The following is a 55,991-nucleotide window of genomic DNA, read 5'->3' on the forward strand; positions in this document are numbered from 1 at the left end:
CGCCAGCAGGTGTTCAAGCTGCTGACGCCACACCATTGTGCCCCCAACCTGTCGGCGCAGCGTCACCTCTTCCTGCACGAAGCTCAGTAAGGGCGCAGGGGACCGCTCGAAGATCGACTTGCGCGCCATGCGGGCGGCCACCAGCCGCTCAAGTTCCTCTTCCGAGTAGGCGGATTGGGACACCTCGAACAAGGCTCGCGCATGCTCCGGCGTCTGCAACAGGCCATGGACACTGAGCCCGACATACACGCCCATCTCGATCGCCTTGGCCTCCCGCTCCGCCAAGTCCCGCACCTTCTTCGGATACCGAACCTTCTTGACGTCCTCCCAGGCCGCCGAGACAAGCCCATCCGCCCCCAACACCTCGTCGGCCTTGTCCAGATACTCCTGCCGAGGAATCCGCTTCCCGCCCTCGATCTTGTAGACAAGGTCCTCTCCATACCCGACCGCCTTGGCGAACTCGGGCACCCGCATCCCCACCGCCTCCCGCCGCAGCCTCAACTGCCGCCCCACGGTGGCGATGACGGCCACGCCCCAGTCATCGTCCGGGTCCACCTCCCAACCCGGCTCATCTGCCTCGCTCGCGAGCCGTCCCGCCTCCACCGACATCCCGCACCCCTCCGTCGTACGCCCGTGCCGCACCGCCCCTACCCGTACGCACCCTCTGGACAGCCTGGACACGTCTGGACAAGTCCTGGACAGTCGCTCTACGTACCGGCGTGATCACTCCTCACGGTAGGCGCACACCGCCACGCTGAGTGACGTGATTCAGAAACCCGCCGACAACCCAATCCGGAACTTCAGCGTCCTGCTGTCCCCCACGCCACGCGGCGCCCGCCTAGCCCGTCTGCTCGCCACCGAGCAACTGCGCAGCTGGCAGCTCCCGTTGGACCCAGCGGCGAACATCGTCGCCGAACTCGCGAACAACGCGGCAACCCACGGCCGCGTCCCGGGCCGGAACTTCCGGCTCCTGCTCTACGTCGTGGGCGGCACCCTGCGCATCGAGGTCACCGACACACACGGTGACCGGCTGCCGCATCTCCAACCCGCCACCCCCGACAGCGAATCCGGCCGAGGCCTGCCCCTCGTCGCCGCCCTCGCCGACCGCTGGGGAGTGACCCAGGGCCTGCCCCCGCGCAAGACGGTCTGGGCCGAACTCGAACTCACCACCCCAGCACCGGAGTCACCGAAGCCCGACGCCCCGCACTCCGGTCCGACCTGCGCTCCCTATGAACCACCCACTGGGGAGAAAGCACCCCACCAAACCCCACCCCTCCCTCCCGCTGCGCAAACTCACTCCCGCGAGTGAAAATGCCCAACTCAGCTGGATTTGGGACCGGTTGCCTGCCCTACGCTCAGCGCGAGCAACGCGACACAACCGCAAACATGCGACGGCCCCCGCCGGGACTAGCGATCCCAGTGCGGGGGCCTGACCACCGAGGAAGTAGGCGCTTCCTGATGGACACCGAAAACACTAACGCGCCCTCGCGCGCCCAGTCCCGTATCGCGGGCAAAAACCACCCCCACGGGCAACCGCACTCCGGCGTCATCCACGACAACGCCCGCCACACCGAGAACTTCACGGTGATCGGCAACGACCTCATCCAGCACCGCGAGCTCTCTGGTCTCGCCATCGGCCTGGGCTGCTACATCCAGTCGGTGCGACAGGGCACCGCCGTAGACATCAAAACCCTCGCCGACCGCTTCCCCGAAGGCCCCACCCGTATCGCCGCCGCCCTGCGCGAGCTCGAAACCCACGGCTACCTGCGCCGCACCCGCGAGCGCACCCCCACCGGCCGGATCGTCACCCGCACGGTCTCCTGCAACAGGCCAGGACACCGGGCGGCCCCGTCCGAGCCCTCCGACAAGCGGCCCGCCCGACGCGCGTCGACCCCGGACAAGCCACCCCCACGCAAGCGCCTCCCCGCCGTACCCCAGCCCTCACACCCCCACCCCGCCCTCCTCCAGACCGCCATCGACGTCCTCGCCGGCCTCCGCCGCCGCGACCCCCGCTTGCTCCTCTCCGCCACCGACGCCGAACACCTTGCCCCTGGCGTCGCCGCCTGGCTGGAGCGCGACGTCGCCCCCACCGCCGTACGCCACGCCCTGACCGAGAACCTGCCGAACGAACCCCTGATCCGCCCGGCGGCCTTCCTCGCCCACCGCCTGGCCGCCCAGCTCCCGCCCCTGCCTCCAGTCCGGCCCCCGGCCCCGCAGCCGCCTGGCTCCCGGCCCCGCCTCCAGACCTGCGACGGCTGCGAGCGTCCCTTCCGCGCTCCGGAACCCGGCCGCTGCCGCGGCTGTCGAGCCGATCAACGTGAGCGCCATGACAGCACCTCTGACGCCCCCGAGTGATGTATGGAGCATGGGGTACCTTTGTATGAAGCACATGCTAGGGAGGTGTCCCATGTCTGCCACTCAGATCGACATCGACGACGACGCCCTCGCGGAGGCGATGAGGCTGTCCAACGCCAGGACCAAGAAGGAGATGGTCAACCTGGCACTTCGGGAGTACGCCGAGCGTCGTCGGCGTACCGAGGCCCGGCTGCGCCATCTGGAACGGGCCCAGCAGTGGGACGACGCCGGGTTCTGGGCTCGGCACGAAGCGGAAAAGGGCCATCTGAGCGGCGACCGCGCGGACAAGGACATCGCCTGACCGTGATCCGCTACCTTGCCGAATCCACCGCCGTCTGGCGGCTTCAGCGCGACCGGAAGCTCAACGACCTCTGGGCCCATGAGATCGACGAAGGCGCGATCGGGTCATGCGCGGCACAGCGGACGGAGTTCCTGCAGTCGGCTCGCGGCCTCGACGAGTTCGACCACATGACGCAGATGTTCGCCGACCTGTACCCGGACGTCCCGGTCCCCAAGGGGGCCTGGCGTTGGATCGAGGCAGCCCAGTACCGGCTCGCCCAGCGCGGACAGCACCAGAGTCTGTCCACGGTGGACTGGCTGGTCTGTGCCACAGCCGCGCACCACGGCCTCGTCGTTCTCCACGACGAGGCCGACTTCCGGGCCGCCGCCCTCGTACTCACCGATGTGGTGGAGCGGAATGTGTTCGCAGCGGTGGCCCGGGGTCAGTAGTCCCCGAGCCCCCTCCACATGCCTTACTTCAGGACGCCCGCCCCCGCCGAACTCCCCAGCGACGTCGGCAGGTTCTTCACCGCCGACCCCGACTCCAGGCCCGCCGTGAGCGTCGGTGTCCAGTTCACCGTCGTCTTCAGGTCCTTCGACGACGCGGCGTTGTACGCGGCGACCAGGTCCGTCACCGTGCCGTTCACCAGGTTGCCGGAGGCCTTCACCGAACCCGTGCCGTCGCCGCTGAGCAGCTTCGCCACCTTGACGCTCGACGGGACCTTCCAGTAGTTGTTCTCCGCCACCACCTGGGCTTTGGCACGGGAGTTGATGCTGTACTGCACCGCGTAGCCGTTGAGCGGCGTCACGTCGTAGTAGTTGTTGTAGATGTGGACCTGGCCGACCCGGGAGAGCGGGGCGCGCTGGATGATGCCCTTGTAGACGTTGTGGTGGATCGAGACGCGCAGCTTGCCCGCGGGCTCGCTGTCGCTGCTGCCGATGAGGGTCGTCTTGTCGTGGTTGGAGAAGACGTTCCTCTCCACCGTCACCAGGTCCGAGCTCTTCGTGATGTCGAGCGCCCCGTCGTGGATCTGGTACTCGCGGCCGTAGTACTTGGGGTTCGCCGAGTCGAGGTGCGGGGCGTCCGTGAACGTGTTGTGGTCCGCCCAGACGTGCGTCGCGCCGCGCAGGGTCACGGAGTCGTAGTTCGAGTTCCAGTTGCCGTCGTCGCCGTCCGTGGGGTCCCACTGCGGGAAGCAGTCCTCGGTGGCGGAGAAGGCGAGGTTGCGGACGATGACGTTGTCGACGTTCTGGATCTGGAGCATGCCGCCCGTGATGCCCGCCCCCGAACCCGGGACGCCGACGATCGACGTGTTCGCGGGGACCTTGAAGACGATGTTCTTCGCCTGCTTGGCCGCCGCGGCGGCGCGGGCCTTCTCCTGGGTACCGGAGGGGAGCTTGGAACGGCCGTACGTCGACGGGTCGTAGGCCTTCAGGTACGACGACAGCGCGTAGCCCGTGCCCGACGCGTAGTCCGCGCACGTCAGCTTCTTGCCCGCGTCGTCCGTGTTGGCGTCGATCGTGCCCTTGATCTTGATGATCCGGGGCGTCGTGTCGGACGCCGAACCCAGCGCCTTCACCAGCTGGGCGCGGGTGGAGACCGTGAAGGTGTGTGCCGAATCCGCCTTCGTGCCGCCGGTCGTGCCCGCACCCGAGGACGCCCAGCCGTCCTTGGCCGCGAGGGTCGCGTGGTACAGGTCTACGGTCCCGGCGTTCGCGTTCAGCACGACGACGCCCGCGCCGACACCGGCCGCCACCACGGCGGCGGAGACGACGAGGGTACGGCGCTTGCGGAGGGACCGGCGGTGGGTGGGAGCAGCGGCCACGGAGGAGTCCTTACGTACTCAGGGGGGTAGTTGCATCACCTCTGTCGTCGTGGAGATCCAAAAGGTTGCCGTAAAAATTTCGGCTGATCGGTGTTCAACTGGTGGATGGGGGGCGGAACTTGCCAGAGAAGATACGTATGGTTTGCGCCATGGCAGTACCTGGGATCATCCCGATCGCCTACGAGCCGCACGGCCGTACCGAGGCCATCGGGCTTTATGCGGAAGGGCAGTTCCTGGGGTCGGTCGCCTACGGCTTCCCCAAGGGGTTCCAGCTGGACAACGGCTGGGAGCAGCGCAAGCGGCTCTACTCGGTCCTGCACACCTTCGACGCGGAGGGCAACCACCGCGACTCCGAGATCTGGTGCGCCGGCACCTGGGCCGAGCAGCAGCGCGACGGCGCCGTGGTGGGACGGGCACGGGCCCATCTGGCGACCCTGTTGCGGAGCCTCCCGCGGCGCACCTACACCGACATAGCCGTACGCCCCTTCCAACTCACCGTGGACGGCGTCCTGTTCGGTCTGGTGACCGGCGAGGACGAGGGCGAGCCCTGGGCCGAGCTGCATCCGGACAATCTGGGCTTCGGGCCGCCCTGGGACGGGAGTTACGACACATGACGCACACGGGATCAACGCGGGTTCGCCACCAGTTCATCATTTGATCTAGGCAGACACCCCCACAAAGCGCTATACAGGCCCGAAGATCACTGAAGATCACCAGTGGTCACGAGTGGGGGGTTTCATCCATGGCACTTTTCGGCAACGCGCACACCATCGACCCGGGCCAGGCGGCCTCGGACTTCGCCAAGCTGCTCGGCTCCGGTGAGGGGGTGCAGGCGGCGTACCAGCTGGTGCGCGACGTCATCATGTTCACGGACCGTCGGCTGATCCTGGTCGACAAGCAGGGCATCACCGGCAAGAAGGTCGAGTACCACTCGATCCCGTACCGCAGCATCACGCACTTCGCGGTGGAGACCGCCGGCACCTTCGACCTCGACGCCGAGCTGAAGATCTGGGTCTCCGGCAACTCCGTGCCGATCCAGAAGACCTTCACCAAGGGCGTCGACATCTACGAGGTGCAGGCGATCCTCACCCAGTACGTGGCCCGCTAGGCCTGTCCGGCGGATCACGCCCTAGCACTACCTGCGCGGGCCGCCCCCGAAGCCTCCTTCGGGGGCGTCGCCCGCCGTGACCGTGGCGATCTCGTCGGCCCCGTCGAGATCGCCCGCCGCGTACATGCCGCCGGTGTCCGTCCCCGACGCCGTGCCTCCGGAGAAGATCCGGTACTTCTCCCCGCTCTTGATCCCCGACGCCGAGTAGACGACGTTCTGGATCGCCTTCGAGGTGACGTACGACGCCACCACCTCGCCGTCGGAGTCGACGACATGCAGGGTCGTCCCCGCCGCGACCGTCGAGTCGAGGGTCGCCGACAGCCAGCCCTGACCGGACTCCTCGTCCGGCGCGACCGCCATCCCCGCGCTGCCCGCCGCGAGCAGCACCCCGCCGCTCACGGTGAAGCTGCCGTTGACGTCGAGCGCCCCGTTGCCGCCCATCTCCGGGCCGTTGACGACGAGGGTGCCGCCGGTGATCTCGGCGGTGCCGTTGGAGTCGAAGCCGTCGCCGTCCGAGTCGATGACGAGGGTGCCGCCGGTGACCTTGAGGGTGTAGTCCCCGACGGACTCGCCACCCCCACCGCCGCCACCCGCACCACCACCGGGACCGCCACCACCCCCGGGTCCGCCGCCCCCGCCCTCCTGCTGATCCGAACTCGCCGTGGATCCGGACGCGTTGACCCCGTCGTCCCCCGAGGTCACCTTCGTGGAGCCCCCGGACACGGTGATGTCCTTGCCCTCAAGCCCCTCGTTCGACCGGGTCACCTCCACCGCCCCACCACTGACGACCAGATCACCCTCGGCGTGCACCCCGTCGTCCCCCGCCGCCACCGTCACCTTCGCCCCGCCCAGATGCACGGCCGCGTCACTGTGCACCCCGTCGGCGGAGGCGTCGACGTCCACGGTCCCCTTCTCCAGGACAGTGATGACACCGGACTTGAGGGCGTGCGCCGAGGAGTCGTCGGTCGCCTTCGCGGTGACGTCGAGCGTGCCCCCGGTGACCACGAGGTCGGTGGCCACGTCGACGCCGTCCCCCGCCGCGGTCACCTTCACGGTCCCGGCGGAGAGGGCGAGGTAACCGGCGTCCGTGTCCTCGGAGTTGTCCGCCTTGAGTCCGTCGCCGCCCGCGGTCACCGTCACGGAACCGCCCTTCACCACGAGGTAGTCCTTGCCGCGTACGCCGTCGTCGGCCGCGTCGACCACGACCGTGCCGGACACGATCACCAGGCCGTCCTTGCTGGCGATGCCGTCGTTGCCGTTGCCGCGCACGGTGAGCTTGCCGCCGCCCCCGATCGTCAGGTCCCCGGCGCTGAAGAGGGCGGCGTCAGCCTCCGCGTCCTCGGCATAGGAGTCGGCGTCGGACAGCGAGTTCGAGCTCCCGTCGGCGAGCACGACCACCAGCTCCTCCACCGAGGTCGCCGCGATCGCCGCCCCGGAAGAACTGGCGATGTCGACGCCGTCGAGGATCAACGTCACGGTCTGACCAGGCGCGTTGACGACGACCTGCCCGTCGGACAGCTTGCCGCTGAGCCGGTACGCCCCGCCCTCGGTGAGGTTGACGGTCTTCCCGTCGAGCTGGACGTCCTCGGCACCCTCGACATCGAACTCCCCGTCATGCGCCTTCTTGTTGGCGGCGAGCACGGCGGCGGCGTCCTGCGCACCGTCGACGGAGGGCCCCGAACTCGCCGACGAGGACGACGAGGAAGAGCCGTCGGCCTCCCCCTCCGACCCGTCGGACGAGCACCCGGCCAGCGCCGCCGCCCCCAGCACCGCCGAGGCGACGGCACCCACGGCCCTCGTACGCAGACGTCTGCTCATGCGGGACTCCCATCGAGCGCGGTCGGAAAATGCCGGCGCAGCACCGGCAGCCAACGGTTGGCGGGCAGTTCGGGACGGAGTGCGGCGAGCCCGGTGCCGTACTTGGACACCGGGCAGGGCCGGTGCCGCAGCGACCACAGCAGCCGGTCGGCACCCGAACCGGCGCGGCCCGCCTTGGTCTCGACGACGGCCCGGTCGGGGGCGTGGAGCTCGCCGGTGCCGTCGGGGAGGGACCAGGTCAGGCCGGTGTCGACGGTGAGGCGGCTGTCGGAGGCCGGGAGGTAGAGGGTGGTGCGGCGGTACGTCGTGGTCAGGGCCGGGTGGAAGGGGAGATGCCGTACGTCGATGCCGGCGCCGGCGAGCACGGTGTCGGCGTAGGCGCGGGCGGCGGGGGAGAGGCGGTGCGGGTCGCCGTCGTACGGCATGCGGTGCTTGACGGTGATGCCGCGCGGGCCGCGGGTCTTGACCTCGACGAAGCGTGCGCCGGAGTCCAGGTAGGTGCGGATCCGGAGCTTGAAACGGCGGCGGCGCTGCCGGGCGGCGCCGCGGTAGGCGTCCAGGCCCGGAGTGTCGTAATAGAGGGAGGAATACCCGAACTGCCGCTCGCCGTCGATCTCCAGGGCCCGCACCTCCTCGTCGAGTCCGCCGAGCAGCAGGGGCAGATCGGCGGGCGGGAGGACGTACTTGCGGTCGAGTCGGGTGAGCAGGGGCGGGAGTTCGTCGAGGCCGACGGGGCGGAGCAGGCCCACCGCCGTGTCGAGGGAGGCCGGGGCGGTCATGCCCGGACTCCGTCGTCGGCGGGGGTGCCGGCCTCCTGGGGGACGGGGGTGCCGGAGACGATGTAGCGGACCTCGACCTGGGTGGTGTCGTTGACGAGGTCCACGCTGCGGACCGTCAGGTTCACGACCTTGCCGCCGAGCAGCATCTCCAGATACGTACGCAGGGCGTCGTCGTCGGTGTAGGCGGTGTCGAGGCGCAGGCTGCGCTGGCGGTGGCGGGGGAAGAGGCGGGGGTGGTCGCCGACGTACATCACGGCGACGATCAGGACCGTCATCGCCGAGGTCAGCGGGTTCGCCTCGGTCGGCAGACCGCCGAGGAGGCCGATGGCGAGGGCGGAGAAGTAGTAGGCGATCTCGTGCTGCGAGATCTCGTACGACCGCAGCCGGATGATCGACAGCACACCGAACAGGCCCATCCCCAGGCCGATTCCGACGCTCGCCGAACTGAGCGTCATCGCCACCGCCAGCACGCCGACGTTGACGCCGAGGAACGCGGCGACCAGGTCGCGGCGGTGGTGGCGCGGGAAGTACACGCCGAAGACGAGCACCGCTACGGCGACGAGGTCCGAGGCGACAAGAACCAGCTGGTGAACGGCTGTTGACGTCATGGGAGAACGTTCGGGGAACAGACTGTGCGCCCGCTGTGAGACGGGTTAAGCGACTTTAAGAACTCTTGGTAATATCCGGCCACTTGTGCGAGGGCAGGGGGCCCTCGTGGCGGGAGGGACAACTTACGTGGGCAGACACGCCCTGAGACGGGGCGGTCTCGCCGCCGCCGCCTCCTCACTCGCGGTCGCCGTCGCGGCCGTGTCCGTCGTGGTTCTGGCGGAGGGGAGCGACTCCGCGGAGGCTGCCACAGCCGCCTCGACGACCGAGATCGTCCTGGACGACCCCAACACCGACCTGCGGCGCGTCGACCGGCTGCTCGCGGCGGGCGAGACCGGCTTCCTGCACCGGCAGGCCGGCGTCACGGGCCTGCTCTGGACCGACTACGACGACGGCGGCACCGTCACCGTCAAGGGGCCGTCCGGCGTCTACTCGCCGACCACCAGCAGTTGCTACGGCATCGAGACCCGCTGCGCCTCGGGCGTCTTCGGCCAGTCCACCGACACGGTGGCGCTGCCGAACACGACCGACGGCGGCGACCCGGTGTCGCTGTGGCGCCCGGACGGCAGTGCCCTGCGCACCCTCGACCTGCGCCAGTCGGCCGACCGCGTGGGCACCTACGGCGAGACGACCGTCACCGTCGAGTTCAACGGCATCGTCGACGCCGGGCAGCTGGACGGCCATGTGCTGCACCTCGTCGATCTCGTCGACGGCGAGCAGCGCGACCGGGTCGTCACCGGGTATCCGGCCGACGTGTTCTGGGAGTGGAACAACGCGCGCACCGGTGACGAGAACGGCGCTCTGCTGACGTATCCGGAGGCCGACGAGAACGGCGACTTCACCCGGTACACCATCGGTTACCTCGACTTCGCCGACGCGCGGCTCACCCCGGTCTTCACCGGTCTGTCCGACGAGACCGTGCCGGAGCCCGTCCTCACCGCCGACCGCGTCGGCTGGTACACCCAGGCCGCCGGTCTGCACCTCAAGCCGCGCGGCGACCTCACGGCCGAGGAGACCGTCCCGGTGCCCGGCGAGGAGGTCACGGTCAGCCCCCTGCCCGTCCTCGTCGGCGACTGGCTGGTCCTGGTCAACTCCCCCGGGGTCAAGGCCGTCTCCCTGACCGACGGAACGAAGAAAACCCTGGTGGCCGGCTCGTACGGCTCACCGCTGGCCACCCCCGACGGCGGCGCCCTCGTCACCGGCGGCACCACGTCGGCCGACTGGTGGGTGCAGCGCGTGAGCCTCGGCTCCGACGGCGCCCCGCGGCTGACGAAGCTGACCAAGGTCGCCCCGTACGAGAACACCAAGACCGGTCTCGCCCTCAGCCGCGGCAGCCTGCGCGTCGCCGAGGACAGCAAGTCCAGCACCTCGGACACGACGTCGTTCCGCACGCTCACCACGAACGGCAGCACCGAGCTGACCGCGTCCGCCGCCACGGAGGGCGACTCGGTCGGCACCGTCTGCCCGTACGCGAACACGACCTGCTCGGCGCTGTGGGGCAACTACGGAACGGCCCCCGAGGACGTGTACATGAACACGTTCTACGACGACGGCGCGGACGGCAGCGGACTGGAGCACACGGACCAGCTGGTCGCCATCGGCGACGAGTGGTCCAGCCAGAAGCTGAGCTTCGGCACCGAGGGCGGCGCGATCGTCGACGTCTCCGACAACTACGCGGTGTACAACTCCGGCGGCTCGGCCCCGGCGCAGTACGTCGGCGAGTTCGGCTACAGCCAACTGCTGAAGCGCTCGGTCCGCGCGGCGGCCCTCAACGGCTCGACGCTCTGGAGCGCCACGTCGACCGCGGGCCGCCTCACCGCGTACGACCTGGTCACCAAGAAGACCACCGCCACGGTGGACGTCCCGGGGCTCGGCTGTGTGCCGAGCGAGCTGCAGGCGGCGGGGCGCTGGGTGTACTGGTCCTGCGGCACCTCGGCGGGCGTGTACGACACCAAGGCCGCCGCGTCGGTCGCCGTGCAGCCCGGTGACGTCCTCCTCGGCGACGGCTTCACGGTCCGCCACGACCACGACGCCGACCGGCTGGTCCTCACCGACGCCTCCGACGGCACCACCCGCGTGATCGCCTCGGGCCTGCCCGACTCGGGTCTCGCCGTGGACCGCCGCTTCCGGTGGACGGTCGACGAGTACACGGGCCTGGTCGCCTGGTTCGACAAGCTGGAGCAGACGCACGTCGCCACGACCGGGGTCACTCCGTCGGCGCCGACGGTCTTCCGCACGGAGGCCGCCGACAGCTATGCGGAGCCGGGCTCCTCGACGGCCTGGACCGGCCAGTGGACCGTGTCCCGCCCGCTCACCTCCTGGTCGCTGACCTTCACCTCGGTCCAGAGCGGCGCGACCGGCAAGGCGACCCGCACGATCACCGGCGGTGCCACCCCGGCCCAGGTGCACGCGAACTGGAACGGCAAGACGTCGAGCGGAGGCTACTTCCCCAACGGCGAGTTCAAGTGGACCCTGCGGGGGACCGGCCTGGGCACCACGGCACCGGTCACGGTGGCGTCCGGCGAGGGCTTCCTGGCCCGCGGCGCCGCGGTACGCCACGACCACATCAGCATCGACGGCCCCGACGGCCGCGGCGACCTGCTCACCCTGAACTCCTCCGGCGGCCTGACCTTCCACCAGGGCACGGGCACCGGCAAGTTCAGCGAGAAGTTCACCGGCACCGGCTGGGCGACGACCGTCAAGGCGATCCCCATCGGCGACCTGAGCGGCGACCGCTGCAACGACGTCCTGGTCCGCTACACCTCCGGCGCCCTGCGCCTGTACAAGCCCGGCTGCGACAGCACGGTCAAGCCGTCGACGTCGTACACGACCCTCGGCACCGGCGGCTGGACCCAGTACGACGTCCTGACCGCCCCGGGCGACGTGTCCGGCGACGGCCGCCCGGACCTGATCGCCCGCAACTCCTCCACGGGCACGGTCTACCTCTACAAGGGCACCAGCACCGGCAAGCTGTCGTCCCGCGTGAAGCTCTACGACAACTGGAAGGGCTACAAGAAGATCATCGGCGCCGGAGACCTCAACGGCGACGGGATCGGGGACCTGCTGGCCCAGGACAAGTCCAACGTCCTGTACCGCTACGACGGCAAGGGCGACGGCACCTTCAAGGCCCGCGTGAAGCTGTTCTCGGCGTGGGGCGGCTCGTACAACGTCGTCGTCGGCGTCGGGGACATCACCGACGACGGCAAGGCGGACATCGTGTCGCGCGACACCAGCGGGAACCTGTACCGCAACAGCGGTGACGGGAAGGGGTCGTTCGGGGGGCGCGTGAAGATCGCCACGGGCTTCGGAAGCTACAAGTCCCTTTCCTAGGAAGGGAGTTCCCCCCTCAGGCCGCCGCCAGCGCCGGGTTCCACCAGGGCGAGCTGTACCAGCCGCCCGGAACCCGGCGCCCGTCGACCACACCGCCCGCGTAGTAGTACGGCGTCACCCCGCCCCGCCAGCGGTTGGACACGGTGTACGTCCGGTCCGCCACGATGACCCGGCCGTCCCGGGCGGTGACGGCGGGCGTACCGAGGGCGGGCAGCGCCGGCCCCGGATCGAGCCCGAGGACGACACGGGCGCCGCGCACGTAGTACAGCCCCTCGACGGCGACCGCCTCGGCACTCCCGTACCGCCCTCCGGCGAGCTCCCCCTTCGCGGCCCGATACCGCTCGGTCGCGTCGGCGAGCGCCAGCACGGCCGCCCCGTCCCCGGCCGCGTCGATCCCGGCCAGCCCCGCCCCGAGCCGCTCGACCCACCGCTCGGCCTCGGTACGGGGGCCGGGGACGAGGGCGGGCGGGACGGCGGGGGTGAGGGCGGGTGGGGCGACGGGGGCAGCGACAGCCACGGGGGCTGGCTGAGCTGCGGACTCCAGTACAGGCTCCCGACGCCCGCCCTGCCGCCGCTGTGCGACGACGGCAACGGCCGCTCCGACGATCAGCAACAGTGCGAGTACGACGTAACCCATCGCTTCCTCCAGCGCTTGCGGTGTCCCATCACCCATCAGAACCCCGGCCGCTGTGGGGAGCCGTCGAGGTGTCTGTACGGATCCTGTGAGGTGGCCATGGCCTCTCCTGACCCGCGTGTCCGCCGATCGGACAGGCTTGTCGTGGGCGCGGTCCTGACGGCACAATCCCCCCGCATGCCGTGAACGTGAACGGATCCGGGGGGATCGGGTGCTGGTTTCTCTGGGGCTGACCGAGCGGGCCGACCGTCTGTACCGGGTGCTGCTGAAGCGGCCGGGGCTGACCGTCCTCGGTGCCGCCGCAGAACTGGCCGCCGAACTGGGCGCCGAGCTGGGCGGCCGCATCGAGGACGACATCCGCGAGGAGCTCCAGGAACTGACCCGGCTCTCGCTGCTGGCGCCCACCTGGCAGACCGACGGCCGGCTCCGCGTGGTCGACCCCAAGGCCGCGCTCGACTCCCTGCTCGCCCATGAGCAGGCCGAGATCGCCCGACGGCAGCACGCGCTCGCCGAGAGCCAGGCCGCCGCCGACGCGCTGCTGTCGCAGTACGCCGCGCTCCAGCCGGACCCGTCCGACCACCAGCAGGGCACGGAACGGCTCCTCGGTGTCGAGGCCGTACGCGCCAAGCTCACCGAACTGACCGCCGAGGCCCGCACGGAGACCGTCAGCTTCAACCCCGGCGGCCCGCAGCCCGCGGCCCAGTTCCGGGCCAGCGAGCCGATCACTCTCCCGGCGCTCGACCGCGGGGTCAGCGTCAAGGGCGTCTACCTGGACTCCATCCGCAACGACACGGTCAGCACGGACCACGCCCGCTGGCTGACCGAGCGGGGCGGCGAACTGCGGACCGTCCCCGCGCTGCCCATGCGGATGGTGGTCATCGACAGGGAGCTCGCCCTCGTGCCGATCGATCCCGCCGACAGCTCCCTCGGCGCGGTCCTGCTGCGCGAACCCGGTGCGGTGGCGGCGTTCTGCGCCCTGTTCGACGCGGTGTGGGCGACCGCCGCCCCCTTCGGCGAACCACCCCGCCGCAGCCTCGACGACCCCGGCTCCCAGCCCCGCGAACTCCTCCGCCTCCTCGCCCAGGGCTACACCGACGAGGCCGCCGCCCGCCGCCTCGGCATCTCCCTGCGCAGCGAACGCCGCCTCATCTCGGAACTGATGGAGAAGCTGGACGCGCAGAGCCGGTTCCAGCTGGGGCAACGGGCCGTGGAACACGGGCTGTTGTAGGACCCGCACGAGTCGCGTGGCCGCCTTCCGGGGGCTCAGCAGGCGCAGGAGATCCCGCTGACCGGAGCCGTCAACGGGTCGATCGCCTGGCGGCGCAGCCCGTCCGTGTCCTCGACCTCGAAGCCCTCCCGGGACCAGTACTCGAAGCCGCCCAGCATCTCCTTGACCCGGTACCCGAGCTCAGCGAAGGCGTACGCGGCCCGGGTCGCCCCGTTGCAGCCGGGCCCCCAGCAGTAGGTGACGACGACACTGCCCGCGGGCACCACCTCGGCCGCCCGCTCGGCGATCTGATCGGTCGGCAGATGCACGGCACCCGGGATGTGCCCCTGCTCCCAGGACTCCGTACTGCGCGTGTCGATCAGCACGAACCCCTTCTCGCCCCCACCGAGGTCCGCGTGCACATCGGACACGTCCGCCTCGAACGCGAGCCGGCCACGGAAGTGGGCGAGCGCCTCGGCGGGGTCGGCGGGCCGGACGCGCAGCACCTTCGAGGTCGTGGTGGTGGTCATCTTCTTCTCCTCCTGGAATATGCGGGACATGCGGAACATGCGGGACATGGGCGAAGGCGACGACCACGACTCTGCGCCAGGCGCTCCGGCGGGACAACGGATTCGGGGCGGCACAAGAGTGCCTGGCACTTTGGTGCCCGCCCGGCCCGCAATCCCCGCACGGCCCATTACGACAATCAGCTGATCATCGGCCCCGTCCGGGTGTGGCTCACGGCTCCCGGCGCGCGCGTCCACCCAACCTGTGCGATGTGATCAGACGACCGAGACCCCCGCACGTCATCGCCCTCGCGCTGGCCGCCTGGGCGCTGGTGTGGTTCGCGGTACCCGCGGGCGCCGGACCCGACGGGGCGTCACCTTCAGCCACCGCCTCGGCCTCAGCCACCGCCTCGGCCTCGGCCTCAGCCTCCGTGAGCCCGTCGGCTGAGAGTTCCGCGAGCCCTACGGCCGCTGCCACTGCGGCCGCCGCTGCCGCCGCCACCGCGACGCCGTCGGTCACCCCGACACCCAGCGCCTCGGCACCACCAACCGCCCCCGCGCCGGCAACGCCCGTCACGCGGGCCACCCCGCCCTCGCCCGCGCCCCGCGCGGCGGACGGCCTGCGCCTCACCCTCGCCGCCCGGGTCTGTGACGAATACACCGACATCATGGCCAACAACGCGAGGGACAACAATCAGCAGTCCCTGCGCGACCTGGGCAAGGACTCGGTGTACGCCGTCGGCGACCCCGTCGACGCGGCGATCGAGGAGGCCAACGACCCCGACTGCCGCCCCCTGACGGGCTGGAAGTTCACCCTGGGCCGGGGCATCAGCACCGAGGTCGACGGGCTGTCCACGGTCGTGCCCAGTGACTCCGGCGTCCAGCCCGTCACCGAGGCCTCGACCGCGCTCCTCGACGACCAGGGCGACGCGACCGGCGACACGATCGAGGGCGCCGTCACGGTCGTACTCGGCGCCACCGACTCGACCCTGGCGACCAACCGCCGCCTCCAGATCCAGGGCGGCACCCCCACCGACCCGCTCAACACGGCCGACTTCGGCGACACGTACGCCTTCGGGGCGCTGCGCTGCGCGGTCGACCACCAGCGCAACGACAACGTGGACCGGGCCGCGTACCCGACCGGGTACACCCACGTCTTCTGCTTCTACTACGCGGTGACTCCCAATCCCGGCGCCGGGACGATCGTCGTCCGCAAGGAGGTCCAGGACAGCACCGCCACCCAGTCGTTCGGTTTCAGCGGCAGCATCTCCTACACCGAGAGCGCGGACTTCACCCTCGACGTGACGGGCGGGGCCGCCGACGAACAGTCCTTCCGCCGCTCGGCGACCAAGGACAACGCCTACCCGGCCTGGTCGTTCACGGAGGACGTCCCGGACGGCTGGCATCTGGTGGACCTCGCGTGTGTGTCGGCCGATGGCACCAGCACCACGCGGACCTTCGTCACCGGCCGCAGCAGCGTGGACCTGGCCGCCGGGGACACCGTGACCTGCACCTACACCAACGCCGAGAACCAGAGCGGTAGTTCGGTCGGTCTGCTCGCGCTGCGCAAGCAGACCACCGGTGGCACGGGCGGACCGTTCGCCTTCACCGACGAGGACGGCCGCGACCTGGGCTCGGCGACCACCACGGCCGAGGACACTCCCGTCGCCGTGCGGTGGCGCGAGTTCACCCTCGGCGCCCACACCGTGACGGAAGAACTGCCGCCCGCGACGGCCGAGGGATCGTGGGAGTTCGTGCGCGCGGAATGCGACGGTACGGAGGCGACGGCGACCGAGACGGACGGCTCGGTGTCCTTCCCCGTGGAGATCACCGCGGGCGGCGTCGACTGCCTGGTCACCAACCGCTGGATCGCGGCACCGGACCCGACCCCCACACCGACCCCGACCCCGACACCCATGCCACCCCTGCCGGACACCGGCGGCGGACACGGGGCGACGGTACTGGGCCTGACCGCCCTCGTGCTCGTCGGTACGGGCGCCGCGACGCTGTCCGTGGCCCGGCGACGGGCAAGCTGACGCAGCCTCACATGCCAAAGGCCGCCCAGGACTTGAAGGTCCTGGGCGGCCTCACGCGATCACCGCGTCACACCGTGTCACAGCGTGGTGTTGTCGTTCTCCGCGTCCGGGTCGACGCCCATCGTGAGAGAACCGACAACACCCTTGGCGATGTGCTTCTTGTCGTACTTCAGCTTGAGGAGACCGCCCGTGGTGCCGGACTGGTCGTAGATGGTGTCCTCGGTGAGCGTCGTACGGGTGGTCGTGCTGGTGGAGTACGGCTCGACCTCGGCGGAGGCCAGCACGGACTCCTCGGAGAAGAAGAACTGGCCGGTGTGGCAGGTGTTGCCGCCCTCGTAACCGGCGTCCGTCCACTCGCCGTTGACGTGCACCTTGGTGTGGATGTGCACACAGCGGCCCTGGTACCAGCCCGGGAAGATGGTCTTGAAGGTGACCTTGCCGTGCTTGTCGGTCCGCCAGGTGCCGCGCAGGTAGCGCTCGTCGTCGGTGGGCTCCTGGTGGATCGAGCCACCCGTACCGCCGGAGGGGGCGCCGGACGGCGGCTCACCCGTGGGGGTGCCGGACGGAGTGGCACCGTCGCTCGGCGCGTCCGAGGGGACACCTCCGCCGCCACCGGAGGACATGGCCTCGTAACCCGAGTAGATGCCGAGCGCGTCGCAGTGCCAGATGTCCACGGCCGCGTTGCGGATCGGCTTGCAGGTCTCGGAGTCGATCACCTTGAGGTGCAGGACGAGCGGGATGCCCTCCTTGTCCTCGGTGATGTCCCGGCGCAGCTTGTCGGCGTCGATGTAGTACGGACCCTCGGTGGTCTCCGAGGTGAGCCTGTAGCAGGCCTCGGCGGAGGAACTGCTGCTCGCGGAAGCAGAGGCGGAGGCGGCGGTACCGCTCTTCTCGCCCGCGAAGGCGCCCGTGGCGAGGGCGGCGCCTCCGCCCACGGCCACGGCGGCGCCCGCACCCGCCACGACGACCTTGCGGCGGGTCAGGTCGCGCTTGTGCTTCGGTTCGTTGTCCTGCTGGTTTCCCGTCATGGACAGGGAAGTTAGGTAAGAAGACTGTCAGGGGAGTGGGAAAGCACTGTGGCCTTCTCAAAGGAAGAAGATAGGGCAGCCTTGCCTGCCCTTCAGGCAAAGCTGCCCTTCACGCAAAGCTGCCCTTCACGCAAGGCCGCCCTTCACGCAAGGCCGCCCTTGATCAGTCCTGCCCGTCGTGGGTCGCCTCGGGGTCCACGCCGACCGTGATCGCCCCGCGCACGCCCCTGGCGATGTCGTCCTTGCGGTACTTCAGCTTCAGCAGCCCACCGGCCGTGCCGCTGCCGTCGTAGATCGTGTCCTCGTCGAGGGTGGTCCGCTCCGCCGCGTTGGAGGCATACGGCTCCACGGTCGTCGTCAGCAGCACCGACTCCTCGTCGAAGAAGAACTGCCCGGTGTGGCAGGTGTTGCCGCCCTCGTAACCCGCGTCCGTCCACTCGCCGTTGACATGCACCTTGACGTGGATGTGGACCGTACGGCCCCGGTACCAGCCCGGGAAGACCGTCTTGAAGGAGACGACCCCGTGCCGGTCCGTACGCCAGGTGCCCCGCAGATAACGGGTGTCGTCGGTGGGCTCCTGATGGCCGCCACCACCGCCCGGGGGAGGGCCGGTCGGGGTGTCCGTAGGCGTACCGGTCGGCGTACCGGTCGGTGTACCGGTAGGCGCGTCCGTGGGAGCGGGGCCCCCGCCCCCGCCCCCGTTGCCCATGCCCTCGTACCCGGAGTAGACGCCCACCGCGTCGCAGTGCCAGATGTCCACGGCGGCGTTGCGGACCGGTCGGCAGGTCTCGTTGTCGATCACCTTGATCCGAAGCAGGAACGGAATTCCCGGCTTGTCCTCGGTGACATCCCGGCGGATCTTGTCCGCGTCGATGTAGTACGGACCCTCGGTGGTCTCCGAGGTCAGGACATAGCAGTCCTCGCCCGCCGCCGGTTCCGGTCTCCTGGGCTCCCGGTCGAAGGCGTTCGACGCGTACGCCGCCGTACCGCCCAGCCCCACCGCGGCGACCGCCCCGGCGCTCACCGCGACCGCCTTGCGGCGCGTCAGCTGTGTCAACTGCCCTTTGTTGTCGGGTTCTTGACTGCCCGTCATGGTTTCTTGAGTTCCCGTCATGGCCAGGAACCGTAGGCGTGGCAAACCTGGCAGGAACATCGGAAAGAGCTGTGAATCAGGGGGCGCAAGCGAAAGGGCTCGAAACCGACGCCGGTTTCGAGCCCTTCGGGTCCGCTTGTGACGGAAGCCGGTTACTTCGGCTGCGGCTTGCGCACCGACAGGTGCAGCTCCTTCAGCCGCGCCTCCTCCAGCTCCGTCGGCGCGCCCATCATCAGGTCCTGGGCGTTGCCGTTGAGCGGGAAGGCGATGGTCTCGCGGATGTTGGGCTCGTCGGCCAGCAGCATCACGATGCGGTCGACGCCCGGGGCGATCCCGCCGTGCGGCGGGGCGCCGAAGCGGAACGCGCGCAGCATGCCCGCGAACTTCTCCTCGACGGTCTCCCGGTCGTACCCGGCGATCTCGAAGGCCTTCAGCATGATCTCGGGCTCGTGGTTCCGGATCGCGCCGGAGGACAGCTCGACGCCGTTGCAGACGATGTCGTACTGCCAGCCCAGGATGTCCAGCGGGTCCTGGGTCTCCAGGGCCTCAAGACCGCCCTGCGGCATCGAGAACGGGTTGTGCGAGAAGTCGATCGCGCCGGTGTCCTCGTCCTTCTCGTACATCGGGAAGTCGACGATCCAGCAGAACCGGAAGACGTTCTCCTCGAAGTGCCCGGCACGCTTGGCGGCCTCGACCCGCACCGCGCCCATGATCTTCGAGACCTCGTCGAACTCGCCCGCGCCGAAGAACACGGCGTGCCCGGCGGCCAGCGAGAGCCGCTTGGTGAGCTCGGCGACATTGTCCTCGGTGAGGAACTTGGCGATCGGGCCGGTGAGCGACCCGTCCTCGGCGACCCGCACCCAGGCCAGGCCCTTCGCGCCCAGCGTGACGGCGAAGTCGCCGAGCTGGTCGAAGAACTTACGGGGCTGGGCGGCGACATCCGGCACGGCCAGCGCACGCACGTGCTTGCCGGCGAAGGCCTTGAACTCGCTCGCCTCGAAGACATCGGTGATGTCGACGAGCTCCAGCTGGGCCCGCAGGTCCGGCTTGTCGGAGCCGTACTTCAGCATCGCCTCACGGAACGGGATCCGCGGGAACGGCGAGGTCACATGACGGCCGTTGCCGAACTCCTCGAACAGCTCGGTCATGAGCTTCTCGATCGGCTGGAAGACGTCCTCCTGCTCGACGAAGCTCATCTCGACGTCGAGCTGGTAGAACTCGCCCGGCGAACGGTCCGCGCGCGCGTCCTCGTCACGGAAACAGGGCGCGATCTGGAAGTACCGGTCGAAGCCCGAGATCATCAGCAGCTGCTTGAACTGCTGCGGCGCCTGGGGGAGGGCGTAGAACTTGCCCGGGTTCAGGCGCGAGGGCACGACGAAGTCACGCGCGCCCTCGGGAGAGGTGGCCGACAGGATCGGCGTAGCCATTTCATTGAACCCGAGGGCCACCATCTTGGAGCGGATCGAGGCGATGACCGACGACCGCAGCATGATGTTCTTGTGCATGCGCTCGCGGCGCAGGTCGAGGAAGCGGTACTCCAGGCGCCGCTCCTCGTTGACCCCGTCCTCGGTGTTGATCGTGAACGGCAGCGGGGCGGCCGCGCCGAGCAGCTCGACCTCGGAGACCTCGACCTCGACCTCACCGGTGGGCAGGTCCGAGTTCACGTTGTCGGTTCCACGTGAAACAACGCGCCCGTCGACCCGAACCGTCGACTCCTTGGAGACCTTGTCCAGAGCCTCGTAGGCCTCCGTGCCCGGCCGGGCGACGAGCTGCGTGATGCCGTAGTGATCGCGCAGATCGATGAAGAGGATGCCGCCCAGGTCGCGCCGATTGTGCAGCCAGCCACTCAGCCGGACGTCGGTGCCGACGTCAGAGGCGCGGAGCTCGCCGCAGGTGTGGGACCTGTACCGATGCATCGTCGTTCATCGTCCTTACATCTTGGGCTGTGCCGAGGGTCACTCCCCGACAAGGAACGGGCCATGGTGCCCGGACCTCCCAAGGGTACCGGCCGCCCCAAGATCGGCTCCCCACCATTAATACCGGCCGAACTCATCGGACATCGGTGGCGGCTGTCGATCAGCTGTTCATACAGTGGTCCAATGCGCACTGGCGAGCCCCTGCCCGCCGTGGGGGAGGTCCTCGCCGCCCTCGCGACCGGCGTATGGCACTGGGACACCGCCGCCGGGCTGGTCACCATCGACGCGGAGACCTCCCGGCTCCTCGGTCTGCCGGCCGAGCCCGCCACCCTGCCCCAGGCCCGCGCACGCGCCTGCTTCCACCCCGTCGACTGGAACGAGAACACCAGCATCATCCAGCTCTCCGTCGCCGAGGACACCCTCGGCGAGGTACGGCTGCGGGTCATGGACGAGCGCGGCGGGGTCCTCCGCGTCGTCCGCAGCCGCTTCCGGGCCATGTACGACCGCGAGGAACGCGTCTACGTCGTCACCGGAACCCTGCAAGAGGTCACCGAACCCTCCCCCGGCACCACGGCGGCCCGCAGCAGCGCCACCGTCACAGGCGACTGGCGCCGCTCCCGGGAGGCCTTCCTCCTGGACGCCGGCCGCGCCCTGGCGGAGGCCCGCTCCACCGCCGAGGTCCTCCGCGTCGCCGCCGGCCTGTCCATGCCCGGCTTCTCCCCGGACGGCCTCGCCGTCTTCGGTGCCGAGGGCGACCGCCTGAAGATCATCGGCCACCACGGCCAGCAGCCCGGCGACGAGGGCCCCTTCTCCCACATGCCCCTGGACACGGACTACCCGGCGGCCGAGGTGGTCAGAACCGGCCGCGCGGTCTACCTGTCCTCCCCCGAGCAGTACAAGGCCCGCTACCCGGTCACCTGGCCCCTCGCCGCCCACTTCGGCCGCCAGTCCTGGGCCTTCCTCCCCCTCACCGTGGCCGGCCGCACCATGGGCGCCTGGATGGCCGCCTTCACCTACCCGGTCGCCTTCACCCCCGACGAACGCTCGGTCCTCACCACCGTCGCCCGCATGCTGGCCCAGGCCCTCTCCCGCGCCGAGGCCGCCGAATCGGCCCGCGAGCTCACCGACGGCCTCCAGCGCTCCATGCTCCCCAAGCTGGGCCCCGAGATCCCCGGCATGCGCGTGGCCGCCCGCTACGTCCCCACCGGCGGCGGCCTCCAGGTCGGCGGCGACTGGTACGACATGATCCCCCTCCCCAGCGGCCGCCTGGCCCTGGTCATAGGCGACGTACAGGGCCACGACGTACGAGCGGCAGGCCTGATGGGCCAGCTCCGCATAGCGCTACGCGCCTACGCCTCCGAGGGCCACCGCCCGGACGCGGTCCTGTCCCGCGCCTCCCGCTTCCTCCACGGAATGACATACGACGACCAGGACCCCTCCGACCTGCGCTTCGCGACCTGCCTCTACGTCGAGGTCGACCCCGCCACCGGCGTCCTGGACATCGCCCGCGCCGGCCACCCCGAGCCCGCCATCCGCATGACCGACGGCACCGTCCTGATGCGCCGCACCGAGGGCGGCCTCCCCCTCGGCATCGACCCCGACGCCGACTACCCCACGACCCGCCTCACCCTGGAACCCGGCGAGACCATCATGGTCTGCACCGACGGCCTCCTGGAGACCGGCGGCCACGACCTGGAGACCGGCTGGCAGCGCGTGCGCTCGATCCTGGAGCAGGACAAGGACGACGACCTGGAGGAACTGGCGGACGCCCTCGTCCAGGCCGTCCACGGCCCCTCCTCCCACCACACCCGCGGCCCCCTCACCGACCGCCGCGAGGACGACATAGCCGTCCTGCTCCTGCACCGCGAGGGCGCAGGCTGCGCCTGCGGCGACCAGCCCCCCACGATCCCGACGATCCGCCGCACCATGCTCACGGTCGCCCAGGCCGAACCGGAACGCGTGGCCGTGGCACGCGAACAACTGCGCGAACTCCTCCACGACTGGACTTCCCCCGACCAGATCGACTCCGCAGTCCTGCTCCTCTCGGAGACACTCACAAACGTCCTGGTCCACACCGACGCCGACGCCCTCCTCCTCGCCGAGGTCCACGGCCCCCACACCGCCCGCCGCATCCGCGTAGAGGTCACCGACACCAGCGACGACCTCCCCCACAAACGCCGCCCCGGCGAACTGGCCTCCTCGGGCAGAGGCCTGATGCTGATCGAACTCCTGGCGGACGCCTGGGGCGTCGACCCACGCGGCGAGGGCAAGAGCATCTGGTTCGAGCTCTACGAGCCCTCGGCCGAGACCTCATCGCCGTAGCGTTCCCGCAGCTCATGTGCGATACCGAAGGCGGCGGCGGTAAGCGGCACGGCCAGCAGCATCCCAAGAACCCCGGCGACGGACGCCCCGGCGGTGATGGTGAGCATCACGACCGCCGGATGCATCTGCACGGTCCGGCTCTGGATCATCGGCTGCAACACATGCCCTTCGAGCACCTGCACGGCGAGCACGACACCGAGCGCCCACAGCGCGATCACGAACCCCTTGTCGGCGAGCGCGACCAGCACGGCGACGGCCCCGGAGATAAAGGCACCCAGGTAGGGGATATAGGCGCCGACGAAAACAAGGGCCCCGAGCCCGACGGCCCCGGGCACGTCGAGAATGAGCAACCCGACGGTGATGCACGTGGCGTCGATGAGGGCGATGAGCGTGGTCCCCCGCATGAACCCCTCGACGGCCTCGAACGCCCGCCGCCCGATGGCCTCGGCGAGGTCCTCGGAGGCACGCGGCACGAGCGACCGCAGAGCCCCGACGGCCCGATGCGAATCCCGCAGAAAAAAGAAGACGAGCAACAGAGCGAGCACAGCCATAGCCATGGCCTCGCCCACGACACTGACCCCACTGATCACCCCGGAGGCCGCGGTTCCCCCGAACTTGCTGAGCAGGTCCTTGGCATTGACGGCCAGATCCTCGACAGAGGTCCCAGCAGCCCCGAAATGCTCGGCAACCCCCTTCGCCGCGTCCTTCAACGAGGCGACGATCTGATCCCCGGTGTCGATCAACGCGGCGACCACGATATAAACGGCCCCGCCGACAACCCCGACCACGGCCACACAGGTCACCCCGGCCGCAACGGACCGATTGACCCTCGCCTTCACCATCCGCCGGTACAACGGCCCGAGCAACGCGGTCCCGAGCAACGCGAGCAGCACGGGCACGACAGCCGTCTTGAACTCCACACACAACCGGATCCCGACATAGACGACCCCGGCGACGAGCAGCGTCACGGCACACCAGGCGGCGAGGCGGCGGATGGGGTCGGGAAGCAGTCGCACACACCCAGCGGATCACGCGCCCAGGGGATTGTCCTGCGCGGTCGGCCGATCAGGTGACGGGATGTCAGCCATCGCCGGTCTCACGGCCTCCACCAGGCACGCCAGGGCCGCACGATGACCTCCCGATAGCTGTGGTGCGACGGATTCCGCCCGCCGTGCGCCAGCACCCACTCCTGCGGCACCCCGAAGTCCACGCTGGACTCCGAACGCTCACCTCACACCGCGCACTCCATCGCGTACGTGACCGGTTCGGCGTCCGGCTCCCGGTCCGGCTCCAGCGTCCAGCGCACCTGCCGTACGACGGCACGCGGCACGCTCACTTCCCCCACCTCCCGTTGGCGACGGCCACCTTGGCGCTCAGCACCTCGCCGGGCTCCGGCTCCCGGAGCCGGTCCGGGGGCACATCCCACTCGACCCCGCCCCGAGGAGGCCGCAACTGCACATACGGCCCTTCGCTCCCCATGACCACACCGACCCGCCCGTCACGGGTGTCGACCATCAACGCCCCGGTGTCCATACCCGCCGCCTCCCACCTGCTCGATCTCACTGTTCGTATCCACAGAGTGACGATGCGCGGCTACCGTGGACAGAGTGATCGGCTCTACAACGCGACCGTCAAGAAGGGGCGTTGAACGGATGACAGGGCGGACCGGACACCAGGAACCACTCAGCAACGAGCAGCGGTACGGCGACGAGTTGCGCCGCAGGAGAGAGGCCGCCGGTCTCACCCAGGCCGAACTGGCCGAGCGAATCGTGTGCTCACCGTCCCTGATCGCCCACTACGAGGCGGGCCGCCGCACCCCCTCGCACGCGGACGCCCAGCGCCTGGACCAGGTCCTGGGCACGGACGGCTTCTTCACCCGCTGGCGCAAGACCCTCACCAAGGCCCGTTTCGCCGAGCACTTCCAGGAGGCGGCGGAACAGGAGCAACTGGCGGTGTTCATCGAGGAGTACGCGGTTTCGCTGGTGCCGGGGCTTTTGCAGACCGAGGGGTATGCGCGGGCCGTGCTCAAGGTGGGCAAGCCCAACTACACGACCGCCGACCTTGACAAGAAGGTTGTCAACCGGCTTGAGCGCGCCCGCATCCTGGAGACTCCTGACAGCCCGACGGTGTGGGTGATCCTGCACGAAACGGTCATTCGCACGGTGGTCGGCGGCCCCGCTGTCATGTCCGAACAGCTCCGACACATCACGGAGTTGGGGCGCACCGGCCGGATCATGGTCCAGGTGGTCCCGTTCAGCGTGGGGGCCCATCCGACCTTGAGCAGCATGCTCAGCTTGATGCGGTTCACCGACGCACCTGACATGGCGTATGTAGAGGCGCTGCACACCGGTTCGCTGACCGACGATCCGTCACTGGTCCGCCGTTACCGCGACGCATACGATCTGACCAGGGCCGCCGCGCTGCCGCCGGAGGCGTCCCTGGATCTGATCGAGTCGGTGGCGGAGGACTACGGCAACCATGAGCGCCCACCACATCCCTGACGCGTCGGCCCTCACCGCCTGGCGCAAGTCCAGCCACAGCGGCAGCGACAACGGCAGCTGCGTGGAGGTCGCCGACGGCCACCCGGACCTCACCCCCGTCCGCGACAGCAAGAACCCCACCGGCCCGGCGCTGCTTTTCGGCCCGACGGCCTGGTCCGCGTTCGTCACCGGCGTGAAGCGCTGATCACCGCTTCGGATGAACATCCATTACCTGTAAGCGAGTTGCACCTCCGTTGTCTCTAGGTTCCGACACGGAGGTGATGCTCGAATGAACGAGCAGAACAACACGCGCAAAGACGCGATCGACATCAACGACTTCGTGTACGCGGCCACGGGGACGCGGGTGCGGAGGCTGACGATGCCGGACGGTAAGTACTGGTTCCCGGCGGCGGACGTACTCAAGGAACTGGGGTACAGCAACCCCCGGAAGACTCTGGCGGACCATGTACCCACAGAGAACCGAGAGACGCTCGAGAGCGTAACTGGAGGGCACGGTCTCAGCATTCCCGCAGGTCGGGAGTGGCGCCGAGACATGAATCTCGTGGACCTCCAGGGTCTGATCCGGTTGGTCAACGGCTGCACCAAACCGTCTGCCCAGCCTTTCAAGGCTTGGGCCTCCGAAGTCATCGCCACCATCCAGCGCGACGGCTCCTACTCCCTGGAACCCGCCCCCGTACAACCCGCCCCCACCGAGCACACCGCGTACGCCGTGCCCGAAAAACTCGCCGACGCACTTGTCCGGCTCGAAGAGCGCGCGTCTCGGACGGACGAAGCGCTACGGCGGATCGACGACAAGCAGAACACGATCATCGACTCGCTCCGGGACATCACCCAGACTCTCCGACGCTCCGGCGACCGCTCCCGCCCCGTCGAGGCCCCGGAGTTGACGCCTCAGCAACTCCTGAGCAACTGGAAGTCCCGGAACCTGGTCGTCACCGAGGACGTCCACGCGGTGGCCGCCCACCTCGCCCCGGCGCTCCTGCACGGCGGCGCGGGCTACAGCGTGGACGAGATCTCCGTCTGCACCGGTCTGTCGCCCGACCGCGTCCACGACAGCCTTGAGCTGCTGTCCGAGCAGAAATGCGTACGACAGGTAGGCCGCACTCCGAACGGCGCGCCCTTCTACGTGCTGCCGTAGCAACCAAGAGAACAGGCCCGAAGCCGCAACACGAACTTGCGGCTTCGGGCCTTGTCGTACCGTACTCGTCTCCGCGGCCCGTTACAGGCCACCCTCCGACATTCCATGCACGGCGGGGATCGTCCCCAGCCGTCCCTTCTGGAAGTCGTCGAACGCCTGCTGGAGTTCCTCACGGGTGTTCATGACGAACGGGGCCCGTAGTGGCACCAGATCAACGGCGCCCCTCACATCGGTACTTCGCTCGTGCAGTGCCTCGCCTACGCCCAGGCCCCTCCGCGACCAGACCATGAAGGAAGCTCTCGGCGCCTTGTCCATCAAGATCCACCTGATGACAGCAGCGTAGCCAAAACCGCCGAAGTCGGATCTCCCTCATCGGAACGCGGGGCCCCGGTCACACCGGGGCCCCGCGTTCGTCACATGCCATGCCCGCCAAGTTCACCATTAGCCTGCGCCGCCGTAGTCATGTTCGCGCCAATCCCGAAACGCCACCACGCCTCAACACGCCACTTGATCAGGCCCTCCACGACCCACACGAGTCCGCACCATCCCCCCGAATTCCGGTCACATATGTGATCTACGGATTGATCGTCGCACCTCTTGATCAAGGATCACAACGGCACTCCGTTCACACCCATCACACAAGGGATGCACAGTGCACACACGAGCACGAAGACCACTCATCACGCTACTGGCCCTGACCCTGATAGCCATTGCAGGCGTCGTACCCGCCTGGGCTCTCCCCGACCACCCCGTTGCTTCCCCGGCCGCAATCGCCCCGGCCGAGGCCCGGACAGCGGAGGATCTACCCAAGCCCCCCAAGGCCATGACGCTGGCCGAGCGGCGTAAGCAGGTCAAGCAGGACCGGGACGATCTGTCTCCGATGCGAGGCTATCTGCACCCTCGCAGCAAGGACTCCGGGAAGCCGTCCGCAAAGCCCCACAGCCGCCCGAAGAAGCTCCCGCAACAGGGCCCCGCAGCTGAAGGCTCCACCAAGTCGCCTACCGCCGAGGGCTACGCAACGTCCCTGGCCGCTGCCGCGACGGCCGACCCGGCATGGGTGACGGCCTACGCCACCGCCTATCCGGCTTACCTGTCGATCGGCGGGGGCCTGAAGTTCTCCTCCGGTACGGCTTCGTCGTACTCCGGGCTGTGGATGTACGTCCTGGACGAGGGCGGCAACATCGTCTACAACCAGGAGGTCAACAAGGCGACCGATGATCCGACCGGGAAGTTCCTGGAGAACGGAGCCTGGTGCTACGGCTGGTGGGCGGCCAACTCCTACCCAGCCGACCAGTGCTTCTGGTGGAGCACGAACAAGCTCGGTGGTCACCTCCAGGACGGAAAGAAGTACTACGCCTGGATCTTCCTCAAGGGCTCGGACGGCACGTGGAGTTCGAACGGGACCACCTCATCGCTGGTGGAGGCGTTCTACACCCCGGACATCCCTGGCGCTCAGGCCGGCATCTGCTCCTGCTACGCGCAGGCCCACCGCGCCGACCCGGTCAACACAGCGACCGGCATGTTCTTCGAGCAGCTCACCGACGCTCAACTGGTCGGCGTAGGCAAGCAGGTGGCCCTGGAGCGCACCTACCGCTCCGACTCCGCCACGACCGGACTGCTCGGGCGTAGCTGGGCGACACCGTTCGACACAAAGCTGACGATCGCCACCAGCACGGTGACCTATCAGGCCGACGACGGGGCGAAGTTCGTCTTCACGCAGGCCAGTGACGGCACGTACACCGCGCCGGCCGGTTCGGCAGCCAAGCTTGTCAAGGGCACCAGCACCTACACCGTCACCACCCCGGATCACACCAAGCGGACCTTCAGCAGCACCGGTCAGCTGACGTCGGTCGTCGACAACGCCGGCCAGGGCCTGACGCTGACGTACACCTCCGGCAAGCTGTCCTCCGTCAAGGACGCGGCAGGCCGCACCACGAGCTTCACCCTGAATGCCGACGGCACGGTCAACAAGGTGAGCCTCCCGGACTCCACCTCGGTCTCCTACGCCTACACGGGCGGCTTGCTGACCTCCGTGACCGACCCGGCGGGCAAGGTCTCCTCCTACGCCTACGACACCAACAAACGGCTGTCCTCCTACACCGACCCCGCTGGCGGCAAGGTCAGCAACACCTACGACTCCACCGGCAGGGTCAGTACCCAGACCGACCAGAACAGCAAGAGCACGTCCTTCACCTGGGATGGCAGCCGCGAGTCGCACACCACGGCACCGGACGGCGGTGTCTGGAGCGACATCTACTCCGGCAACGTGCTGCTGGAGAGCATCGACCCGTACGGGAAGAGCGTCTCCTACAGCTACGACCGCTATCTGCGCCCCGTCGAGATCACCGACCAGCGCGGCAACACCACGGAGATGACCTACGACAGCGCCGGGCGCATGCTCACGCGCAGTTCGCCGTCGTCGCTCGGCTACTCCGAGAGCTGGACCTACGACACCGCCGGCAACATCCTCAGCCACACGGACGGGCGCGGCAACAAGACGTCGTACACCTACAACACGTCCAACCAGCTGACCTCGAGCACCGATCCGCTCAGCGGGAAAACGTCGTACACGTACAACTCTCTGGGTGCCCTGGCCACCGTGACGAGCCCGCGCGGCAAGGTCACCTTGTACGGCTACGACGCGGCCGGGAACAGGACCTCGGTCACCACGCCGCTCGGCGAGAAGTCGACGTTCACCTACGACGGCGCGGGCCGCATCCTGTCCAAGACCGACCCGCGCGGCAACGTTTCCGGCGCGGACCCGGCCGCCTACACCACGAAGTACACCTACGACGGGCGCGGCCTGCTCAGCTCGGCCGCCGACCCCATGGGCCACACCACCACATACGGCTACAACGGCGCCGAACAGCTGACCTCGGCAAAGGACCCCGCGGGCAATACCACCAGCTACGGCTACGACAACGCCGGGAACCTCACCAAGACCACCGACGCACTGGGCAAGTCGGTCAACCGCACCTACGACGCCTACGCCAACCTGACGTCGGAGACCGACCCGCTAGGCAACAAGACCACCTGGACCTACGACAAGGCGGGCCGACTGCTCAGCGCGGTCTCCGCGCGCGGCAACGTCTCCGGTGCCGACCCGGCCGCCTACACGACAAGCTACGCCTACGACGCCGCGGGCAACCGCACCAAGGTCACCGGCCCGACCGGCGCATCCGTCAGCACCGAGTACGACGCGGTGAACCGGCCCGTGAAGGTCACCGACGCCCTGGGCAGCGCGACCGTCTACGCCTACGACGCCGTCGACAACGTCACCAAGGTCACCGACGCCCTGAGTAACAGCGTCTCGTCCGTCTACGACAAGAACAACCAGCTGACCAGCAGCACCAACCAGCTGGGCAAGAGCACCAGTTACGCCTACGACGCCGACGGCAACCTGCTCAGCCGCACCTCCCCGCTGGGCTACAAGGAGAGCTGGACCTACGACGGCGACGGACGCCAGGCCACTGCCGTCGACCCGCGGGGCAACGTCTCCGGTGCCGACCCGGCCCAGTACACGACCACCAACGGCTATGACCCGGCCGGGAATCTGCTGACGGTCACCGACCCTCTCGGCGGTGTGACGCGTACCGACTACGACGCAGCCGGCAATGTCACCAAGCGCACCGACGCAGACAAACGCGTCACCACCTACGGCTATGACAAGCTCGACCAACTCACCTCGGTCACTGCGGCCGACGGCGGCAAGACAGCCTACGCCTACGATCTGGCCGGCAACGTCATCCATCGCGCCGACGCCAACGGTAACGTCACCGCCTACGGCTATGACGCGGCACGCCACCTGATCACGGTCACCGACCCGCTGAACCGCGTCACCTCGTACGGGTACGACGCCGAGGGCCAGCAGATCAAGAAGACCACTGCGCGGGGTTCGACCAGCTACGCCTTCGATGCCCGCGGTCTGCTCACCGCGGTTGACTACTCCGACACCACTCCCGACGTGTCGTATGCCTACGACGCCGCCGGGCAGATGACAACCCGCGCCAACTCGAAGATCTCCGAAGACTTCGCCTACGACGCGGTCGGCAACCTCACCAAGACCCGCGGCTTCGCCTACACCTACGACGCTGCCGGCCAGATGCTGACCCGCAAGTACTCCGACGGCAACACCATCGGCTACGCCTACGACAACGACGGGCGTACGTCGTCCATGACCGCCGACGGGGTCACTACCAGCTACGCCTGGGACGCCGCGGGCAACCTGACCCGCTCCACGCTGCCCAACACCGAGACTGAGGACCGCGCCTACGACCGGGCCGGCCGACTGACCGCGGTCACCTCCGCCAAGTCCGGCACCACGGTCACCAAGACGGCGCAGACCCTGTCCGCCGCCGGGCTGCCCACCCACGTCGACATCACCCGGGCCGGTGTCGGTACCGGTGGCTGGGATCTCACCTACGACACCACCGGCCGTCTCACCGCAGGCTGCTTCCCGCAACCCGGGGCCACGGGCTGCCCGTCCGGCCGAAGCACCACCTACACCTACGACAAGGTCGGCAACCGGCTGACGTCCACGCTGGGCACGACGTCCACCAGCTACGCCTACGACGCGGCCGACCAGCTCAGTTCAGCCGTCACCGGCACCACGACCACCGCCTATTCCTACGACAGCGAGGGCAACCAGACCAAGGCGGGCGCCGACACCTACACCTACGACCTGGCCGGACAGATCTCCGCGGCCACCGTCGGCGGCAACAGCTACACCTACGACCACGACGCCAGCGGCAACCAGGTCGCCACCAGCCAGGCCGGAACGGTGATCAGCCGGACGCAGTGGGACCCCAACGCCCCGCTGCCCATCCTGGCCACCGAGTACGACGGCGCCTGGGCGATCAAGCAGTCTTACCGCTACGACCCCCTGGGCCAGCCCGCCTCCACCAAGACCGGTTCGGGCGCCTCCTTCTACTACCACCACGACACCCAGGGCTCCCCGGTCGACGTCACCAACAGCAGCGGAACCCTGTACCAGCGCTGGTCCTACGACCCGTACGGCACCCGTGTCTCGGACACGGTCACCACCGGCGCCCCCGCGAGCACCCCCTCGTACACGGGCGCCCGCTACGAGACCACCACCGGCAACCTCGACCTCCACGCCCGCCAGTACAACACCACCACCGGCCGCTTCAACCGCCCCGACCCGGCGACTCCCACGCGCAGTAACCCCTACGTGTCGGCGTACGCCTACGCCAACAACCAGCCGACCCTGCTCACAGACCCCAGCGGGCTGACCCCTGACGACCCCAACAACGAGCGCGTCGACAGCCTCGGCGAGGGTCTCAAGATCTTCGGTGACGGTTTCCTTCAGGGCCTCAGAGCGCCCTTCGAGTTCCTCGGTGATGCCTACGATGCGGTCACCGGCCAGAATGGAGGCGCTGGAGCCTTCGTCGACAAGTACCTCCCTGTCCGTCCCGCCTACCGGCTCTACCGGGCCGAGTACATGCTGCGGCAACAGGGGTGTGACGCCCTCGCCGACCTCTATGCCGCTGCAGCAGATGAGCTCACCAAGCAGATCGCTGTGGTGGGGGTTGGCGGTCTCACGGGATGGCGCCGAGCCGCGGTCAACCCCAGTGGCATTGCCGCCGAGGGCGAAATAGGCGCAATCACGCGTCTCCTTTATGGCGCCCGCAAGGGAGAGGGGCTGCCCGGCTCAGTCGGTGTTCAGATCAGCAAGCGTCCTTCCGTGACGGAGCTGGAAAACCTGACGATTAAGCACGGCGTCGAATTCGCCGTGGTCTACAAGCTGGGCCCTGGCCCCAAGGGCACGGGCGGCCAGTACTACCTCTACTCTGGTGTCTCCAATCGGGTACAGATCCCTGTACAGGCTGACACCATCCTCGTCTACCACACGCACCCGAAGGGCTACGCCTACCCGAGCCCAGCAGACAAAAGGCTCCTGGACGCCTTCGAAAAGGCAGGATCGCCCATGCGTTCGTCGCAGATCATTCCGGTCGGCAACGGCGGTATGGTCGTCACCTTCACGAAGCACGGGGTGACACCATGACAGACGAACAGGAGAGCCTGAACTACCTATGGGACGGGACCGAGGACGGCTGGGTCGTCATCACATCTGACCTCGGGCTCGGAACCATCTACAACACCAAGACACGCATGGCTCTCCTCCTTGAGGACGAGGCCGAATACGAGCACGCCATCCAGGCGATGCACGAGCACGGCCGTCCCTTCCTGGACTCCATCCCGTAGGAGACGTGGTGGCCGCCTTGGTACCGAAGGCGGCCACCACAATGCCAGCGAAGCAGGGGCATAGTCCGCACACAGTCCGCAGGACACCCGCTAACGACCGTCGCACCCCATCGCCACCAATCACCAAAAGGCCAGGTCAGCGCCCCACAGGAAACATCCCCGCAGGTCACCGACCCGGCCCATTACTAGGAGACCAAGAAGGCGGCTTTGAGCGCGGACGATCCTCAACCCTTTCCGGGTGGACTCGTCCACGTGCGGCCGTAGTGAGCCCTACAGTCGCCCCTCAGACATGCCGTGCACTGCCGGAATCGTGCCTAGACGCCCCTTCTGGAAGTCCTCGAACGCCTGCTGGAGCTCGTCCTTGGTGTTCATGACGAACGGACCGTAGTGCGCCATCGGCTCACGGATCGGCTGCCCGCCCAGGAGGACGACCTCCAGGTCCGGCGCGTTGGAGTCCTGCTTCTCGTCCGCGCGGACCGTCAGGGAGCCGCCCGCGCCGAAGACTGCCGTCTGGCCCAGGTGGATGGGACGTCGGTCGCTGCCGACCGAACCGCGCCCGGCCAGGACGTAGGCCAGCGCGTTGAAGTCCTCACGCCACGGCAGCGTGATCTCCGCACCCGGCGCCAGCGTCGCGTGGATCATCGTGATCGGCGTGTGCGTGATGCCGGGACCCTCGTGGCCGTCCAGCTCACCCGCGATCACCCGCAGCAGCGCGCCACCGTCCGGCGAGGTCAGAAGCTGGACCTGGCCGCCACGGATGTCCTGGTAGCGCGGGTCCTTCATCTTGTCCTTGGCCGGCAGGTTCACCCAGAGCTGGAGACCGTGGAAGAGACCGCCGGACTTCACCAGGGACTCGGGCGGGGTCTCGATGTGCAGCAGGCCGGAACCTGCCGTCATCCACTGAGTGTCCCCGTTGGTGATGGTGCCGCCACCACCGTTGGAGTCCTGGTGGATGAAGGTGCCGTCGATGATGTACGTGACGGTTTCGAAGCCGCGGTGAGGATGCCACGGTGTCCCCTTCGGGGCGCCCGCAGGGTAGTCCACCTCCCCCATCTGATCCATCATGATGAACGGATCCAGATGCCGGTAATGAATCCCGGCGAACGCACGTCGCACCGGAAAGCCCTCGCCCTCGAAGCCGCTCGGCGCGGTCGTGACGCCGACCACAGGACGGGCCGTGGCGTCGGCCGGGGCGGTCACCCGCGGGAGCGTCAGCGGGTTCTCTACGGTTACGGCAGGCATGACAGAAGCCCTCCTCCAGAAGGTTCAACATTCAACATAGTTGAACTGTGAACAACCCGCAAGCATTCCCCTGGGCGACGGCGGCCCGTGGCCGAGTTCCCTTGCCCGCATCAGATCGAGGTGCGGTCACCTTCCGCTTGCGAGACAGGGGACGACTTCCGGCGAGGCCGGGCAGGAACAGCCGCATCATCGCCGAGTGATCCCCGGGGGGCCTCGGCCCTACGGAGGCCGACCTCAAGCAGGTGCAGGATCTCTGAGTTGAGGGACCGCCGGTCCGCTGAAGCACGCTCCGTCACACGTTCGTGGAGGTCTTCCGGAATCCGGAGAGAGAAACGAATCATGACGCTATGGTGGCATCATGATGACATCATTGGAAGCTGTCAGGTCCGGGCACGCCCGGTACACCTGCCGACTCCGTGTGTCGTCCACCGCCGGTACAGCACTACTGGCGGAGTGGGACCGATGCCGCTGGATCTGGAACGAGTGCGTGGTTCGCTCGAAGAGGGCCCACCGTGACGGAGAGAAGTGCGGTCCGGCACTGCTGGACCGGATGCTGACCCAAGCCCGAGCGGTCACACCCTGGCTGGCCCAGGGTTCCTCGGTGCCGCAGCAACAACTCATCCGCGACTTCGGCAAGTCCCGCGCCAAGTCCTTGAAGGACATCAAGGAACGGCTCCCGGTACGACAGCGGGCCGGGATGCCGAAGCACAAGAAGAAGCGCGAAGCGCTGCCCACCCTGAACTACACGAAGCGGGGCTTCAGACTCAAGGACGGGCTGCTGTACCTGGCGGGCGGCATCGTTGTGTCGGTCGTGTGGTCCCGCGACCTGCCCGCCGAACCCACGTCGGTACGGGTGTACCGGGACAGCGTCGGCCACTGGTACGCCTCGTTTGTTGTCCCAGCCCAAGTCCTGCCGCTGCCGGCCACCGGCCGGGTGCTCGGTGTCGACTGGGGCGTGCGGGAGACCGCGACCACCACCTCGGACAGCCATGACCTCCCGCACCCTGAGCACGGCAAGAAGGCCGAACAGAAGCTGTCCCGATACGACCGCATGATGGCCCGCCGCAAACCCAAGAAGGGCCAGGCAGCCTCACAGGGCTATCGGAAGGCAAAGAAGTCGCGGGCGAAGACGTACCAGAAGATCGCCCGGCAGCGGCAGGACCATGCCCGCAAGTGGGCCAAGAAGGTTGTGCGAGACCACGACGTAATCGCGGTGGAGGACTTCAAACCGAAGTTCCTCGCGAAGTCGTCGATGGCGCGCAAAGCGGCTGACGCCGCGATCGGCGCTACCAAGAAGGCCCTGATCGAGATGGGCCGCAAGCACGCGCGGGACGTACGCCTCGTCCATCCCGCGCACACCACCATGGACTGCGGCCGGTGCGGAGCGAGAGCCAAGCACGCCCTGCCGTTGTCGGAACGCACCTACACCTGCACCGCGTGCGGACTCGTGTCCCCCCGGGACAAGAACTCCGCCCGCGTGATGCTCGTCCGGGCAGGTCTGAACCCGGCTGGTGACGACGGCGTAAGACCTCCCGGAGCGCCGCTCCAGAAGGCCGCCTGAGCCAGGAATCTCCTCCCTTTGCGGGAGGGGAGCAGTCAATGCAGGCATGTCGGTACGTGCTACGTGCTCCTGCTCCGCCACCGACTCCTCACACAGGAACCGGTCAGCCGTACATCCTTCGCATCGCGAAGTCGACCATCTGCTCGACCGCCTTCGCGTCGAACACCATCCGGTGCTCGCCCTCCATGTCGAGGACGAAGCCGTACCCGGTCGGCAGCAGGTCGATCACCTCGGCGCCCGTGATCACGAAGTACTTGGACTCCTTGCCCGCGTACCGCCGCAGTTCCTTCAGCGAGGTGAACATCGGGATCACCGGCTGCTGGGTGTTGTGCAGGGCGAGGAAGCCGGGGTTGTCGCCGCGCGGACAGTAGACCTTCGACGTGGCGAAGACCTGCTGGAAGTCCTCCGCGGTCACCTGCCCGGTGGTGAAGGCGCGCACCGCGTCCGCGAGGGACGGCGGGGACGGCTCGGGATACAGCGGCGGCTGCTGGCCGTACCCGCCCGGCATCTGCTGCTGCGGCGCGGCGTACTGCTGCTGCGTACCCGCGCTCTGGTCGTAGCCGTACATGGGCGCAAGCGTACCGAGAGCGGCGGGGCGGCGGACCGCTATGGGGTGGCCGGGAAACCGACAGGGACTCGACAGCGGTCACCCCCTGGGGTTCGGGGGCCGCCGCTCCTAGCGTCTTTGCCATGCACCGACACGAACCCGACGAGATCCACGAGCACGACCGGGGACTCTCGTACGACCTTCCCGTCCTCGCCCGCCGCCGGATGATCCGGCTGTTGGCGGGGGCGAGCCTGGTGCCGCTGGTCGGCTGCTCCGCCGACGAGGGCGGCGCGGGCAGCGAGGGCGGCGAGGCCTCCTCCGCGTGCTCGCCCATCCCCGAGGAGACCGCCGGCCCCTACCCCGGCGACGGCTCGAACGGGGTGAACGTCCTCAAGGAGAGCGGTGTCGTGCGCGGCGACATCAGGAGGAGCTTCGGCGACTCGGCGGGCGGCACCGCCGAGGGCGTACCGCTGACGGTCACGCTCACCGTCGTGGACGCGGATTCCGGGTGCGGTACGCCGAGGAAGGGTGCCGCCGTGTATCTGTGGCACTGCGACCGGGAGGGCGCGTACTCCCTGTATACGGAAGGTGTGAGGGACGAGAACTATCTGCGGGGCGTGCAGGAGACCGACGAGAAGGGGCAGGTGACCTTCACGAGCGTCTTCCCGGGCTGTTACACCGGCCGCTGGCCGCACATCCACTTCGAGGTCTACGGCAGCCTGGCGGACGCAACCGCCGCGACCGCGATCACCGGCACCTCGCAGCTGGCCTTCCCGAAGGAGGTGTGCGACACGGTGTACGCGACGGACGGCTATGGCGCGAGCGTGGCCAACCTGAGCGAGCTCTCCCTGGCGGAGGACATGGTCTTCGGGGACGGGTACGAGCGGCAGATGGCGGCCGTGGAGGGGAGCGTGGGCGCGGGATACACCGCGACACTCACCGTTCCGGTGTGAACCGTCACAGATGGCCGGATCAGGGTTGCGGTTTATTACTGGCGGGTAGCATCATCGTATCGAAGCTACTTGTTGGTATGTGAACTAGCGCGAGGATCCAGTGCCTCGCCCGTCTCTCCAGGGAGCCGTCGCCATGGGGCACTACAAGTCGAATCTCCGCGACATCGAGTTCAACCTCTTCGAAGTCCTCGGCCGCGACAAGCTGTACGGCACGGGTCCCTTCGAGGAGATGGACGTCGAGACCGCGAAGAGCATCCTCGACGAACTGAGGCGCCTCTCGGAGAACGAGCTGGCCGAGTCCTTCGCGGACGCCGACCGCAACCCGCCGGTCTTCGACCCGGAGACCAACACCGCGCCGGTCACGCCGTCCTTCAAGAAGTCGTACAAGGCCTTCATGGAGTCCGAGTACTGGCGTCTGGGCCTGCCCGAGGCCATCGGCGGCACGACGGCGCCCCCGTCGCTGATCTGGGGGTTCGCGGAGCTGATCCTCGGCGCCAACCCGGCCGTGTGGATGTACTCCTCCGGCCCGGCGTTCGCCGGGATCCTCTACGACGAGGGCAACGACGTACAGAAGAAGATCGCTCAGATCGCGGTCGAGAAGACCTGGGGCTCCACCATGGTCCTCACCGAGCCGGACGCCGGTTCGGACGTCGGCGCGGGCCGTACCAAGGCGATCCAGCAGGAGGACGGCTCCTGGCACATCGAGGGCGTGAAGCGGTTCATCACGTCCGGTGAGCACGACATGGAGGAGAACATCCTCCACTACGTCCTCGCCCGCCCCGAGGGCCACGGCCCGGGCACCAAGGGCCTGTCCCTCTTCCTCGTCCCGAAGTACCTCTTCGACTTCGAGACCGGCGAGCTGGGCGAGCGCAACGGCGTCTACGCCACGAACGTCGAGCACAAGATGGGCCTGAAGGCCTCCAACACCTGCGAGATGACCTTCGGCGACCAGCACCCCGCCAAGGGCTGGCTGATCGGCGACAAGCACGACGGCATCCGCCAGATGTTCCGCATCATCGAGTTCGCCCGCATGATGGTCGGCACGAAGGCGATCTCGACGCTGTCGACCGGTTACCTGAACGCGCTGGAGTACGCCAAGGAGCGCGTCCAGGGCACCGACCTGGCCGCGTTCGGCGACAAGGCCGCGCCCAAGGTCACCATCACGCACCACCCCGACGTGCGCCGCTCGCTGATGACGCAGAAGGCGTACGCCGAGGGCATGCGCGCCCTCGTCCTCTACACCGCCTCGATCCAGGACGCGATCGCCGTCAAGGAGGCCGCGGGCGAGGACGCGAAGGCCGAGCACGCGCTCAACGACCTGCTCCTGCCCATCGTCAAGGGCTACGGCTCCGAGAAGGGCTACGAGCAGCTCGCCCAGTCGCTCCAGACGTTCGGCGGCTCCGGGTTCCTCCAGGAGTACCCGATCGAGCAGTACATCCGCGACGCCAAGATCGACACCCTGTACGAGGGCACGACCGCGATCCAGGGCCAGGACTTCTTCTTCCGGAAGATCGTCCGCAACCAGGGCGCGGCCCTGAACTCCCTCGCCGAGGACATCAAGAAGTTCCTGGCGCTCGGCACCGGCGGCGAGGAGCTCTCCGCCGCCCGTGAGCACCTCGCGAAGGCGGCCGTCGAGCTGGAGGCGATCGTCGGTCTGATGCTGACCGACCTCGCGGCCACCGAGGCGGACGTCAAGAACATCTACAAGGTGGGCCTCAACACCACCCGCCTGCTGCTGGCCTCCGGTGACGTCGTCGTCGGCTACCTGCTCCTCAAGGGCGCGGCCGTGGCCGCCGAGAAGCTGGAGACCGCCTCCGCCAAGGACAAGGCGTTCTACACCGGCAAGATCGCGGCGGCGAAGTTCTTCGCGGCCAACGTCCTGCCGGGCGTCACGGGTGCGCGCAAGCTCGCCCAGGGCGTCGAGCTGGACCTGATGGAACTGGACGAGGCCGCGTTCTAGGACACATCCGCACAGCTCTCCCGAGGGCCCGCTCCCATCGCCGGGAGCGGGCCCTCGTACGTCGTCTAGGTGAACCTCTTCGTCGTTAAGGTGAACCCCATGAGCGAACCCTCCCGCTTCGACCGCGGCCACACCGACGACCTCATGTCCTATCTGGCTGCCAGCCCCTCGCCGTACCACGCCGTGGCGAACGCCGCCGAGCGGCTGGAGAAGGCCGGCTTTAGGCAGGTCGCCGAGACGGACGCGTGGGACGGGACGAGCGGCGGCAAGTACGTGCTGCGCGGCGGTGCGATCGTGGCCTGGTACGTCCCCGAGGGCGCCGAGGCGCACACGCCGTTCCGGATCGTCGGCGCGCACACCGACTCCCCGAACCTGCGGGTCAAGCCGCTGCCCGACACCGGGGCGCACGGCTGGCGCCAGGTCGCCGTGGAGATCTACGGCGGTCCGCTCCTCAACTCCTGGCTCGACCGCGACCTGGGCCTCGCGGGCCGGCTGACCCTGCGGGACGGTTCGACGCGGCTGGTGAACGTCGGCCGGCCGCTGCTGCGGGTGCCGCAGCTCGCCATCCACCTGGACCGCTCGGTGTCGGCGGAGGGACTCAAGCTCGACAAGCAGCGGCATCTTCAGCCCATCTGGGGTCTGGGCAACGATGTCCGGGACGGCGACCTCATCGCCTTCCTGGAGGAGGAGGAAGGGCTCGCGGCGGGCGAGGTCACCGGCTGGGACCTGATGGTCCACTCCGTCGAGCCGCCCGCCTACCTGGGCCGTGACCAGGAGCTGGTGGCCGGACCGCGGATGGACAACCTGCTGTCCGTGCACGCCGGGGTGGCCGCGCTGACCGCCGTGTCGGCCGGCTCGGACCTCGGCTACATCCCCGTACTCGCCGCCTTCGACCACGAGGAGAACGGCTCGCAGTCGGACACGGGTGCGGACGGACCGCTGCTCGGGAGTGTCCTTGAGCGTTCGGTGTTCGCGCGCGGAGGGTCGTACGAGGACCGGGCGAGAGCCTTCGCCGGTACGGTCTGTCTGTCCTCCGACACGGGCCACGCGGTCCACCCCAACTACGCGGAGCGCCACGACCCCACACACCACCCGCGCGTCAACGGCGGCCCGATCCTCAAGGTCAACGTCAACAACCGCTACGCCACGGACGGTTCGGGCCGCGCGGTCTTCGCCGCCGCCTGCGAGAAGGCGGACGTGCCCTTCCAGTCCTTCGTCTCCAACAACTCCATGCCGTGCGGCACCACGATCGGCCCGATCACCGCGGCCCGGCACGGCATCAAGACCGTCGACATCGGCGTGGCGATCCTGTCGATGCACAGCGCGCGCGAGCTGTGCGGGGCGGACGACCCGCATCTGCTGGCCAACGCGCTGGTGGCGTTCCTGGAGGGGTAGCCTCCGCGCGGCCGGGTACCCGCCGTCCGGACCGGACCGACCGGACCGGACAGGGAGGCGACACTCATGGGCCTCGGCGGATGCATCATCCTCATCGCCGCGGGAGCCATCCTCACGTTCGCGACCGACTGGGACATGCAAGGGGTCAATCTCGACCTGGTCGGCATCATCTTCATGGTCGTGGGGCTGATCGGCGTCGCGACGTTCAGCAGCATCGCCAAGCGCAAGCGCGTGGTGATGCCGCCCAACAGCACGGTCGTCGAGGAGGGACGGCGCACCGGGCGGGACGGCTACGGCGTCTGATCACAGACCAAGAGTGCCACCCGGCACTGACAATCACCGATCCAGGATCTTCGCCTTGGCCGCCGCGAACTCCTCCTGGGAGATCAGGCCCTGCTGGAGCAGCCCGCCGAGCTGGGTGAGCTGCTCGGTGACGGTGGGCGCGGCGGCGGGTGCGGCAGTGGCGGGCGCGGGGGCCTCGGGCTGCTGAGCCTGTTGCTGCGTCTGCTGGGTCTGGAGCTGGGCGATGGCCTCGTTCTGGTCCTGCTCGCGCTGGGCGTTGCGGGCCGCGCCGCGACCGGCCGCGTAGGCCGTGCCGCCGATCAGCATGCCCCGCAGCAGCGGGGAGCCGACGGGGCGGAGCACGGGGCGCATCAGGGGTCCTCGACGTACGAGCATGCGGGGTCAGCTCCTCTGCGGGGCGGTGGCCAGCGCTTCCCGGCGGGCCGCGTGGGCCTGCGTCACATGGCCCGGGGGGATCCGTACCGAGGCCGCGACCCGGCCGCCGGCCGCGCGGACCGCGTCCGCCGCCCGGGCGGCCCACACATGCTCGACGAGGAGTACGAGGGCGGCGTGGCCGGGATCGAGGACGGCGGCCACCTCCGCCGCGTCCTCGGGGCCGATGAGGCTCGCCTCGTCATGCCCTGCGACGACGTCGGCGAACTCCTCGATCTCGGCGAGTTCCGCGGTCGCCACCTCCCCGGTCGCCGCCTTGGTGACGACGAGCGAGTCGATCAGCCGGACCTCGCCGGAGAGCCGGAGTTCGGCGAGGGTCTTCACGACGTCGGCGGTGAGCCCTTCCTCGGGGAAGGCCAGCACGACGAACTCCACCGGGCCCATGGACGGCGCTCCTCTCACGGAGTTCCCCGCCACTGCGGGGTTCCCCCGCCATCCGAACACGCCCCGGCGTCCGCCGCATCCGGGCGCGCGTCAGCCGAGCGGGTGCCCGACGGTGGCGTCCACATGGTCCGGTACGTCCTCGTGGCGGTCGCCCACCGTGAGGGTGCCCGTGGGTTCGAGGACGAGGATCTCGGCGGGCACGGGCGCGTAGGGCTTGTGTTCCGTGCCCCGCGGGACGGTGAAGACCGAGCCCTTGGGGAGGACGACGGTGCGTTCGCCGGCCGGTTCGCGCAGGGCGATGTGGAGTTCGCCGTCGAGGACGAGGAAGAACTCGTCGGTGTGGTCATGGGTGTGCCAGAGGTGTTCGCCCTCGACCTTGGCGACGCGTACGTCGTAGTCGTTGACGGTGGTGACGATGCGGGGGCTCCACTGGTCGGTGAAGGAGGAGAGGGCGGCGGCGAGGGAGACGGGGGCGGGGGATACGGGTGCGGGGGATACGGGTGCGGGGGAAACGGATTCGCTCATGTACGTCATCGTCGGGCGGGACCCGGTGGCCGTACGAGTGCTAGAAATCGCACATGCCGCAAGGATCCTCGCAGCAAGCCTCTCGCACCCCGCCTCCGCCTCCGCCTCCGCCTCCGCCTCCGCACAAGGTCGCCGTCATCGTCGACGAGGGCACCAACCCCTTCGAAGTCGGCGTCGCCACCGAGCTGTTCGGCCTGCCGCGGCCCGAACTCGGGCTTCCGGGACCGCTGTACGAGGTGACCCTGTGCACGCCCACCCCCGAAGTGCGGATGAACCACGGCTTCTTCACGCTGAGCGGCGTACCGGGGCTGGAGGCCGCAGACGACGCCGACACCCTCGTCGTGCCGGGGCGCCCGGACAACGTCGTCCCGCGCGGGGCCGCCGTACTGGACGCCATCCGCCGCACGCACGCGCGTGGCGCGCGCGTGATGAGCCTGTGCACCGGCAGCTTCGCGCTCGCGGAGGCCGGTGTGCTGGACGGGCGGCGAGCCACGACGCACTGGCTGTGGGCGGACGCCTTCCGCGAGCTGCATCCGAAGGTGCTTCTCGAACCCGACGTCCTCTTCGTCGACGAGGGCGACCTCCTCACCGCCGCCGGAAGTGCCGCCGCGCTCGATCTGGGGCTGCACATCTGGCGCCGCGACCATGGCGCCGAGGTCGCGAACGCCGTGTCGCGGCGGCTGGTGTTCGCCGCGCACCGGGACGGCGGGCAGCGGCAGTTCGTGGAGCGGCCGGTGCCCGAGGTCCCGGACGAGTCGCTGGCGCCGCTGCTGGCGTGGGCGCGGGAGCGGCTGGGGGAGCCGCTGACGGTGGCCGGCCTGGCGACCCGCGCGGCCGTCTCCCCCGCCACCCTGCACCGCCGCTTCCGCGCCCAGCTCGGCACGACCCCGCTGGCCTGGCTGACGGGGGAACGCGTGACGCTGGCGTGCCGGCTGATCGAGCGCGGCGAGGAACGGCTGGACGTGGTCGCCGCCCGCAGCGGGCTCGGCACCGCAGCGAACCTCCGCGCGCGCGTGCGGCGCGAGACGGGGCTCAGCCCGTCGGCGTACCGGAGGCGGTTCGGGAGGTGAGGGTGGGATCCGCGGTGGCTTCGGCCTTGAGCTGCCGGTACCAGGCCTTTCCGATCTCCTTCGGGACGCTCGGCAGCAGACCGTCCTTCGCCGTCAGGGCGAGGCCCCGACTGTAACCGCCTCCGCCGCAACCGTCCGACTGGTGCAGGAGTTTGACGTCGACGGAGTCGTCGACGAGGGGAGTGCCGGCCCCGGCGCGGGTGACGCGGAGCCGGACCGGGCCGCTGCCTGGCCCGACGTCGTCCGGCAGCGGGAGGTGCACCTGCGAGACGCCTTCCTCCTCGAACACGCCCTTGACGCACTCGCCGCGCGAGCACAGCTCGTAGGAGGCGCCCGCGAGGCCGCCGTACCCGTCCTGCACGACGTACACACCGACCTGGGACACGACACCGACCCCGGCGCAGGGAAGGGATCCGGCGCACCCGGAGAGGGCCGCGAGGGAAACGGCCGCGACGACGGGGCCGTACGCCCGTCTGATCGTTCTCATACGGGCATCGACCATCCCGACGGCCTATTGGTTGCGTTCCGCCGCGCGGGCCGGGGAAGCCGTACGGCATGAGATTCCTCGTACGCGACCGGCTCCTCGGCTTCGGTGACGACTACTGGATCGAGGACGACAACGGCAACAAGGTCTTCCTCGTCGACGGCAAGGCGATGCGGCTGCGGGACACCTTCGAGCTGAAGGACACGCGCGGGCGCGTCCTCATCGACATCCGGCAGAAGATGTTCGCCCTGCGGGACACCATGCTGATCGAGCGGGACGGCGAGCCGCTGGCCACCATCAAGCGCAAACGGCTCTCCCTGCTGCGCAACCACTACCGGGTCGCCCTGGCGGACGGCAGCACCGAGCTCGACGTCAGCGGGAAGATCCTCGACCGGGAGTTCGCGGTCGAGTACGACGGTGAGCTGCTCGCGGTCGTCTCGCGCCGGTGGCTGCACGTCCGCGAGACGTACGGCGTCGACGTCGTGCGGGAGGACGCGGACCCGGCGCTGCTGATCGCGGTGGCGGTGTGTGTGATCCATTTGGCGGAGAAGGAGCGAGAATCGGACTGATTTCCGCATTTTCCGAGTTGTGCGAGTAATGACCACTGTCCCGGGCATCGCGCCTTACAAGGAGACACGCGACGCATACGGCATGCGGGACATACGGGGGCGGCATGACTTCGGACACGAGCAGCGGTGGCGGTGGCAGTGGCGCCTCAGGGCAGCCGGAACGCCCGCGGATGACGGGGAGGGACTGGCGGACGTGCGGCGGCTGCGTCGTGTTCCTGGTCCTCATCGTGGGGCTCATCTGGTTCGGCGTCACCAGCTGCGACACCGATCCCACTCACTCGGAGCCCGGTGACGCCTGCTACGACGTCGGCGAGACCGTGGTGAACACGGCCGGCGAGACACTCGTCTGCCAATAGGCCCTAGTCCCCTGGTCCCCATGGCCCGCCCGGCGCGGGAACGTCAGTGCCAGGGCGCGGCCGGTCCGAGCACCCGGTCCTTCAGCGCCGGGAACTGATCCCGTGTCACGGCCACCTTGCCGAGGTCGAACTCGACGCTGAGGACCTCCTCGCCGGCGCCGGCCTCCGCGAGGACCTCGCCCCACGGATCGACCACGATCGAGTGACCGGCCTGCGGAACTCCCGCGTGCGTCCCGGCCGTTCCACAGGCGAGCACGTACGCCTGGTTCTCGACCGCCCGCGCCTGGGCCAGCAGCGTCCAGTGCCCCCGGCGGCGCTCCGGCCAGCCCGCGGGGATGACCAGGGTCTCGGCGCCGGCGTCGACGAGGCCGCGGAAGAGTTCGGGGAAGCGGAGGTCGTAGCAGGTGGCGAGGCCGAGGGTGGTCTCGGGCAGCCGGACCGTCACGAGCTCGCGGCCCGCACCCATCAGCACGGCCTCGCCCTTGTCGAAGCCGAACCGGTGGATCTTGCGGTAGGCGGCGATCAGATCACCGGAGGGGGAGAAGACGAGCGAGGTGTTGTAGAGCGTGCCGTCGTCGGCGCGCTCGGGAATGGACCCCGCGTGCAGCCAGACGCCCGCGTCGCTCGCGGCCTTCGCCATGGCCTCGTGCGTCGGCCCCTCCACCGCCTCGGAGTCACGGTCGAACCCCTCGTACGCGAACGCGCCCGTGGTCCACAGCTCCGGCAGCACGACCAGATCGGCCCCGGCCTGATCACGTACGAGCGAAGCCACGCGCCGTCGACGCGATTCGACCGATTCGCCCTCACTTACGGCGATCTGGATCAACGAGGCGCGCACACTACCACCGTCCTGGCATTCGAGTCGTCCACACGGGCCTACGATCGTCACACGAAAGCACTGCCGGGGTGCCTCACAGCAGCGTAACTTAGCGTTCCAAGACACCCGCCGACAGCCACCTCCCACTGGCAACGCCGCCACATCACCAGCCCGCGCTCCGACCGCCGAGGGGTCCCGTTCCGTGAGTCTGCATCCCACCCTCCAGCCCTACGCCGACGCCTGGACCCACTCCATCGAAGCGATATCCGAGCTGGTGGGACCGCTTGTGGAGGGAGAGTGGAACCGGCGCACCCCGTGCCCGGGCTGGTCGGTCCGTGACGTGGTGTCCCATGTCATCGGCCTGGACTGCGAGATGCTCGGCGACCCGCGTCCCATCCACACGCTTCCACGCGACCTCTACCACGTCACGAACGACTCTCAGCGGTACACCGAGATGCAGGTCGACGTCCGCCGTCATCACACGGCGCCGGAGATGACGTCCGAGCTGGAGTACGTCATCATCCGCCGCAACCGCCAGCTGCGGAACGAGTCGCGCGACCCCGGCACGAAGGTCCGCGGCCCGCTCAGCAGCGAACTGACGCTCGAAGAGTCCATGCGCAGGCACGCCTTCGACGTCTGGGTCCACGAGCAGGACCTGCGCGCCGCCCTCGGCCGCCCCGGCAACCTCGACTCCCCCGGCGCGCACATCGCCCGTGACGTCCTGCTCGCCGAACTCCCCGCCATAGTCGCCGAGAAGGCCGACGCCCCCCGCAGCTCGGCGATCGTCTTCGACGTCCACGGCCCGATCGAGTTCCTGCGCACCATCCGCGTCGACATCCAGGGCCGCGGCACCCTCGAAACGGCCCCCGCCCTCGGCCCCGCCGCCACCCTCACCCTCGACTGGGAGACCTACGTCCGCCTCTCCTGCGGCCGCGTCACCCCGGACGCGGTGTCGGACCGGGTGAAGGCGGAGGGGGATCCGGCGCTGACGGGGGCGATCCTGCGGAACTTCACGGTCACGCAGTAGGGGCATGGGCACGCGGCGACGCCAGTCACTGGTGAAGGCGTACGGGATCGAGGCGTGCGGGCGGCAGCGGCCGGCTCCGCGTGTGGGGGAGGCGGCTGTGCTGGCGTACGAGCGGGATGCCTTTGTGCGGCATGTGCTGGACGGGGACGGGGAGTCGGCGGCGCGGGTCGCCGCCTGGTCCGGGGATGTGCTCGACGGGGAGGTCCGGTGAAGGGCCGTCCCGTCGTACGGCGGGCGGTCGACGCGGATCTGGCGGATGTCGTCGCGCTGATCGGTGAGCACGCCGTCTATGAGAAGGCCGATCCGCCCGCCGACGGGCTCGAAGTGCGGTTGCGGGGGCTGCTGTTCGGGGCCGCCGAGCCTCGGTTGAGGTGTTTCGTCGCGGAGTTGGACGGGGGCGTCATCGGATACGCCACCTGTTCCGCCGAGGTGTCCACCTGGGACGGTGCCGAGTATCTCCACATGGACTGTCTGTTCCTGCGGGACGGGCATCGCGGGCTCGGTGCAGGGGAGGCGCTCATGAACGCCGTACGCGATGAGGCGCGAGCCCTCGGGCTCGATCATGTGCAGTGGCAGACGCCCGCCTGGAACGAAGGGGCGATTCGGTTCTACGAGCGGATCGGGGCCGTCGCCAAGGAGAAGCGGCGGTTCTTTCTGCCGGTCGACTGAGACGCTCGCAACGAAAGAGGGGGCCCGCCGCCGCAGGCCCCCTCCTTCACATGCTTCACATGCTCGCGTCAGCTGATCTTCGCGTAGCCGTAGTTGATGAGCTTCTTCACGTCCGCCGTGCGGCTGGCCTCGTTGGGCGCGGTGAGGACCGTGCCGATCACCGACTCGCCGTTGAGCGTGGCGGCGAAGATGAGGCAGTACTTGGCCTCGGTGCCCGAGCCAGTCTTCACGCCGAGCGTGCCGTTCCAGCCGAGCAGGGTGTTGGTGTTCTTCCACGCCGCCATGGTGCGGGTGGAGCCCGTCTTCGTGATCGTCTTCGCGGTGTACGACTTGGTCTTGACGACCGCCTTGAAGGTGGAGCTCTTCATCGCGCTGCGGGCGAGCTTCGTCAGGTCGCGCGGCGTCGAGGCGTTGGCGCCCTTGCTGATGCCGTCGAACGAGTCGAACTTCGTGTTGGCCATGCCCAGGCTCTTGGCCATGGTGTTCATCTTGCCGATGAAGTTCTTGGTGCGGGCCGCGACCGTCGTGCCCGAGCCGTACTTGTCGGCCAGCGCCATCGCGGCGTCGCAGCCGGACTTGAGCAGCATCCCGTAGAGGAGCTGACGGACGGTGACCTTGTCACCGACGATCAGACCCGCGGACGAGGCGCCGTTGGCGACGATGTAGTCGCTGTACGCCTTCTTGATCGTGACCTTGGCGTCCAGGTTCAGGTTCGACTGCGACAGCACGACCTTCGCCGTCATGACCTTGGTGGTGGACGCGGTGAGCCGCTTGGTGTCGGCGGCCTTGGTGAACAGCGTCTTGCCCGTGGCGCCGTTCATCAGGTACCCGCCCTTGGCGGTGATGGTGGGCGCGGTCACAGCCTGCGCCGGCGCCGCGGTGAGAGCTCCGGTGGCGAGCATCGCGCCGGTCGTGAGGGCGACGGCTGCGGCTCTGCGGACACGGAGGCCCTTGGTGGCGGTTATCAACTGAAATACCCCGAATACGTCGAATTCACCTGTTGTGCGGCCGAGTTGGAGGGGGAAGACGATGGGGCCGCACGTGTGTGACACGTATCTAGCACGGAAGGTTGTGCGCCATCTGGGGCGGATGTTGTTCTCTGTTGTGAGCGGGATGTCCGAGGTCCGGATCGTGGACGGCTCCCGCCATGCGTACGTGTTGTATCTATGATGTGCGCATGCCCTCAGCGCCCTCCCCAGCCACCGATCCCGCCCCTGTCAAGCAACCACCCGCCGCCGACCGTGTCTACGACCACGTCAAGCAGGGCGTCCTGGAGCGCCGCTACGAGGGCGGCACCCTCCTCACCGAGGGCGAGCTCGCCGAGGCCGTCGGAGTCTCGCGCACACCGGTGCGGGAGGCGCTGCTGCGGCTCCAGGTGGAAGGGCTGATCAGGCTCTACCCGAAGAAGGGCGCACTGGTCCTGCCGGTCTCCGCGCAGGAGATCGCCGACGTGGTGGAGACCCGCCAGCTCGTCGAGGAGCACGCCGCGCGGAAGGCCGTACCGGCGTCGCCGCAGCTCATCGCACGCCTGGAGGAGCTCCTCGCCCGGCAGAAGGAGCAGGCCGCGGCCGGGGACCTGGCGGGCGCCGCCGTCACCGACCGCTGCTTCCACGCCGAGATCGTCCGCAGCGCGGGCAACGAGATCCTCTCCCGGCTCTACGACCAGCTCCGCGACCGGCAGCTGCGCATGGGCGTCGCCGTGATGCACGCCCACCCCGACCGGATCACCAAGACCCTCGTCGAGCACGAGCAGATCCTCGACGCACTGCGCTCCGGCGACGCGGAGGCGGTCGTCGGCGTCATCCACGGGCATGTGGAGTGGTTCTCCCACCTGGCGCGGGGCGAGGTCCGATGAGGTCTCCAGGAACTCCGGTCCCCGCTTCGGGAACCCTGCCGGGCGACCCGCCGGGCGGCCGCCGCGCGATGGCCGTCTGGGGCATCGGCGTCTCCGTCTACTTCGTCGCCGTGATCTTCCGTACGTCGCTGGGGGTGGCCGGCCTCGACGCCGCCGACCGCTTCCACGTCAACGCCTCCGCACTGTCGACCTTCTCGATCCTCCAGTTGCTCGTGTACGCGGGCATGCAGATACCCGTGGGCCTGCTCGTCGACCGGCTCGGCACCAAGAAGGTGCTGACCATCGGGGTGGTGCTCTTCACGGCCGGACAGCTCGGCTTCGCCTTCTCCCCCTCGTACGGCATGGCCCTCGCCTCGCGCGCGCTGCTGGGCTGCGGTGACGCGATGACCTTCATCAGCGTGCTGCGCCTCGGCACCCGCTGGTTCCCGGCCCGCCGCGGACCGATGGTCGCGCAGCTCGCCGGGCTCGCGGGCATGGCGGGCAACCTGGTCTCCACCCTCGTCCTGGCCCGGCTGCTGCACGGCATCGGCTGGACGCCCGCCTTCGCGGGCAGCGCGCTCGCGGGCGTGGTGGTGCTGATCCTGCTGCTGCTCTTCCTCAAGGACCACCCCGAGGGCCACGAGCCGGAGCCCTTCCCCCACCAGGGCGCGGCCTACGTACGACGTCAGATCGCCGCGTCCTGGCGGGAGCCGGGGACCCGGCTCGGCCTGTGGGTGCACTTCACGACCCAGTTCCCGGCGATGGTGTTCCTGCTGCTGTGGGGACTGCCGTTCCTCGTCGAGGCGCAGGGACTGTCCCGGGCGACGGCCGGCGAACTGCTGACCCTGGTCGTGCTCTCCAACATGGTGATCGGACTGGTCTACGGCCAGGTCGTCGCCCGGCATCACGAGGCGCGGCTGCCGCTGGCACTGGGGACCGTGGGCGCTACGGCCCTGGTGTGGGCCGTGACGCTCGCCTACCCGGGCGATCACGCCCCGATGTGGCTGCTCGTCGTGCTGTGCACGGTACTCGGCGCCTGCGGACCGGCCTCGATGATCGGATTCGACTTCGCCCGCCCGGCGAACCCGCCGGAGCGGCAGGGCACGGCGTCCGGCATCACCAACATGGGCGGGTTCGTCGCCTCGATGACCACCCTGTTCGCGGTCGGGGTGCTGCTGGACGCGACCGGCGACAACTACCGGATCGCCTTCTCCGCCGTGTTCGTGCTGCAAGGCCTGGGGATCAGTCAGATCCTGCGCTTGCGGAGGCGGGCGATCCGGCGCGAGCGGGAGCGGCTGGTGGCGAGCCGGGTGGAGACGGTGCACGTTCCGGCGTAGCGGGCTCTCTGTCCGGGCTCTCTGTCCGGGCACGCTGGACGGCATCGAGGGCCCGCAGATCCAGCCGGGCCGCTTCGGGGACAGCACGTATCCGAACGGCTGCACGAGCGTCACCCAGGACAACCCCTACAGGTGAGTCCCGCGATGCGTCAGGCCGGGTCGCCGGTCGAGATGTCGAACTGGATGTCCACGTCGTTCGGGTCGACGTCCGTGCCGGCCTTGGGGGACTGCCGCATCACGGTGTCCTCGCCGTAGGTGTTCTCGTCCACGGCGCGCTTGTCGTAGTTCCACCCGGCCGCCTTCAGGCAGGACAGCACCGAGTCCCAGTTCTTGTACGTGAAGTCCGGGACCTGCACCTTGTCCGGGTCGTCGTTCGACTCCAGCGGCTCCGTGCACTCGGTCGTCTCGATGGTCCGAGAGGTGTCAGGGCCGCGGTGGCTCTCCGCCACCGTCGTCGGGGTCGCGCTGCCGTCGCCCCCGGCGTCGTCCTCCGTGCCGCCCCCGTTCAGCGTCAGCGCCGCGATGAGGCCGCCGACCGCGATGACGGACACCAGGATCGAGCCGATGATCACCGGCCGGTTGCTCCTGCCACCGCCGCCGCCCGGGGCCGGCGCCTGCTGCGGGGTGATGTTGTACGGCGGCGGAGTCGACGGCGCGTACGCGTTCGGCGTCGGGTGCGGGGTCTGGTAACCGCCCTGCTGCGGATAGCCGTACGCCGGTGCGGGCGTGGCGGGCGGCGGCGTCGGGCTGCCGTACGGGTTCGGGGTCGGCACCGGCTGGTACGGCGTCTGGACCGGCCCCGTGGGCGCCGGCGTCGACTGGTCGACCGGCGGGAACACCGCGGAGCCCACCCCCGCGCCGTTCGAGGTCTGCGCGCCGGGGACGATGCTCGGCGCGGCCGCCTGGAAGGAGGCCGCCACCCGCAGACACTCGGTGCGCATGGCGTCGGCGCTGGGGAAGCGCTCGTTCGGGTTCTTCTTCAGGGCGCGGGCGATCAGCGCGTCGACGGCGGGCGGGAGCGATCTGTTGACCGAGGAGGCCGCCACCGGCTCCTCCTGCACGTGCGCGTACGCGATCGCGAGCGGCGAGTCCGCGTCGAACGGCAGCCGCCCGGTGACCAGTTGGAACAGCATGATGCCGACGGAGTAGAGGTCGGAGCGGGCGTCGACGCCCCGGCCCAGCGCCTGCTCGGGGGAGAGGTACTGGGGGGTGCCGACGACCATGCCGGTCTGCGTCATCGACGTCACGCCGGACTGCATGGCGCGCGCGATGCCGAAGTCCATGACCTTGACCACACCGCGCTTGGTCATCATCACGTTGCCGGGCTTGATGTCGCGGTGGACCAGGCCCATCTCGTGGCTGATCTCCAGGGCCGCCAGCACATCCGCGGTGATCTTCAGCGCCTTGTCGGCGGGCATCGCGCCGAACTGCCGTACGTCCTCGTCGAGCACGGAGCCGAGCGGGCGGCCCTCGACGTACTCCATGACGATGTACGGCATCGTCGTCCCGTCGAGGTTGTCCTCGCCGGTGTCGAAGACGGAGACGATGTTGGTGTGCGTGAGCTTGGCCACGGCCTGGGCCTCGCGGCGGAAGCGCTCGCGGAAGGCCTGCTCGCGGCCCAGCTCGGTGTGGAGGGTCTTGATCGCGACGGGACGGTCGAGCACGGTGTCGTGCGCGAGGTGCACCGAGGCCATGCCGCCCTCGCCGAGCAAGTCGCGCAGCTGATAGCGGTTGTTGGCGATCGCCCGCCCCGCGTACCGGCCGTGTGCGCCGTCCTGGCTCATCTTCCGCGTCCCCCATCGGCCATCAGGCGCCGGCCCGACTGTCGTTGATCGAATGGCTCATTCCCGGCCAAGTCTGCCCCACGGCACTGACAGGTCAAGCCGGGTGCCCGTTCCGTGACCGTACGCGAAAGAAGCGTCGCGGAAGCGTTACAGGTGCCGTACCGCCGGTACACAGAATTTGCACGACAGCGCGTGCTACCGATTTGATGACCGGTCCGTCCCGGGCCGGTACCCGGGGTCTTCCCGGACCGGAGGCTTGCGCGGAGGCTGTAGCGTGGCCGACGGAGACCGTAACAACACCGCGCGCACCGCGGGCAGAAACGACGGCGAGGACTGATGGCACAGCAGCAGCGCGCTCAGGGCCCGTCCGACCCCGAGGCGACTGGCGGCGGGATGTCGGATGCGCCGGAGCTGTGGGGTAACGGCGGGCTGGTCGGCGACGGCCGATATCGGCTGACCCGCAGACTCGGCCGGGGCGGCATGGCCGAGGTGTTCGCCGCCGAGGACGTACGTCTGGGCCGCACCGTGGCCGTCAAACTGCTGCGCTCCGACCTCGCCGAGGACCCCGTCTCCAAGGCCCGCTTCACGCGCGAGGCCCAGTCCGTGGCCGGTCTCAACCACCACGCGATCGTCGCCGTGTACGACTCCGGCGAGGACTATGTGAACGGCCAGGCCGTTCCGTACATCGTCATGGAGATCGTCGAAGGCCGCACCATCCGGGACCTGTTGATCAACGCCGAGGCCCCGGGGCCCGAGCAGGCGCTGATCATCGTCTCGGGGGTGCTGGAAGCGCTCGCCTATTCGCACCAGCACGGCATCGTGCACCGCGACATCAAGCCGGCCAACGTCATCATCACCAACAACGGTGCCGTCAAGGTGATGGACTTCGGCATCGCCCGCGCGCTGCACGGCGCGCAGTCGACGATGACGCAGACCGGCATGGTCATGGGCACCCCGCAGTACCTGTCCCCCGAGCAGGCGCTCGGCAAGGCCGTCGACCACCGCTCCGACCTGTACGCGACGGGCTGCCTCCTCTACGAACTCCTCGCGCTGCGGCCCCCGTTCACCGGCGAGACCCCCCTCTCGGTGGTCTACCAGCACGTCCAGGACATCCCGACCCCGCCGTCCGAGGTCTCCGACGCGACCCCGCCGGAGCTCGACGGCCTCGTCATGCGCTCGCTCGCCAAGGAGCCGGACGACCGGTTCCAGACCGCCGAGGAGATGCGCGGGCTCGTCCAGTACGGCCTTCAGATGCTGTACGAGCAGGGCGGCCACACCGGCACCTGGAACACCGGCCCGGTCGCGATGCACGAGGGCCGGCACACCCCGGCGGGCGGCTTCGCCGGTACGACCGTGATGCAGCACCCGGGCGATGCCTCGGGCACCACGCAGATCCCGCAGCCGATCCTGCCCTCCGGTTACGGCGGCGGGGACGACGGCGGCTTCGAGGGGCACGGCAACCGGGGCAGCGGCCGCGGCAAGCTGTGGATCCTCGCGGTCCTCGCGGTGATCGCCATCGCGGCGGGCGTCGCGCTCGCCCTGAACGGCGGCAAGGGCAACGGCGGCGGGGGCGACACCACCCAGTCCCCGACCACCTCCACGTCCCCCTCGGAGACGACCAGCGAGTCGCCGAGCGACGAGGCCACGGACGAGACGACCGACGAGGAGACGGACGACGGCTCGGTGAGCTCCGGTTCGTCGTGGACACCGTCGTCGACCCCGTCCTACACGCCGTCCCCGTCGTACACCGACGAGCCGACCGACGACCCGACGACCGCGGAGCCGACGGACGAGCCGACGACCGCGGAGCCGACGGACGACCCGACCACGGCGGAGCCGACGGACACGGCCGGCACCGACACGGGCGGCGCCGACGCGGGCGGCCAGCAGGGCTGACGCGGCAGGACACCACCACGCGCGCGTGCGGACCGGAAACGGACCGCACGAGCGCGCGGCTTTTGGGTCACGGCATGGGCGTGAAGTGGCTCTCCAGGGCGCCGTCCGTCGAGTGGACCGTGCCGAACTGCGGCTCGACGCGGAGATAGACCGGCTCGTACGGCTCGCCGTCCACGACCCGGGGTGCCGGGCCGAACCGTTCCAGTTCGGCGGGCGTCGGCTCGTACGCCGTGCACGCGCCGACGACCTGGACGGACCACAGCCCCTCGCCCGGCCGTGCCGAGCTCAGGTTGTCCGAGCCGTACGCGATGACGCTGCCGACGCACGCCCGGTGGTAGCCGCAGTTCCTGGGCAGCCGCAGCAGGACCCGCCCGTCGTCCACGAGGTGCCGGGCGAAGGCGAGGAACGGCAGGGCGCGCATGCTGGTGGCCACCCGGCCGTAGTCGGTGCGGGCGAGCAGGTCGACGGCGAGCTGTTCGTCGGAGGGCATGCATCCAATGTCGGACGCGCCCGCCGCTCACGACAGAGGTCTTTGGTCCCTGAACCCGAAATCAGGGTTAATGCCGCTGCTGCTCCGCCTGCATCCGCGCGACATAGGCCGCCGCCTGCGAACGCCGCTCCATACCGAGTTTGGAAAGCAGACTCGACACGTAATTCTTGATCGTCTTCTCCGCCAGGTGCAGCCGCTCACCGATCACCCTGTTGGTGAGCCCCTCCCCGATCAGATCGAGGATCTTGCGCTCCTGCTCGGTGAGGTGCGCGAGCCGGTCGTCGCCCTTGGCGCTGCCGCCGTCCCGCAGCCGCTCAAGCACGCGCGCGGTGGCCACCGGGTCGAGCAGGGACTTGCCGGCGGCGACATCGCGTACGGCGGTCAGGAGCTCGTTGCCGCGGATGGCCTTCAGGACGTATCCCGAGGCGCCCGCCATGATCGCGTCGAAGAGGGCCTCGTCGTCGGCGAACGAGGTGAGCATCAGGCACTTGATGTCCTCGTCGTGGGAGCGGATCTCCCGGCAGACCTCGACCCCGCTGCCGTCCGGGAGCCGTACGTCCAGGACCGCCACGTCGGGACGGGTGGCCGGGATCCTCACCAGCGCGTCGGCCGCCGTACCGGCCTCGCCGACCACCTCGATGTCGTGCTCGACCGAGAGCAGCTCATGGACGCCGCGACGCACCACCTCGTGGTCGTCGAGGAGAAATACCCGGATTTTTCCGTTATCGCGCACGCGGCAAGTCAAACACAGAAACTCTTCCCGTGACCTGGGCACCCGGGATAACGTGCCGTTGCTCCGGCCTCCTGCAAGGCTGTGACCAGCGACTGTTCCCGATTTCGCGCCTTTACTTGGAAATCCAAGTAAAACCGCAGGTCAGGAGGGGTTTCACAGAATTGTGGAGCACTGGGTAACGTGCCTTTTGCAGGGCGCTCGCCGGGGCACCTGTCACGCCTGTTCCCGACCGGAATCGCACCCACCCCGTGCGGCCGACGGGCTTCAGGTGAGCCGTACTGGCACCCGGCGAACCCGGGATGCCGGACCGACGGAGGAGCACACGTGACCGTGGAGAGCACTGCCGCGCGCAAGCCGCGACGCAGCGCCGGGACCAAAAAGTCCCCGAGCACCGAGCCCGAGCTGGTTCAGCTGCTGACGCCCGAGGGCAAGCGCGTCAAGACCGCGAAGAACGCGGTCTACGACAAGTACGTCGCCGGCATCACCCCCGAAGAGCTCCGCGGTCTGTACCGCGACATGGTGCTCACCCGCCGCTTCGACGCCGAGGCCACCTCCCTGCAACGCCAGGGCGAGCTCGGCCTGTGGGCGTCGCTGCTCGGCCAGGAGGCCGCCCAGATCGGCTCCGGGCGGGCCCTGCGCGACGACGACTACGTCTTCCCGACCTACCGCGAGCACGGCGTCGCCTGGTGCCGCGGGGTCGACCCGACCAACCTGCTGGGCATGTTCCGCGGTGTGAACAACGGCGGCTGGGACCCCAACAGCAACAACTTCCAGCTCTACACCATCGTCATCGGCTCGCAGACGCTGCACGCCACCGGCTACGCCATGGGCGTCGCCAAGGACGGCGCGGACAGCGCGGTCATCGCCTACTTCGGCGACGGCGCGTCCAGCCAGGGCGATGTCGCCGAGTCCTTCA

General features: G+C 69.1%; 54 protein-coding genes and 1 pseudogene (2 of these 55 running past the window's edge). 30 read left to right on the forward strand and 25 right to left on the reverse strand.

The window, feature by feature from the left end; all coding sequences use genetic code 11:
• Positions 1-609 carry the 5' portion of a helix-turn-helix transcriptional regulator gene (locus ABZ928_RS11080; RefSeq protein ID WP_361516963.1) on the reverse strand. It extends 261 nt beyond the left edge of the window, so the window shows 609 of its 870 coding nt (coding positions 1-609); its start codon is at positions 607-609; its stop codon lies beyond the left edge, outside the window.
• 154 nt (positions 610-763) lie between these two features.
• On the opposite strand from ABZ928_RS11080, the gene ABZ928_RS11085 reads away from it, so the two are divergent.
• From ABZ928_RS11085 to ABZ928_RS11100, 4 genes are all read left to right on the forward strand, one after another.
• Positions 764-1,309, forward strand: coding sequence for an ATP-binding protein (locus ABZ928_RS11085; protein WP_361516965.1), 546 nt, complete (start codon positions 764-766; stop codon positions 1,307-1,309).
• Between the two features lie 149 nt (positions 1,310-1,458).
• A complete protein-coding gene (locus ABZ928_RS11090; RefSeq protein WP_361516967.1) occupies positions 1,459-2,355 on the forward strand; it encodes a helix-turn-helix domain-containing protein in 897 nt (298 codons plus the stop codon).
• Positions 2,356-2,407: 52 nt separating this feature from the next.
• Positions 2,408-2,656: a type II toxin-antitoxin system VapB family antitoxin gene (locus ABZ928_RS11095; protein ID WP_361516969.1), complete on the forward strand. Its 249-nt coding sequence runs from the start codon at positions 2,408-2,410 to the stop codon at positions 2,654-2,656.
• 2 nt (positions 2,657-2,658) lie between these two features.
• Positions 2,659-3,084: a VapC toxin family PIN domain ribonuclease gene (locus tag ABZ928_RS11100; RefSeq protein ID WP_361516971.1), complete on the forward strand. Its 426-nt coding sequence runs from the start codon at positions 2,659-2,661 to the stop codon at positions 3,082-3,084.
• A 23-nt stretch (positions 3,085-3,107) separates the two neighbouring features.
• Here the strand turns inward: ABZ928_RS11100 and ABZ928_RS11105 are convergent, their stop codons facing one another.
• On the reverse strand, positions 3,108-4,460 hold the full coding sequence (locus ABZ928_RS11105; protein ID WP_361516972.1) for a polysaccharide lyase family 1 protein: 1,353 nt from the start codon (positions 4,458-4,460) through the stop codon (positions 3,108-3,110).
• 149 nt (positions 4,461-4,609) lie between these two features.
• Here ABZ928_RS11105 and ABZ928_RS11110 point away from each other — a divergent pair, with 149 nt between their 5' ends.
• Positions 4,610-5,074 carry a hypothetical protein gene (locus ABZ928_RS11110; protein ID WP_361516974.1) on the forward strand — a complete coding sequence of 155 codons (465 nt, stop codon included), beginning with the start codon at positions 4,610-4,612 and terminating at the stop codon, positions 5,072-5,074.
• Positions 5,075-5,202: 128 nt separating this feature from the next.
• Positions 5,203-5,568 (forward strand): PH domain-containing protein, encoded by a 366-nt coding sequence (locus ABZ928_RS11115; protein WP_361516976.1) that lies wholly within the window; start codon positions 5,203-5,205, stop codon positions 5,566-5,568.
• A gap of 27 nt (positions 5,569-5,595) precedes the next feature.
• Here the strand turns inward: ABZ928_RS11115 and ABZ928_RS11120 are convergent, their stop codons facing one another.
• From ABZ928_RS11120 to ABZ928_RS11130, 3 genes are read right to left on the reverse strand one after another with little or no spacing between them, the layout of a single operon-like run.
• A complete protein-coding gene (locus ABZ928_RS11120) occupies positions 5,596-7,386 on the reverse strand; it encodes a carbohydrate-binding domain-containing protein (RefSeq protein ID WP_361516978.1) in 1,791 nt (596 codons plus the stop codon).
• Complete coding sequence (locus ABZ928_RS11125) at positions 7,383-8,165, reverse strand: VTC domain-containing protein (RefSeq protein ID WP_361516979.1); 783 nt, start codon at positions 8,163-8,165, stop codon at positions 7,383-7,385. Before ABZ928_RS11125 ends, ABZ928_RS11120 begins: the two co-directional genes overlap by 4 nt.
• The gene (locus ABZ928_RS11130; RefSeq protein ID WP_361516981.1) at positions 8,162-8,773 is read right to left on the reverse strand and encodes a DUF4956 domain-containing protein; all 612 of its coding nucleotides are present in this window, start codon (positions 8,771-8,773) and stop codon (positions 8,162-8,164) included. The genes ABZ928_RS11125 and ABZ928_RS11130 overlap by 4 nt, the downstream gene beginning before the upstream one ends.
• Positions 8,774-8,900: 127 nt before the next feature.
• Between ABZ928_RS11130 and ABZ928_RS11135 the strand changes: the two genes are divergently transcribed.
• The gene (locus ABZ928_RS11135; protein ID WP_361516982.1) at positions 8,901-12,101 is read left to right on the forward strand and encodes a VCBS repeat-containing protein; all 3,201 of its coding nucleotides are present in this window, start codon (positions 8,901-8,903) and stop codon (positions 12,099-12,101) included.
• A gap of 16 nt (positions 12,102-12,117) precedes the next feature.
• On the opposite strand, the gene ABZ928_RS11140 is transcribed toward ABZ928_RS11135, so the two are convergent.
• Complete coding sequence (locus ABZ928_RS11140; protein WP_361516984.1) at positions 12,118-12,738, reverse strand: hypothetical protein; 621 nt, start codon at positions 12,736-12,738, stop codon at positions 12,118-12,120.
• Between the two features lie 208 nt (positions 12,739-12,946).
• On the opposite strand from ABZ928_RS11140, the gene ABZ928_RS11145 reads away from it, so the two are divergent.
• Positions 12,947-13,963: a helix-turn-helix transcriptional regulator gene (locus ABZ928_RS11145; protein WP_361516986.1), complete on the forward strand. Its 1,017-nt coding sequence runs from the start codon at positions 12,947-12,949 to the stop codon at positions 13,961-13,963.
• Positions 13,964-13,998: 35 nt separating this feature from the next.
• Here ABZ928_RS11145 and ABZ928_RS11150 read toward each other — a convergent pair whose 3' ends face one another.
• Positions 13,999-14,502 (reverse strand): rhodanese-like domain-containing protein, encoded by a 504-nt coding sequence (locus ABZ928_RS11150; RefSeq protein WP_361516988.1) that lies wholly within the window; start codon positions 14,500-14,502, stop codon positions 13,999-14,001.
• A 218-nt stretch (positions 14,503-14,720) separates the two neighbouring features.
• On the opposite strand from ABZ928_RS11150, the gene ABZ928_RS11155 reads away from it, so the two are divergent.
• A complete protein-coding gene (locus ABZ928_RS11155) occupies positions 14,721-16,484 on the forward strand; it encodes a hypothetical protein (RefSeq protein WP_361516990.1) in 1,764 nt (587 codons plus the stop codon).
• Positions 16,485-16,561: 77 nt separating this feature from the next.
• On the opposite strand, the gene ABZ928_RS11160 is transcribed toward ABZ928_RS11155, so the two are convergent.
• The 3 genes from ABZ928_RS11160 to aspS all read right to left on the reverse strand — a co-directional run bounded on the left by ABZ928_RS11160 (position 16,562) and on the right by aspS (position 20,521).
• The gene (locus ABZ928_RS11160) at positions 16,562-17,512 is read right to left on the reverse strand and encodes an intradiol ring-cleavage dioxygenase (protein ID WP_361516991.1); all 951 of its coding nucleotides are present in this window, start codon (positions 17,510-17,512) and stop codon (positions 16,562-16,564) included.
• Between the two features lie 163 nt (positions 17,513-17,675).
• Positions 17,676-18,605 (reverse strand): intradiol ring-cleavage dioxygenase, encoded by a 930-nt coding sequence (locus ABZ928_RS11165; protein ID WP_361516993.1) that lies wholly within the window; start codon positions 18,603-18,605, stop codon positions 17,676-17,678.
• 152 nt (positions 18,606-18,757) lie between these two features.
• On the reverse strand, positions 18,758-20,521 hold the full coding sequence (gene aspS / locus ABZ928_RS11170; RefSeq protein ID WP_361516994.1) for an aspartate--tRNA ligase: 1,764 nt from the start codon (positions 20,519-20,521) through the stop codon (positions 18,758-18,760).
• Positions 20,522-20,704: 183 nt separating this feature from the next.
• Here aspS and ABZ928_RS11175 point away from each other — a divergent pair, with 183 nt between their 5' ends.
• Positions 20,705-22,843, forward strand: coding sequence for a SpoIIE family protein phosphatase (locus ABZ928_RS11175; protein WP_361516996.1), 2,139 nt, complete (start codon positions 20,705-20,707; stop codon positions 22,841-22,843).
• Here ABZ928_RS11175 and ABZ928_RS11180 read toward each other — a convergent pair.
• Positions 22,810-23,859, reverse strand: a complete 1,050-nt coding sequence (locus ABZ928_RS11180) for an AI-2E family transporter (protein WP_361516997.1) — start codon at positions 23,857-23,859, stop codon at positions 22,810-22,812. The two genes, ABZ928_RS11175 and ABZ928_RS11180, sit on opposite strands and share 34 nt — an antisense overlap.
• A 316-nt stretch (positions 23,860-24,175) precedes the next feature.
• Entirely contained in the window at positions 24,176-24,376 is a 201-nt protein-coding gene (locus ABZ928_RS11185) for a hypothetical protein (protein WP_361517646.1), read from the reverse strand.
• 119 nt (positions 24,377-24,495) lie between these two features.
• Here ABZ928_RS11185 and ABZ928_RS11190 point away from each other — a divergent pair, with 119 nt between their 5' ends.
• From ABZ928_RS11190 to ABZ928_RS11200, 3 genes are all read left to right on the forward strand, one after another.
• Positions 24,496-25,344, forward strand: a complete 849-nt coding sequence (locus ABZ928_RS11190; protein ID WP_361516998.1) for a helix-turn-helix transcriptional regulator — start codon at positions 24,496-24,498, stop codon at positions 25,342-25,344.
• Entirely contained in the window at positions 25,322-25,528 is a 207-nt protein-coding gene (locus tag ABZ928_RS11195; RefSeq protein ID WP_361517000.1) for a DUF397 domain-containing protein, read from the forward strand. The genes ABZ928_RS11190 and ABZ928_RS11195 overlap by 23 nt, the downstream gene beginning before the upstream one ends.
• A gap of 84 nt (positions 25,529-25,612) precedes the next feature.
• The gene (locus ABZ928_RS11200) at positions 25,613-26,482 is read left to right on the forward strand and encodes a Bro-N domain-containing protein (protein WP_361517001.1); all 870 of its coding nucleotides are present in this window, start codon (positions 25,613-25,615) and stop codon (positions 26,480-26,482) included.
• 81 nt (positions 26,483-26,563) lie between these two features.
• On the opposite strand, the pseudogene ABZ928_RS11205 reads toward ABZ928_RS11200, so the two are convergent.
• Positions 26,564-26,674 (reverse strand): annotated as a pseudogene (locus ABZ928_RS11205) (pirin-like C-terminal cupin domain-containing protein); the annotation flags it as partial.
• A 631-nt stretch (positions 26,675-27,305) separates the two neighbouring features.
• On the opposite strand from ABZ928_RS11205, the gene ABZ928_RS11210 reads away from it, so the two are divergent.
• Together ABZ928_RS11210 and ABZ928_RS11215 are read left to right on the forward strand one after the other, a co-directional pair.
• Positions 27,306-32,507, forward strand: a complete 5,202-nt coding sequence (locus ABZ928_RS11210) for a DUF6531 domain-containing protein (RefSeq protein ID WP_361517003.1) — start codon at positions 27,306-27,308, stop codon at positions 32,505-32,507.
• On the forward strand, positions 32,504-32,707 hold the full coding sequence (locus ABZ928_RS11215) for a hypothetical protein (RefSeq protein ID WP_361517005.1): 204 nt from the start codon (positions 32,504-32,506) through the stop codon (positions 32,705-32,707). The genes ABZ928_RS11210 and ABZ928_RS11215 overlap by 4 nt, the downstream gene beginning before the upstream one ends.
• 270 nt (positions 32,708-32,977) lie before the next feature.
• Here ABZ928_RS11215 and ABZ928_RS11220 read toward each other — a convergent pair whose 3' ends face one another.
• Both ABZ928_RS11220 and ABZ928_RS11225 read right to left on the reverse strand, forming a co-directional pair.
• Positions 32,978-33,949 (reverse strand): pirin family protein, encoded by a 972-nt coding sequence (locus ABZ928_RS11220; protein WP_361517007.1) that lies wholly within the window; start codon positions 33,947-33,949, stop codon positions 32,978-32,980.
• A gap of 110 nt (positions 33,950-34,059) precedes the next feature.
• A complete protein-coding gene (locus tag ABZ928_RS11225; protein WP_361517009.1) occupies positions 34,060-34,290 on the reverse strand; it encodes an Arc family DNA-binding protein in 231 nt (76 codons plus the stop codon).
• A 17-nt stretch (positions 34,291-34,307) separates the two neighbouring features.
• On the opposite strand from ABZ928_RS11225, the gene ABZ928_RS11230 reads away from it, so the two are divergent.
• Entirely contained in the window at positions 34,308-35,510 is a 1,203-nt protein-coding gene (locus ABZ928_RS11230) for a transposase (protein ID WP_361517011.1), read from the forward strand.
• 103 nt (positions 35,511-35,613) lie between these two features.
• Here the strand turns inward: ABZ928_RS11230 and ABZ928_RS11235 are convergent, their stop codons facing one another.
• A complete protein-coding gene (locus ABZ928_RS11235) occupies positions 35,614-36,078 on the reverse strand; it encodes an SseB family protein (RefSeq protein ID WP_361517013.1) in 465 nt (154 codons plus the stop codon).
• A 122-nt stretch (positions 36,079-36,200) separates the two neighbouring features.
• Here ABZ928_RS11235 and ABZ928_RS11240 point away from each other — a divergent pair, with 122 nt between their 5' ends.
• The 4 genes from ABZ928_RS11240 (at position 36,201) to ABZ928_RS11255 (ending at position 40,668) form a co-directional block, all read left to right on the forward strand.
• A complete protein-coding gene (locus ABZ928_RS11240; protein ID WP_361517014.1) occupies positions 36,201-37,010 on the forward strand; it encodes an intradiol ring-cleavage dioxygenase in 810 nt (269 codons plus the stop codon).
• Positions 37,011-37,143: 133 nt separating this feature from the next.
• The gene (locus ABZ928_RS11245) at positions 37,144-38,970 is read left to right on the forward strand and encodes an acyl-CoA dehydrogenase (RefSeq protein ID WP_361517016.1); all 1,827 of its coding nucleotides are present in this window, start codon (positions 37,144-37,146) and stop codon (positions 38,968-38,970) included.
• Between the two features lie 99 nt (positions 38,971-39,069).
• Positions 39,070-40,365: a M18 family aminopeptidase gene (locus ABZ928_RS11250; RefSeq protein WP_361517017.1), complete on the forward strand. Its 1,296-nt coding sequence runs from the start codon at positions 39,070-39,072 to the stop codon at positions 40,363-40,365.
• Between the two features lie 66 nt (positions 40,366-40,431).
• Positions 40,432-40,668, forward strand: coding sequence for a DUF6458 family protein (locus ABZ928_RS11255; protein WP_361517019.1), 237 nt, complete (start codon positions 40,432-40,434; stop codon positions 40,666-40,668).
• 33 nt (positions 40,669-40,701) lie between these two features.
• Here the strand turns inward: ABZ928_RS11255 and ABZ928_RS11260 are convergent, their stop codons facing one another.
• The 3 genes from ABZ928_RS11260 to ABZ928_RS11270 all read right to left on the reverse strand — a co-directional run bounded on the left by ABZ928_RS11260 (position 40,702) and on the right by ABZ928_RS11270 (position 42,009).
• On the reverse strand, positions 40,702-41,043 hold the full coding sequence (locus ABZ928_RS11260) for an SHOCT domain-containing protein (RefSeq protein ID WP_361517020.1): 342 nt from the start codon (positions 41,041-41,043) through the stop codon (positions 40,702-40,704).
• Positions 41,044-41,049: 6 nt separating this feature from the next.
• A complete protein-coding gene (locus ABZ928_RS11265; protein ID WP_361517022.1) occupies positions 41,050-41,484 on the reverse strand; it encodes a DUF6325 family protein in 435 nt (144 codons plus the stop codon).
• A gap of 90 nt (positions 41,485-41,574) precedes the next feature.
• Entirely contained in the window at positions 41,575-42,009 is a 435-nt protein-coding gene (locus ABZ928_RS11270) for a cupin domain-containing protein (RefSeq protein WP_361517023.1), read from the reverse strand.
• Between the two features lie 53 nt (positions 42,010-42,062).
• On the opposite strand from ABZ928_RS11270, the gene ABZ928_RS11275 reads away from it, so the two are divergent.
• Positions 42,063-43,079, forward strand: coding sequence for a helix-turn-helix domain-containing protein (locus tag ABZ928_RS11275; protein ID WP_361517025.1), 1,017 nt, complete (start codon positions 42,063-42,065; stop codon positions 43,077-43,079).
• On the opposite strand, the gene ABZ928_RS11280 is transcribed toward ABZ928_RS11275, so the two are convergent.
• Positions 43,042-43,566, reverse strand: a complete 525-nt coding sequence (locus ABZ928_RS11280) for a hypothetical protein (protein ID WP_361517026.1) — start codon at positions 43,564-43,566, stop codon at positions 43,042-43,044. The two genes, ABZ928_RS11275 and ABZ928_RS11280, sit on opposite strands and share 38 nt — an antisense overlap.
• Before the next feature lie 68 nt (positions 43,567-43,634).
• On the opposite strand from ABZ928_RS11280, the gene ABZ928_RS11285 reads away from it, so the two are divergent.
• Positions 43,635-44,132, forward strand: a complete 498-nt coding sequence (locus ABZ928_RS11285; protein ID WP_361517028.1) for an LURP-one-related family protein — start codon at positions 43,635-43,637, stop codon at positions 44,130-44,132.
• A gap of 104 nt (positions 44,133-44,236) precedes the next feature.
• Positions 44,237-44,488 (forward strand): hypothetical protein, encoded by a 252-nt coding sequence (locus ABZ928_RS11290; protein WP_361517030.1) that lies wholly within the window; start codon positions 44,237-44,239, stop codon positions 44,486-44,488.
• Positions 44,489-44,531: 43 nt separating this feature from the next.
• Here ABZ928_RS11290 and ABZ928_RS11295 read toward each other — a convergent pair whose 3' ends face one another.
• Positions 44,532-45,326 (reverse strand): carbon-nitrogen family hydrolase, encoded by a 795-nt coding sequence (locus ABZ928_RS11295; protein ID WP_361517031.1) that lies wholly within the window; start codon positions 45,324-45,326, stop codon positions 44,532-44,534.
• Between the two features lie 181 nt (positions 45,327-45,507).
• On the opposite strand from ABZ928_RS11295, the gene ABZ928_RS11300 reads away from it, so the two are divergent.
• The 3 genes from ABZ928_RS11300 to ABZ928_RS11310 are packed head-to-tail and all read left to right on the forward strand — an operon-like array spanning position 45,508 to position 47,001.
• Positions 45,508-46,332 (forward strand): maleylpyruvate isomerase family mycothiol-dependent enzyme, encoded by an 825-nt coding sequence (locus ABZ928_RS11300; RefSeq protein ID WP_361517032.1) that lies wholly within the window; start codon positions 45,508-45,510, stop codon positions 46,330-46,332.
• Between the two features lie 4 nt (positions 46,333-46,336).
• Entirely contained in the window at positions 46,337-46,543 is a 207-nt protein-coding gene (locus tag ABZ928_RS11305) for a hypothetical protein (protein ID WP_361517034.1), read from the forward strand.
• Complete coding sequence (locus ABZ928_RS11310; RefSeq protein ID WP_361517036.1) at positions 46,540-47,001, forward strand: GNAT family N-acetyltransferase; 462 nt, start codon at positions 46,540-46,542, stop codon at positions 46,999-47,001. The genes ABZ928_RS11305 and ABZ928_RS11310 overlap by 4 nt, the downstream gene beginning before the upstream one ends.
• A gap of 68 nt (positions 47,002-47,069) precedes the next feature.
• Here the strand turns inward: ABZ928_RS11310 and ABZ928_RS11315 are convergent, their stop codons facing one another.
• A complete protein-coding gene (locus ABZ928_RS11315; RefSeq protein WP_361517037.1) occupies positions 47,070-47,969 on the reverse strand; it encodes a D-alanyl-D-alanine carboxypeptidase in 900 nt (299 codons plus the stop codon).
• A 209-nt stretch (positions 47,970-48,178) separates the two neighbouring features.
• On the opposite strand from ABZ928_RS11315, the gene ABZ928_RS11320 reads away from it, so the two are divergent.
• Complete coding sequence (locus tag ABZ928_RS11320) at positions 48,179-48,856, forward strand: GntR family transcriptional regulator (protein ID WP_361517039.1); 678 nt, start codon at positions 48,179-48,181, stop codon at positions 48,854-48,856.
• Positions 48,853-50,172, forward strand: a complete 1,320-nt coding sequence (locus ABZ928_RS11325) for an MFS transporter (protein ID WP_361517041.1) — start codon at positions 48,853-48,855, stop codon at positions 50,170-50,172. The genes ABZ928_RS11320 and ABZ928_RS11325 overlap by 4 nt, the downstream gene beginning before the upstream one ends.
• Before the next feature lie 149 nt (positions 50,173-50,321).
• On the opposite strand, the gene ABZ928_RS11330 is transcribed toward ABZ928_RS11325, so the two are convergent.
• Positions 50,322-51,956 carry a protein kinase gene (locus ABZ928_RS11330; protein WP_361517043.1) on the reverse strand — a complete coding sequence of 545 codons (1,635 nt, stop codon included), beginning with the start codon at positions 51,954-51,956 and terminating at the stop codon, positions 50,322-50,324.
• 336 nt (positions 51,957-52,292) lie between these two features.
• Here ABZ928_RS11330 and ABZ928_RS11335 point away from each other — a divergent pair, with 336 nt between their 5' ends.
• Complete coding sequence (locus tag ABZ928_RS11335; protein ID WP_361517045.1) at positions 52,293-53,852, forward strand: protein kinase; 1,560 nt, start codon at positions 52,293-52,295, stop codon at positions 53,850-53,852.
• A 67-nt stretch (positions 53,853-53,919) separates the two neighbouring features.
• On the opposite strand, the gene ABZ928_RS11340 is transcribed toward ABZ928_RS11335, so the two are convergent.
• Together ABZ928_RS11340 and ABZ928_RS11345 are read right to left on the reverse strand one after the other, a co-directional pair.
• Complete coding sequence (locus tag ABZ928_RS11340; RefSeq protein ID WP_361517047.1) at positions 53,920-54,342, reverse strand: pyridoxamine 5'-phosphate oxidase family protein; 423 nt, start codon at positions 54,340-54,342, stop codon at positions 53,920-53,922.
• 67 nt (positions 54,343-54,409) lie between these two features.
• Complete coding sequence (locus ABZ928_RS11345) at positions 54,410-55,075, reverse strand: response regulator transcription factor (protein ID WP_361517049.1); 666 nt, start codon at positions 55,073-55,075, stop codon at positions 54,410-54,412.
• A gap of 324 nt (positions 55,076-55,399) precedes the next feature.
• Here ABZ928_RS11345 and pdhA point away from each other — a divergent pair, with 324 nt between their 5' ends.
• Positions 55,400-55,991, forward strand: partial view of a pyruvate dehydrogenase (acetyl-transferring) E1 component subunit alpha gene (pdhA, locus tag ABZ928_RS11350; protein ID WP_361517051.1) — the 5' portion only. The gene runs 566 nt beyond the window's last position; only the first 592 of its 1,158 coding nucleotides appear in the window; the start codon lies at positions 55,400-55,402; its stop codon lies beyond the right edge, outside the window.

The organism is Streptomyces sp. NPDC046909 (assembly GCF_040644695.1).
In the GTDB taxonomy this organism is placed as follows: Bacteria; Actinomycetota; Actinomycetes; order Streptomycetales; family Streptomycetaceae; genus Streptomyces.

Excerpts from the sequence above, each read along its gene's own strand:
- ABZ928_RS11090 (WP_361516967.1), top strand. The coding sequence starts at position 1,459 with ATGGACACCGAAAACACTAACGCGCCCTCGCGCGCCCAGTCCCGTATC.
- ABZ928_RS11095 (WP_361516969.1), top strand. The coding sequence starts at position 2,408 with ATGTCTGCCACTCAGATCGACATCGACGACGACGCCCTCGCGGAGGCG.
- ABZ928_RS11110 (WP_361516974.1), top strand. The coding sequence starts at position 4,610 with ATGGCAGTACCTGGGATCATCCCGATCGCCTACGAGCCGCACGGCCGT.
- ABZ928_RS11115 (WP_361516976.1), top strand. The coding sequence starts at position 5,203 with ATGGCACTTTTCGGCAACGCGCACACCATCGACCCGGGCCAGGCGGCC.
- ABZ928_RS11120 (WP_361516978.1), bottom strand. The coding sequence starts at position 7,386 with ATGAGCAGACGTCTGCGTACGAGGGCCGTGGGTGCCGTCGCCTCGGCG.
- ABZ928_RS11125 (WP_361516979.1), bottom strand. The coding sequence starts at position 8,165 with ATGACCGCCCCGGCCTCCCTCGACACGGCGGTGGGCCTGCTCCGCCCC.
- ABZ928_RS11130 (WP_361516981.1), bottom strand. The coding sequence starts at position 8,773 with ATGACGTCAACAGCCGTTCACCAGCTGGTTCTTGTCGCCTCGGACCTC.
- ABZ928_RS11140 (WP_361516984.1), bottom strand. The coding sequence starts at position 12,738 with ATGGGTTACGTCGTACTCGCACTGTTGCTGATCGTCGGAGCGGCCGTT.
- ABZ928_RS11150 (WP_361516988.1), bottom strand. The coding sequence starts at position 14,502 with ATGTCCCGCATATTCCAGGAGGAGAAGAAGATGACCACCACCACGACC.
- ABZ928_RS11160 (WP_361516991.1), bottom strand. The coding sequence starts at position 17,512 with ATGACGGGAAACCAGCAGGACAACGAACCGAAGCACAAGCGCGACCTG.
- ABZ928_RS11165 (WP_361516993.1), bottom strand. The coding sequence starts at position 18,605 with ATGACGGGCAGTCAAGAACCCGACAACAAAGGGCAGTTGACACAGCTG.
- aspS (WP_361516994.1), bottom strand. The coding sequence starts at position 20,521 with ATGCATCGGTACAGGTCCCACACCTGCGGCGAGCTCCGCGCCTCTGAC.
- ABZ928_RS11175 (WP_361516996.1), top strand. The coding sequence starts at position 20,705 with ATGCGCACTGGCGAGCCCCTGCCCGCCGTGGGGGAGGTCCTCGCCGCC.
- ABZ928_RS11185 (WP_361517646.1), bottom strand. The coding sequence starts at position 24,376 with ATGGACACCGGGGCGTTGATGGTCGACACCCGTGACGGGCGGGTCGGT.
- ABZ928_RS11190 (WP_361516998.1), top strand. The coding sequence starts at position 24,496 with ATGACAGGGCGGACCGGACACCAGGAACCACTCAGCAACGAGCAGCGG.
- ABZ928_RS11195 (WP_361517000.1), top strand. The coding sequence starts at position 25,322 with ATGAGCGCCCACCACATCCCTGACGCGTCGGCCCTCACCGCCTGGCGC.
- ABZ928_RS11200 (WP_361517001.1), top strand. The coding sequence starts at position 25,613 with ATGAACGAGCAGAACAACACGCGCAAAGACGCGATCGACATCAACGAC.
- ABZ928_RS11210 (WP_361517003.1), top strand. The coding sequence starts at position 27,306 with ATGACGCTGGCCGAGCGGCGTAAGCAGGTCAAGCAGGACCGGGACGAT.
- ABZ928_RS11215 (WP_361517005.1), top strand. The coding sequence starts at position 32,504 with ATGACAGACGAACAGGAGAGCCTGAACTACCTATGGGACGGGACCGAG.
- ABZ928_RS11220 (WP_361517007.1), bottom strand. The coding sequence starts at position 33,949 with ATGCCTGCCGTAACCGTAGAGAACCCGCTGACGCTCCCGCGGGTGACC.
- ABZ928_RS11225 (WP_361517009.1), bottom strand. The coding sequence starts at position 34,290 with ATGATTCGTTTCTCTCTCCGGATTCCGGAAGACCTCCACGAACGTGTG.
- ABZ928_RS11230 (WP_361517011.1), top strand. The coding sequence starts at position 34,308 with ATGATGACATCATTGGAAGCTGTCAGGTCCGGGCACGCCCGGTACACC.
- ABZ928_RS11235 (WP_361517013.1), bottom strand. The coding sequence starts at position 36,078 with ATGTACGGCTACGACCAGAGCGCGGGTACGCAGCAGCAGTACGCCGCG.
- ABZ928_RS11240 (WP_361517014.1), top strand. The coding sequence starts at position 36,201 with ATGCACCGACACGAACCCGACGAGATCCACGAGCACGACCGGGGACTC.
- ABZ928_RS11245 (WP_361517016.1), top strand. The coding sequence starts at position 37,144 with ATGGGGCACTACAAGTCGAATCTCCGCGACATCGAGTTCAACCTCTTC.
- ABZ928_RS11250 (WP_361517017.1), top strand. The coding sequence starts at position 39,070 with ATGAGCGAACCCTCCCGCTTCGACCGCGGCCACACCGACGACCTCATG.
- ABZ928_RS11255 (WP_361517019.1), top strand. The coding sequence starts at position 40,432 with ATGGGCCTCGGCGGATGCATCATCCTCATCGCCGCGGGAGCCATCCTC.
- ABZ928_RS11260 (WP_361517020.1), bottom strand. The coding sequence starts at position 41,043 with ATGCTCGTACGTCGAGGACCCCTGATGCGCCCCGTGCTCCGCCCCGTC.
- ABZ928_RS11265 (WP_361517022.1), bottom strand. The coding sequence starts at position 41,484 with ATGGGCCCGGTGGAGTTCGTCGTGCTGGCCTTCCCCGAGGAAGGGCTC.
- ABZ928_RS11270 (WP_361517023.1), bottom strand. The coding sequence starts at position 42,009 with ATGAGCGAATCCGTTTCCCCCGCACCCGTATCCCCCGCACCCGTATCC.
- ABZ928_RS11275 (WP_361517025.1), top strand. The coding sequence starts at position 42,063 with ATGCCGCAAGGATCCTCGCAGCAAGCCTCTCGCACCCCGCCTCCGCCT.
- ABZ928_RS11280 (WP_361517026.1), bottom strand. The coding sequence starts at position 43,566 with ATGAGAACGATCAGACGGGCGTACGGCCCCGTCGTCGCGGCCGTTTCC.
- ABZ928_RS11285 (WP_361517028.1), top strand. The coding sequence starts at position 43,635 with ATGAGATTCCTCGTACGCGACCGGCTCCTCGGCTTCGGTGACGACTAC.
- ABZ928_RS11290 (WP_361517030.1), top strand. The coding sequence starts at position 44,237 with ATGACTTCGGACACGAGCAGCGGTGGCGGTGGCAGTGGCGCCTCAGGG.
- ABZ928_RS11305 (WP_361517034.1), top strand. The coding sequence starts at position 46,337 with ATGGGCACGCGGCGACGCCAGTCACTGGTGAAGGCGTACGGGATCGAG.
- ABZ928_RS11320 (WP_361517039.1), top strand. The coding sequence starts at position 48,179 with ATGCCCTCAGCGCCCTCCCCAGCCACCGATCCCGCCCCTGTCAAGCAA.
- ABZ928_RS11325 (WP_361517041.1), top strand. The coding sequence starts at position 48,853 with ATGAGGTCTCCAGGAACTCCGGTCCCCGCTTCGGGAACCCTGCCGGGC.
- ABZ928_RS11330 (WP_361517043.1), bottom strand. The coding sequence starts at position 51,956 with ATGAGCCAGGACGGCGCACACGGCCGGTACGCGGGGCGGGCGATCGCC.
- ABZ928_RS11335 (WP_361517045.1), top strand. The coding sequence starts at position 52,293 with ATGGCACAGCAGCAGCGCGCTCAGGGCCCGTCCGACCCCGAGGCGACT.
- ABZ928_RS11340 (WP_361517047.1), bottom strand. The coding sequence starts at position 54,342 with ATGCCCTCCGACGAACAGCTCGCCGTCGACCTGCTCGCCCGCACCGAC.